General features: G+C 70.0%; 42 protein-coding genes. 25 read left to right on the forward strand and 17 right to left on the reverse strand.

Features of this window, described 5'->3' with window-relative positions:
* Positions 1 to 363, reverse strand: a complete 363-nt coding sequence (locus IBL26_RS19420) for a hypothetical protein (RefSeq protein ID WP_187786170.1) — start codon at positions 361 to 363, stop codon at positions 1 to 3.
* A 176-nt stretch (positions 364 to 539) separates the two neighbouring features.
* Here IBL26_RS19420 and ykgO point away from each other — a divergent pair, with 176 nt between their 5' ends.
* From ykgO to IBL26_RS19435, 3 genes are all read left to right on the forward strand, one after another.
* The gene (gene ykgO / locus IBL26_RS19425; protein ID WP_019459583.1) at positions 540 to 665 is read left to right on the forward strand and encodes a type B 50S ribosomal protein L36; all 126 of its coding nucleotides are present in this window, start codon (positions 540 to 542) and stop codon (positions 663 to 665) included.
* A gap of 595 nt (positions 666 to 1,260) precedes the next feature.
* Positions 1,261 to 2,724, forward strand: a complete 1,464-nt coding sequence (locus tag IBL26_RS19430) for an FAD-linked oxidase C-terminal domain-containing protein (RefSeq protein WP_187786171.1) — start codon at positions 1,261 to 1,263, stop codon at positions 2,722 to 2,724.
* Positions 2,721 to 3,929, forward strand: coding sequence for an FAD-binding protein (locus IBL26_RS19435; RefSeq protein ID WP_187786172.1), 1,209 nt, complete (start codon positions 2,721 to 2,723; stop codon positions 3,927 to 3,929). The genes IBL26_RS19430 and IBL26_RS19435 overlap by 4 nt, the downstream gene beginning before the upstream one ends.
* Before the next feature lie 545 nt (positions 3,930 to 4,474).
* Here IBL26_RS19435 and IBL26_RS19440 read toward each other — a convergent pair.
* Entirely contained in the window at positions 4,475 to 4,669 is a 195-nt protein-coding gene (locus IBL26_RS19440) for a hypothetical protein (protein ID WP_187786173.1), read from the reverse strand.
* Positions 4,670 to 5,142: 473 nt separating this feature from the next.
* Here IBL26_RS19440 and glcF point away from each other — a divergent pair, with 473 nt between their 5' ends.
* Positions 5,143 to 6,465: a glycolate oxidase subunit GlcF gene (gene glcF / locus IBL26_RS19445; protein ID WP_187786174.1), complete on the forward strand. Its 1,323-nt coding sequence runs from the start codon at positions 5,143 to 5,145 to the stop codon at positions 6,463 to 6,465.
* Positions 6,466 to 6,852: 387 nt separating this feature from the next.
* Here the strand turns inward: glcF and IBL26_RS19450 are convergent, their stop codons facing one another.
* The 5 genes from IBL26_RS19450 to IBL26_RS19470 form a co-directional block, all read right to left on the reverse strand.
* A complete protein-coding gene (locus IBL26_RS19450; protein WP_187786175.1) occupies positions 6,853 to 7,797 on the reverse strand; it encodes a diacylglycerol/lipid kinase family protein in 945 nt (314 codons plus the stop codon).
* Between the two features lie 7 nt (positions 7,798 to 7,804).
* The gene (locus IBL26_RS19455) at positions 7,805 to 8,188 is read right to left on the reverse strand and encodes a hypothetical protein (RefSeq protein WP_187786176.1); all 384 of its coding nucleotides are present in this window, start codon (positions 8,186 to 8,188) and stop codon (positions 7,805 to 7,807) included.
* Positions 8,189 to 8,535: 347 nt separating this feature from the next.
* Complete coding sequence (locus IBL26_RS19460; protein WP_187786177.1) at positions 8,536 to 9,522, reverse strand: TIM44-like domain-containing protein; 987 nt, start codon at positions 9,520 to 9,522, stop codon at positions 8,536 to 8,538.
* A 493-nt stretch (positions 9,523 to 10,015) separates the two neighbouring features.
* Complete coding sequence (locus tag IBL26_RS19465) at positions 10,016 to 12,592, reverse strand: HWE histidine kinase domain-containing protein (RefSeq protein WP_187786178.1); 2,577 nt, start codon at positions 12,590 to 12,592, stop codon at positions 10,016 to 10,018.
* Positions 12,585 to 13,217, reverse strand: a complete 633-nt coding sequence (locus tag IBL26_RS19470; protein ID WP_187786179.1) for a biliverdin-producing heme oxygenase — start codon at positions 13,215 to 13,217, stop codon at positions 12,585 to 12,587. The genes IBL26_RS19465 and IBL26_RS19470 overlap by 8 nt, the downstream gene beginning before the upstream one ends.
* 340 nt (positions 13,218 to 13,557) lie before the next feature.
* On the opposite strand from IBL26_RS19470, the gene IBL26_RS19475 reads away from it, so the two are divergent.
* From IBL26_RS19475 to IBL26_RS19535, 13 genes are all read left to right on the forward strand, one after another.
* Entirely contained in the window at positions 13,558 to 14,727 is a 1,170-nt protein-coding gene (locus IBL26_RS19475) for a patatin-like phospholipase family protein (RefSeq protein WP_187786180.1), read from the forward strand.
* A 118-nt stretch (positions 14,728 to 14,845) separates the two neighbouring features.
* Positions 14,846 to 15,304, forward strand: coding sequence for a YccF domain-containing protein (locus IBL26_RS19480; RefSeq protein WP_187786181.1), 459 nt, complete (start codon positions 14,846 to 14,848; stop codon positions 15,302 to 15,304).
* A 3-nt stretch (positions 15,305 to 15,307) separates the two neighbouring features.
* The gene (locus tag IBL26_RS19485) at positions 15,308 to 16,666 is read left to right on the forward strand and encodes a flavin monoamine oxidase family protein (RefSeq protein ID WP_187786182.1); all 1,359 of its coding nucleotides are present in this window, start codon (positions 15,308 to 15,310) and stop codon (positions 16,664 to 16,666) included.
* Between the two features lie 34 nt (positions 16,667 to 16,700).
* Positions 16,701 to 17,789, forward strand: coding sequence for an ABC transporter permease (locus IBL26_RS19490; protein WP_194443660.1), 1,089 nt, complete (start codon positions 16,701 to 16,703; stop codon positions 17,787 to 17,789).
* A 245-nt stretch (positions 17,790 to 18,034) separates the two neighbouring features.
* Positions 18,035 to 18,748, forward strand: a complete 714-nt coding sequence (locus IBL26_RS19495; protein WP_194443661.1) for an ABC transporter ATP-binding protein — start codon at positions 18,035 to 18,037, stop codon at positions 18,746 to 18,748.
* Between the two features lie 5 nt (positions 18,749 to 18,753).
* Entirely contained in the window at positions 18,754 to 19,776 is a 1,023-nt protein-coding gene (locus IBL26_RS19500; RefSeq protein WP_187786183.1) for an MlaD family protein, read from the forward strand.
* A 14-nt stretch (positions 19,777 to 19,790) separates the two neighbouring features.
* Positions 19,791 to 20,414 carry a hypothetical protein gene (locus IBL26_RS19505; protein WP_187786184.1) on the forward strand — a complete coding sequence of 208 codons (624 nt, stop codon included), beginning with the start codon at positions 19,791 to 19,793 and terminating at the stop codon, positions 20,412 to 20,414.
* A 461-nt stretch (positions 20,415 to 20,875) separates the two neighbouring features.
* The gene (locus tag IBL26_RS19510; protein WP_187786185.1) at positions 20,876 to 21,559 is read left to right on the forward strand and encodes a hypothetical protein; all 684 of its coding nucleotides are present in this window, start codon (positions 20,876 to 20,878) and stop codon (positions 21,557 to 21,559) included.
* Positions 21,560 to 21,627: 68 nt separating this feature from the next.
* Complete coding sequence (locus IBL26_RS19515) at positions 21,628 to 23,298, forward strand: formate--tetrahydrofolate ligase (RefSeq protein ID WP_187786186.1); 1,671 nt, start codon at positions 21,628 to 21,630, stop codon at positions 23,296 to 23,298.
* A gap of 124 nt (positions 23,299 to 23,422) precedes the next feature.
* On the forward strand, positions 23,423 to 24,622 hold the full coding sequence (locus tag IBL26_RS25995; protein ID WP_187786187.1) for a methyltransferase: 1,200 nt from the start codon (positions 23,423 to 23,425) through the stop codon (positions 24,620 to 24,622).
* 678 nt (positions 24,623 to 25,300) lie between these two features.
* Positions 25,301 to 25,717 (forward strand): flagellar biosynthesis repressor FlbT, encoded by a 417-nt coding sequence (locus IBL26_RS19525; RefSeq protein ID WP_187786188.1) that lies wholly within the window; start codon positions 25,301 to 25,303, stop codon positions 25,715 to 25,717.
* Positions 25,705 to 26,103 (forward strand): flagellar biosynthesis regulator FlaF, encoded by a 399-nt coding sequence (locus IBL26_RS19530; protein ID WP_187786189.1) that lies wholly within the window; start codon positions 25,705 to 25,707, stop codon positions 26,101 to 26,103. Before IBL26_RS19525 ends, IBL26_RS19530 begins: the two co-directional genes overlap by 13 nt.
* Before the next feature lie 84 nt (positions 26,104 to 26,187).
* Entirely contained in the window at positions 26,188 to 26,427 is a 240-nt protein-coding gene (locus tag IBL26_RS19535) for a hypothetical protein (protein WP_120641068.1), read from the forward strand.
* Between the two features lie 531 nt (positions 26,428 to 26,958).
* Here the strand turns inward: IBL26_RS19535 and ggt are convergent.
* Complete coding sequence (ggt, locus tag IBL26_RS19540) at positions 26,959 to 28,647, reverse strand: gamma-glutamyltransferase (RefSeq protein ID WP_187786190.1); 1,689 nt, start codon at positions 28,645 to 28,647, stop codon at positions 26,959 to 26,961.
* Between the two features lie 631 nt (positions 28,648 to 29,278).
* Between ggt and IBL26_RS19545 the strand changes: the two genes are divergently transcribed.
* Both IBL26_RS19545 and IBL26_RS19550 read left to right on the forward strand, forming a co-directional pair.
* Complete coding sequence (locus IBL26_RS19545; RefSeq protein ID WP_187786191.1) at positions 29,279 to 30,712, forward strand: AMP-binding protein; 1,434 nt, start codon at positions 29,279 to 29,281, stop codon at positions 30,710 to 30,712.
* A gap of 143 nt (positions 30,713 to 30,855) precedes the next feature.
* On the forward strand, positions 30,856 to 32,256 hold the full coding sequence (locus IBL26_RS19550; RefSeq protein WP_367615469.1) for an MFS transporter: 1,401 nt from the start codon (positions 30,856 to 30,858) through the stop codon (positions 32,254 to 32,256).
* 110 nt (positions 32,257 to 32,366) lie between these two features.
* On the opposite strand, the gene IBL26_RS26000 is transcribed toward IBL26_RS19550, so the two are convergent.
* The 4 genes from IBL26_RS26000 to rpsU form a co-directional block, all read right to left on the reverse strand.
* On the reverse strand, positions 32,367 to 32,498 hold the full coding sequence (locus IBL26_RS26000) for a hypothetical protein (protein ID WP_277817342.1): 132 nt from the start codon (positions 32,496 to 32,498) through the stop codon (positions 32,367 to 32,369).
* 26 nt (positions 32,499 to 32,524) lie between these two features.
* A complete protein-coding gene (locus IBL26_RS19555) occupies positions 32,525 to 35,611 on the reverse strand; it encodes an efflux RND transporter permease subunit (protein WP_187786192.1) in 3,087 nt (1,028 codons plus the stop codon).
* Between the two features lie 8 nt (positions 35,612 to 35,619).
* Positions 35,620 to 36,780: an efflux RND transporter periplasmic adaptor subunit gene (locus IBL26_RS19560; RefSeq protein ID WP_241749577.1), complete on the reverse strand. Its 1,161-nt coding sequence runs from the start codon at positions 36,778 to 36,780 to the stop codon at positions 35,620 to 35,622.
* A 191-nt stretch (positions 36,781 to 36,971) separates the two neighbouring features.
* Complete coding sequence (gene rpsU / locus IBL26_RS25790; protein ID WP_007006360.1) at positions 36,972 to 37,175, reverse strand: 30S ribosomal protein S21; 204 nt, start codon at positions 37,173 to 37,175, stop codon at positions 36,972 to 36,974.
* Between the two features lie 201 nt (positions 37,176 to 37,376).
* On the opposite strand from rpsU, the gene def reads away from it, so the two are divergent.
* The 3 genes from def (at position 37,377) to IBL26_RS19580 (ending at position 39,182) form a co-directional block, all read left to right on the forward strand.
* Positions 37,377 to 37,883, forward strand: a complete 507-nt coding sequence (def, locus tag IBL26_RS19570; protein WP_187786193.1) for a peptide deformylase — start codon at positions 37,377 to 37,379, stop codon at positions 37,881 to 37,883.
* The gene (locus tag IBL26_RS19575; protein ID WP_187786194.1) at positions 37,883 to 38,464 is read left to right on the forward strand and encodes a COQ9 family protein; all 582 of its coding nucleotides are present in this window, start codon (positions 37,883 to 37,885) and stop codon (positions 38,462 to 38,464) included. Before def ends, IBL26_RS19575 begins: the two co-directional genes overlap by 1 nt.
* A 190-nt stretch (positions 38,465 to 38,654) precedes the next feature.
* Positions 38,655 to 39,182, forward strand: coding sequence for a hypothetical protein (locus IBL26_RS19580; protein WP_241749579.1), 528 nt, complete (start codon positions 38,655 to 38,657; stop codon positions 39,180 to 39,182).
* A gap of 543 nt (positions 39,183 to 39,725) precedes the next feature.
* Here the strand turns inward: IBL26_RS19580 and IBL26_RS19585 are convergent.
* The 4 genes from IBL26_RS19585 to IBL26_RS19600 form a co-directional block, all read right to left on the reverse strand.
* Entirely contained in the window at positions 39,726 to 40,829 is a 1,104-nt protein-coding gene (locus IBL26_RS19585) for an OmpA family protein (protein ID WP_187786196.1), read from the reverse strand.
* Between the two features lie 180 nt (positions 40,830 to 41,009).
* Positions 41,010 to 42,152: a 5-(carboxyamino)imidazole ribonucleotide synthase gene (locus tag IBL26_RS19590; RefSeq protein WP_187786197.1), complete on the reverse strand. Its 1,143-nt coding sequence runs from the start codon at positions 42,150 to 42,152 to the stop codon at positions 41,010 to 41,012.
* A complete protein-coding gene (gene purE, locus IBL26_RS19595; protein WP_187786207.1) occupies positions 42,149 to 42,604 on the reverse strand; it encodes a 5-(carboxyamino)imidazole ribonucleotide mutase in 456 nt (151 codons plus the stop codon). The genes IBL26_RS19590 and purE overlap by 4 nt, the downstream gene beginning before the upstream one ends.
* Before the next feature lie 244 nt (positions 42,605 to 42,848).
* Positions 42,849 to 43,049 (reverse strand): YdcH family protein, encoded by a 201-nt coding sequence (locus IBL26_RS19600; RefSeq protein ID WP_007438878.1) that lies wholly within the window; start codon positions 43,047 to 43,049, stop codon positions 42,849 to 42,851.
* 234 nt (positions 43,050 to 43,283) lie between these two features.
* Between IBL26_RS19600 and IBL26_RS19605 the strand changes: the two genes are divergently transcribed.
* Positions 43,284 to 43,454, forward strand: a complete 171-nt coding sequence (locus IBL26_RS19605) for a DUF465 domain-containing protein (RefSeq protein ID WP_187786198.1) — start codon at positions 43,284 to 43,286, stop codon at positions 43,452 to 43,454.
* A 164-nt stretch (positions 43,455 to 43,618) separates the two neighbouring features.
* Here IBL26_RS19605 and IBL26_RS19610 read toward each other — a convergent pair whose 3' ends face one another.
* On the reverse strand, positions 43,619 to 44,188 hold the full coding sequence (locus IBL26_RS19610) for a DUF1013 domain-containing protein (protein WP_187786199.1): 570 nt from the start codon (positions 44,186 to 44,188) through the stop codon (positions 43,619 to 43,621).
* Positions 44,189 to 44,361: 173 nt separating this feature from the next.
* Between IBL26_RS19610 and IBL26_RS19615 the strand changes: the two genes are divergently transcribed.
* Both IBL26_RS19615 and IBL26_RS19620 read left to right on the forward strand, forming a co-directional pair.
* Positions 44,362 to 45,315 carry a complex I NDUFA9 subunit family protein gene (locus IBL26_RS19615; protein ID WP_187786200.1) on the forward strand — a complete coding sequence of 318 codons (954 nt, stop codon included), beginning with the start codon at positions 44,362 to 44,364 and terminating at the stop codon, positions 45,313 to 45,315.
* Between the two features lie 244 nt (positions 45,316 to 45,559).
* Complete coding sequence (locus IBL26_RS19620; protein ID WP_187786201.1) at positions 45,560 to 46,999, forward strand: NAD(P)-dependent oxidoreductase; 1,440 nt, start codon at positions 45,560 to 45,562, stop codon at positions 46,997 to 46,999.
* Positions 47,000 to 47,155: the final 156 nt, after the last annotated feature.

Raw genomic sequence — 47,155 nt, forward strand, 5'->3', positions numbered from 1 at the left:
TCAGGCCGCCAGGGGAGGAGCGCGGGCGCCGAGGCCGGGGCGCAGGCGCGCCGCGGCCGGGGGAGGGCCGGTCTGTGCCGGCCGGGGTGCCCAGAGCGCCACCAGGCACGGCTGCGGCATGGCGATGCCCGGGCTGGCCGGGGCGGCAGGCAGGCGCAGCGCCGTGCCGCAGCCGAAGGTGCAGCAATCCGGCGGGTGCTGGCTCTCGCCCGGTACACCGCCGCCGGCGCCATGGCCTTCATAGGAGCAGAGGGCGGAAAGCGGGTCGAACGCCACCGCGCGGTCCAGCGGCGCCGTGGCGGCCAGGGCGGACTGCACCATCAGGGCGAGCATCAGCAGCGCGGCGAGCCAGCCACGCCTCACCGATGGATTCCCTTGTGCCGGCCGCCGTGGCAAACTGGATTCTCCCGTGCTGCGGCGCGTTTCCGCCGCTTCACGCTGTAACGGGATGGCCGGAGGCTGGCCAGGGAAGAGTCGCTTGCTGGTTGACAGTCGCCTCCCCGCACCCTAAAGCCGGCCCCCTCGCGACGAGGTTGGTCATGAAGATTCGTAACAGCTTGAAGTCCGCCAAGACGCGCGACAAGAACTGCGTGCTGGTCCGCCGCCGTGGTCGCTTGTACGTGCTGAACAAGAAGAACCCCCGCATGAAGGCCCGCCAGGGCTGATTGCGGGGTGCCTGGCCGCATTCGTGCGGCCCAGGCATCTTCGGCAAAAAACGGCGCCACGGGATTGCCCTGTGGCGCCCTTTTTGCGTTTGGCGGCTGTAGGTGGGTCTGGAGCGGAGCGTGATCGTCGCGCGACAATGTCCCGCGGCCTTGGAGGGCTTGGGCCAGCTACACGCAGTGCCGTGTCTGCACGCGGTGGGCGCGGCAGCCATGAGCCCCCGATTGCGCAGGTCTTTTGTGCCAATGCCGGCCCAGGATGTTTCGGAGCAACTGGAAAAGCGGGGCTAGTTCAAAAACCGAATCGATGGTCCATCGCTCATCCTTGGTAGCCGCCAGCGAGCCGGTAGAGCTTGGGAAGCGACCTTCCTGTCAGCTATCCGATTCCACGCTTGAGCCCGCGCTGACCTTGCAGCTGAAGCCCCGACCTCCCCGAACGCACAGCCCCGCACACCCCGGAAAAAGGAGGGGGCTTGGGGGAGTTCACTCCCCCCAACCTTCCGTCGCCCCATCTCCGGCAAAGCGCGAGGCGCTTGCCTGCCCCCCATCACCCGCCCCATCCTTTCCGCAAGGAAAACTCCAGGGGAGACGCCGCGCCATGATCGAACTGCCCGCCCCTGACCGCAGCGTGCTGGCGCGGCGCGAGGAGATTCTGGCCGCGCTGCGCACCCTGCTTCCCCCTGGCGCGCGCGGGGAGGGTGTGATCGGCGACCCGATTCGTCTGAAGCCTTATGAGACCGATGGGCTCTCCGCCTATCGGCAGCCGCCGCTGGCCGTGGTGTTGCCGGAGACGACGGAGCAGGTGGCGGCCGTGCTGCGCTATTGCCACGCCAACCGCATCCGTATCGTGCCGCGGGGCGCCGGTACCAGCCTCTCCGGCGGCGCCCTGCCGCTGGAGGACGGGGTGGTGATCGGCATGATGCGGATGAACCGCATCCTGGAGGTCGATTACGCCGACCGGCTGGCCGTGGTGCAGGCGGGGGTGACGAATATCGGCATCACCCAGGCGGTCGCCGCCGACGGCTTCTTCTATGCGCCTGATCCGTCCAGCCAGCTGGCCTGCATGATCGGCGGCAACGTCATGATGAATTCCGGCGGCGCGCATTGCCTGAAATACGGCGTCACCGCCAACAACCTGCTCGGCCTGACCTTCGTGACGATCGAGGGGGAGGTGATCCAGCTGGGAGGCGGCCATCTGGACGCCGCCGGGTATGACTGGCTGGGGTTGATCACCGGCAGCGAGGGGCAGCTGGGCATCGTCACCGAGGTGACGGTGCGCATCCTGCGCGCGGCGGAGGGGGCGCGGGCGATGCTGGGCGCCTTCCGCAGCAACGAGGTGGCCGGGCAGGTTGTGGATGCCATCATCGCCAGCGGCATCATCCCGGTGGCGCTGGAGTTCATGGACCGCCCGGCCATCCATGCCTGCGAGGCATTTGCGAACGCCGGCTACCCGCTGGATGCCGAGGCCATGCTGATCATCGAGGTCGAGGGCAACCTGGAGGAGCAGGATTTCCTGCTCGGCCAGTTGAAGGAGATCTGTGCGCGGTTCGACCCGATCAGCCTGCGGGTGGCGGAGACGGCGGAGGAATCGCTGGCGATCTGGAAGGGCCGCAAGGGGGCCTTCGGCGCCGTGGGCCGCATCAGCCCGGACTATCTGTGCATGGACGGCACCATCCCCACCGGGGAACTGCCGCATGTGCTGCGGCGGATGGGCGAGATGTCCGAGGCCTATGGGCTGAAGGTGGCGAATATCTTCCATGCGGGGGACGGCAATCTGCACCCGCTGATCATGTTCGATGCGAACGACCCGGTCAGCTTCGGCAAGGCCGAGGCCTTCGGCGCCGACATCCTGAAGCTGTGCGTGGAGGTCGGCGGTTGCCTGACCGGCGAGCACGGCGTGGGCGTCGAGAAGCGGGACCTGATGCCGGTGCAGTTCCTGCCGCATGAGCTGGCGCAGCAGCGCCGCATCAAATCCGCCTTCGACCCGCTATGGCTGCTGAACCCGGCCAAGGTGTTTCCGCTGGAGGGCAACCCCGCCTTCGCCCCCCAGGCGGTGGCATGAACGGCGTGATGGTGCCGGCCGACGAGGCCGGGGTGGTGGAGGCGGTGCGCCAGGCTGTGGCGGACCATGCGCCGCTGGCGGTGGAGGGGAACGGTACCAAGCGCGGCATGTTGCGGCCGGTGCAGGCGGCGCGGGGGCTTTCCACATCGGGGCTGCGCGGCATCACCTTGTACAAGCCGGCCGAGATGGTGCTGGCCGCCCGCGCCGGCACGCCGATCCCGGAGATCGAGGCCGCGCTGGCCGAACACGGGCAGATGCTGATCGGCGAGCCGCCGGATTTCTCCGCGCTGTTCGGCACCAGCCTGCCGGCGACGCTGGGTGGCATCGTCGCCACCAACCTGACCGGGCCACGGCGCATCGCCTCCAGCGGCGCGGTGCGGGACCAGGTGCTGGGTGTACGGGCGGTGACGGGGCATGCCGAGCTCGTCCGCTCCGGCGGGCGGGTGCACAAGGATGTGACGGGGCTGGACCTGCGCAAGCTGCTGGCGGGCAGCCACGGCACGCTGGGGGTGCTGACCGAGATTACCCTGAAGGTGCTGCCGAGGCCGGGTGGGGCCCTGACCCTGGCGGTAGCGGTGGAAACGCTGGAACAGGCGGTGGCCGCGCTCTCCGCCGGGCTGGGCAGCCCGTTTGGTGTCAGCGGCGCGGCGGTGCTGCCGGATGGCGAGCCCGCCCTGGGGCTGCATGGCCCCACCGCGTTGCTGCGGCTGGAAGACGTGGCGGAATTCCTGCCCCACCGAAGCGCCGCCCTGCGCGGCGTGCTGGCCGGCTTCGGTGGCGTGACGCTGCTGGAGGGCGAGGCCTCCGGCATGCTGTGGCGCGCGGTGCGGGATGCCCGGCTGCTGCTGGGTGGCACGGCGGGGACGGAAGAGGCGGTCTGGCGGCTCTCCGTCCGGCCGAAGGCGGGGCCGGGCGTGGCGGCGGCGTTGCGCGCGGCCTTCCAGGCGCGGCTGCTGCTGGATTGGGGCGGCGGGTTGGTCTGGGTGGCGGGCCCGGCCACCGCGGCGGCGCATGAGGCTGTGGTGTGGGCGGCGCAGGCGGCGGGCGGGACCTTCACTTTGTTCCGTGCGCCGGATTCGCTGCGTGCCAGCGTGGCGGTGCTGCCGGAGGAACCGGCGCCCCTGGCCGCGATCGGCGCCCGGGTGAAGGCGGCGATGGACCCGGGGGGGGTGCTGAATCCCGGACGGATGCGCGCGGGTGGGTGAGGGCGCGGCGGCGGTGAGCCGCTAGGGCCGATCGGCGCTCGACCTGGGGGAGGGGGAGGAAGGTCAGGGGAAAGAGTTCCCCTGAAGCCTCATCTTTTTTCTGTCAATTGGTGTGGGGCTTCAGGACCTCGGGTGCCGCCATGAGCAAGATCGTGAGTTATCCGGGCTGAATGATCGGCCTCCCGCGGTCGCGGACCTTCGGCGTAACCCTGGTCTGGGCGTAGAAGAACCGAGGCCCCCGCAGCCACACCCAAAAGACTCTCCGGGGAATTCCTTCCCCGGCCCTCCTGCCCAAGCCTGAATGTCGATCCATCCTGGCAGCGGCAGCGGTTTTTCTGAGATGCTGGTGGGGTGCCGGCGTTTTGGGAGAGGCCACGCCGGGCCGCCCCACCTGGTGCGCCGGCTGCGTGGGGATGGCGGCAAGCGCTCTCCGTAATCGGACGATGCCCGGAGCCTGCGGCAGCAGCGCCGCCGGCATCGGGAAGCCCTGCGACTCGGCGCCAGTGCCGACATCAGGATACGGCTGGCGACTCGGGCCCCTGCTGCTACGGCTGGCCGCGCGGGATGGCGCGCAACGCGTCCTGGCGGGCGGCTTCGGCCGGGCCGCCCACGGTGCGGGATGCCGCCAGGGCTTCGAGCAACGGGCGGGCGGGGCGCAGGGCCGCCGGCGGCACATAGGCCACGACCATGGGCGTCCTGGGCAGGCTGTGGCGGCTGGCGGCGAGGGCGAGAGCGCGCATGGTCAGGGGGTCTTTCCGTCAGGAAGCCCCTTTTGGGCCGGTTGGCGCGCCCATCCTGCCACGGAAAAGATTGAGGAATGGTTGAGAGCCGGCGGCGGCGTCCCTCCGCCCTGAGCGTCACCGGATCGGCCAACCCCCTGGGGGAAGGGCGGGCCAGCCGGCCCGGCTGCGGGCGGAGGGAGCCTGCCGCGTCGTCTTGCGGCGATCACCACTGTCGGGGCCCATGCTGGCACTGGCAGGGCGGCATCGCGGCGGCATCGTGGCACCGGCAGCCAGGTTCATGCTGCGAACAGGGCGTCATCGCGCGGTGGCTGCAGCATGACGCGTTCGCATCCGTTCACGAACCACGCTCTACGCCTTTGTTTGGTCGTGTGATTCAGGCTTTCGGCGATTCCGCCTCAGGCCATCACGCTCCAGCTTGCGTCGGGCGCCGCGCCCGCCCACGCTGGGGGCGGGAGACGGACAGAACCACCATGCAAACCAGCTTCACTCCGGCGCAGCTCGCAGACCCGGATACACGCGAATCCAACACCATCCTGCGGAGCTGCGTGCATTGCGGCTTCTGCACCGCCACCTGCCCGACCTTCGTGCTGCTGGGCGATGAGTTGGATAGCCCGCGCGGCCGCATCTACCTGATCAAGGACATGCTGGAAGGCGGCAGGCCGGCCACCGAGCAGGTGGTGCGGCATGTGGACCGGTGCCTCTCCTGCCTTTCCTGCATGACCACCTGCCCCTCGGGCGTGAACTACATGCATCTGGTGGACCACGCCCGCAGCTATATCGAGCGTACCTATACCCGCCCCTGGCCGGAGCGGCTGCTGCGCCGCGCGCTGGGGCTGCTGCTGCCCTATCCCGGCCGCTTCCGCCTGGCCATGCGCGCGGCCGGCCTGGCGCGGCCGCTGCGGCGGCTGGTACCCGGTGCGTCCATGACGGCGAAGCGGCTGCGGGCGATGCTGGCACTGGCCCCCACCCGCCTGCCGCCCGCCACCACCACCCAGGGCCCGCAGATCCACAAGGCCGAAGGTGAACGACGCGGCCGCGTGGCGCTGCTGACCGGCTGCGCGCAGAAGGTGCTGGCGCCCTCCATCAACGAAGCCACCATCCGGTTGCTGACGCGCATGGGGCTGGATGTCGTGGTCACCACCGGGCAAGGCTGCTGCGGCGCCCTGAACCACCACATGGGCCAGCACGACCCCGCCATGGCCCTGGCCCGTGCCAATATCGACGCCTGGACACGCGAGATCGATGGCGAGGGGCTCGATGCCATCGTCATCAATGCCTCCGGCTGCGGCACCACGGTGAAGGATTACGGCTTCATGTTCCGCGCCGAGCCGGGCGAGCAGCCGGCGCGCGCCGCCGCCGTCTCCGCCCTGGCCAAGGACATTTCCGAGGTGCTGGTGCAGTTCGACTACGCCCCCACCCGCGCGGCGAACGGGCTGGAAGTGGCCTACCACGCCGCCTGCAGCCTGCAGCATGGCCAGAAGATCACCGCCGCGCCAAAGCAATTGCTGGCCCGCGCCGGCTTCAAGGTGCGCGAACCCGCCGAGCCGCATCTCTGCTGCGGCTCCGCCGGCACCTACAACCTGATGCAGCCCGACATCGCCGCCCAGCTTCGCGCCCGCAAGCTGGAGAACCTGCGCCGGACCGGGGCAGGACTGGTGGCGGGCGGCAATATCGGCTGCCTGACGCAGCTGTCGGGAGAAGGCGGGCTGCCGGCCGTGCACACAGTGGAGCTGCTGGACTGGATGGCGGGCGGGCCCCGGCCGGACGGGGTGGTGGAACCACAGGTGGCGTGACGGAGCGGGGGCGTGAAGGGAAGGCCGGGGAAGGAATTCCCCGGACCCCATCTTCTCCTTTTCGAGTTTTTCGGCGGGGCTGTTGAGAGGGTGGTTCTGAGAACACGGCTGGGTACGCCGAAGGCCTAAAGGCGGTTATGAACCTACGTTTAAATATCTGATTTGAAACATTTTTATTCCCGTTGACGCGCCGAGAATGATGAATGAAGTCGGTGGTTTATGGGTGGTCCAAAACAGCCTCTAGGACCTTCGACGGCTGAGGGCTCAGCCCGCGTGGCCCGTATTTGAAATCATCAAGCAGCGTCCGCTCCTAGTCTTGCAGCACCACGCCAAACTCGCAGAAAGAAAAGAAGGGGCCCGGGAAATTCTTTCCCCGGCCTTCCCCCTTCACACCCCCAGAACAGCCCCCCCATTCCGCGGTGGCGCATAGACCATCAGCGCCCCTGGGCGGATGCGGTAGCGCAGGGGCGGGCGCATGGGCGTGACTTCGCCGTCGACGGAGACGCGGACCCAGCCGGAGAGGGAGCGGATTTCGACTTCGGAGATCAGGTAGCTCTCGAAATCCCGTTCTTCTTTCAGGCGGCCCAGCATGGCGCGGATGGCGACGCGGATGAGGCCCCAGATGCGGCGGGGGCGGGCGATGAACAGGCACAGGCGGCCGTCATCCAGGACCGCGCGGGTGCCGGGGCGGGGCAGGCTGACGTCGTAGGCGTTGTTGCCGATGAAGATCAGCGGCGTTTTGTAGCGGCGGGTCCAGCCTTCGGTGCTGACGCTCAGCCGGCGTACCGGGAAGCGCAGGGCAGTCTTCAGGCTGGCCCAGACCATGGCGGGCCATTTCCCCCAGCCGGCGCGGCGGCGCTGCCGGTCCCGTTCCGCCACCATGGTGGCGTAGAGGCCGAGAGAGGAATTGTTGACGAAGACATGCCCGTTCACCTCCGCCACATCCACCGCGCGGACCTGGCCGGCGGCGATGATGCCGATGGCGTCCTCGATCTCCAGCGGCAGGCCGAGATCCTTGGCGAAGTGGTTGAGGGTGCCGAGCGGCAGCACGCCGAAGGGCACGCCGCTCTCGGCCAGCACGCCGGCGATGGCGCCGATGGTGCCATCGCCACCGCCGGCCAGGATGGCGTCGTAGTCCTTGCCCGGGCCAGTGCGGGCCAGGGCCCTGGTGGCGGTCTCGACCAGGGCGGCACCGGGGCAGAGGTGGATCTCGGCCTGCAGCCCATGATGGGCGAAGGCGTCCCGCAAGGCCGGCAGCGGGTTGCGGCCCAGCACGGAGCCGCCCCCCTCATTGATGATGACGAAGAGGCGGCGGGGAGCTGCGGGCTGCAAGTGGGTCTCAGGTTTCCTTGAAGATGATGCCGTTCAATGTCCGGCAGGCGGCGACGATCGCCAGGAGCCAGAGGCCCTGCACGATGAGGCCCGTGGGCGTCAGAACGTGCCCGGCCGCGACCAGTTGCGTGGGGAAGGCCTCCAGCACCGGCTGCACCTCGGCGGGGACCGGCAGCTTGCCGATGATCTGCGAGGCCGCCCACCACAGCCCGCCCAGCATCAGCAGCAGCGGGGCCACGACCTCGGCCACCAGCTCGACAAAGGTAAGGGCGAAGCTGACAAAGCCCCAAAAGACAATGCCGATGCCGCGCAGCGCCATGGCACCCCAGTTGCGGCCGGTGCGCCGGTCCGCGTCGAAATCATACTCGTTGTGTGCCGAGTAGCCGGACATGGCAGTCTCTCCGTGCTCTTCCAGGCGCCCCTGGGCCTCGGCACGGGGGCATGAATGACCCCCTGAATAGACGATGCGACCGGGCGGCACATCCCTGCAATCGCTCGCAGTGTCCGGCTCACGGCTTCGGCATCTGGATTGATCTGGGGGAGCGTAAGGGAAGGTCACTTCCGGGACTTGAGCGGTTTCCAGCATACACGGTGTGGATTCTGCGCTGGAGCAACCTGTGTGCCGGTTTGGCAGAACACCGGCGTCCGGTCTTGCGGCCGACGCCAATCGCGGCGCACTGGCTACCGCTTACGCAAAGAAAAAGGCCTGGGGATGTGCTCCCCAGGCCTGTCCAGGCTTCAGCTCGCCTGCTGCACGGCGGAGACGCGCCAGGCGCCGCCACCCTGGCGGGCGAAGGTCCACAGCTCCGTCACCGTCTGGCGGCGCTCCGGGTCGCCCTCGACCACCGCGTGGGTGGAGAGATCGCGCGTCACGTCCACCAGGCTGAAGCGCATGGCGACCGTGGCGTACTCGGTCGAACCCTCGCGCCAGGCTTCGGACAGGTCGCCCTGCTCCAGCTGCACGTCGCGCGTCTCGTTGTGCCAGTTGCGGCTGGCAAGGTCGCGCAGGTCGTTGGCGAAGTAGCCAGCCATCTCCGGCGTCGCCAGGCGGCCCAGCGCGGCTTCATCGCGGCGGGACCAGGCGGCGTTCACCTCCTTCAGCGTCCGCTCGAAGGCGGTGAAATCGGCGTCGGTGACCTGGATGGGGCTGGTGGCCACCGGGGCGCTGCCGCCACCATAGCCGCCGGCCGCCGGGTTGGTCGCCTGGCGGGCATAGGTGTTGCCCATCGGGCCGGCCGCGCCGCCCATGGCCGCACGCGGATTGGGGCCGCCGGCCATGGCGGGCTGGTTGCGCTGGCGCACCAGCTTCATGATGAAGCGCACGGCGAACACTACCAGCGCCACCTGCAGCAGCAGGCCCAGCAGGCCAGCGAAGCCGCTGATGCCACCGAACAGGCCGTTGCCGAACAGCAGGCCACCCAGGCCCACGCCGATCAGGCCGCCCATCATGCCGGCCATGAAGCCGCCGCCGAAGCGGCTGCCCTGCGCCTGCGGCACCGCCTGACCCGGCGTGACCGGCGCGGCGGGGCGGGTGGGCTGCGTCGCGGTGCGGTCCATCTGGCTGGGCGCGGTCGGGGCCGTGCGGGTGGCGGGCGGGGCGCTATAGGTACGGCTGCCGCGGCTGCCGGAGCTGAAGCCACCACCCGGCCGTGCATCGGCCATGGCGGGCGCCAGCACGAAGGCCAGGGCCGCGATTGCGGTCAGGAAACGGGCTTGGCGTCGCATGATGGGTCTCCGGTAGTCCATGATTTGTCCATGATATAGTAATGTTAGGGCCCAACGCCAATGCAGCCCCGCGTCGCATCTGCAAGATGTCGTGCGCTCGGGGCGTTTTCCCAGGCCTCCGGGACCTGTGGACCCGTGTCTTTTCAAGGATCTGAGGGAGTGGCTGAGCCGGGGCGGACAATCTGCTGCGAGCCGGATTCGCGGCAGGTGCGAGTGGGCCGCGCTGTTCGGTGGGAGGAAGGCCGGGGAAGAATTCCCCGGACCGCTTCTTTTTTTCTGCGAGTTTGGTGGAGCGCCTCAGAATCTGGGCCGACGCTGCTTGATGATTTGATCATGGGCCACGCCGGTTGAACCCTCATGCGCCGGAGGTCCAGAACTTCCGGCGCACCCAGCCGTCTCTCAGACCAGACTTCTCAACGGCCGCACCGGCAAAACCCGAAAAAAGAAAGAAGGGGGCCGGGGAATTCCTTCCCCGGCCCCCTTCCCATCGCACTCACCCCAGCCGGCGTGTCAGGGCCACGCGGATATCCGCCTGGGTGTAGGGCTTCTTGATGACCACCGACTTGCGAAAGCGTTCGGGGAAGGCGCTGGTCTCGCCGTAGCCGGTGGCGAAGACGAAGGGGATGCCGCGGGCGGAGAGGGCATCGGCCACCGGGAAGCTGTTTTCCCGGCCCAGGTTCATGTCCAGCAGCGCGATATCCGGCGGTTCCCGCGCGATGATCTGCAGGGCGGATTGCACGCCCGAGGCCACTTCGACTTCTTTGGCCCCCATGCGGCGCAGTTGGTCCTCCGCGTCCATAGCGATCAGCAGGTTGTCCTCCACCAGCAGCACGCGGCGGGGGATGGGCGTCTCCTCCGCCTCCGGCACCATGGCGGGCTTCGGCGTCACGTGGGCGGAGGCCTCGGCCAGGTGGACATGGACGGCGGGCAGCACGAACCGGGCCTCGATACCGGCCAGGGCGTAGCGCAGTTCGGCCTCGCCCTTCAGGTCGTGCGGCACGGCGCGTTCGATGATGGTGGTGCCGAAGCCCTTGCGGCTGGGCGGCTTCACCGGCGGGCCGCCTTCCTCCGTCCAGAGGATTTCCAGGCTGCCGTCTTCCAGCGGCGTCCAGCGGATGCGGATGGTGCCGTGGCTGTCGCACAGCGCGCCGTACTTCGCGGCGTTGGTCATCATCTCGTGCATCACCAGCGCCAGGGTGGTGTGCGCCTGCGGCTCCAGCAGCACTGGCGGGCCTTCCAGGATGACGCGGTCGGCCTTGGCTTCCAGGTAGGCGGCGGCCTCGGCCAGCACCAGGTCGGCCAGCGGCGCGGGCTGCCACTTGTCGGCGGTGATCTGGTCGTGCGCGCGGGCCAGGGCCTGGATGCGGCCGCCGATCATCGCCGCGAACTCCTCGACCGTCGCCGCATGGTCACGGCTCTGCCCGACCAGGCCACGGATCAGGCCGAGGATGTTGCGGACGCGGTGGTTCAGCTCCGCGATGAGGATTTCCTGCCGTTCCTGGGAGGCGCGGCGCTCCCGCTCCGCCATGTCGGCCAGTTGCAGCACCACTTCCAGCAGGGTGATGCGGACGCGCTCGGCCATCTGCATGTCGCTGTCGGTCCAGGGCTGGCACTGGCCCTCTACCGTCTGGCGCCAGGCGGCGAAGCTCTTGCGCGGCGTCAGCCGTACGCCGTTGGGCCCGACGGCCATCGGCTTGTTCGGGTCGCCGGCCCAGGTGACGGAGCGGGAGACCTCCCGCCGGAAGAACACCAGGTAGTCGCGCGGCCCGCGGGAGAGCGGGATGGCGAGGATGCCGGCGGCGCGGTCCGCATAGTCGCGGGCCGGGGCGTGCACCTCGCCCAGGTTGTAGGTGGAATAGATGCTGCCGGAGGCGGTGCGGTTGAGGAACCGCACCAGCCCGGCGAATTCCTCGGTGCTCGGCGTGTGGCCGCGGAGCGCGGTGCCGCCGGCACTCCACAGGCCGATACCGTCGCAGGGCAGGACCTCGCCCAGCATGTCCAGGAAGTCGGTGAGGGAGCGGGTGCCCGGGCGCATGGCGCCGAGCGAGGCCATCAGGCGGTTATGGACCTTGTTGGCCTCGGCCACGCGCGCCAGCTCGGCATCCCGTTCCCGGCTTTCCAGCAGCAGGGAGAAGATCTGGCCGAACAACTCGGCGGCGGTGCGGCGCTCGAAGGCCAGGCGCAGTGGCTCGTTGTGGTGGCAGGCGATCAGCCCCCACAGCTTGCCCTTGCGGATCACGGAGATCGACATGGAGGCGTGCACCCCCATGTTGCCGAGATACTCGATATGGATGGGCGAGACGCTGCGCAGCACGCTGATGGAGAGATCCAGCGGCTTGCCGCGCGAATCGAGCTGCGGCACCAGCGGCACCGGCTCGGCCTTGATGTCGCCGATCAGCCGCAGCCAGTTGCGCTCGTACAGCAGCCGCGCCTGCTTCGGGATGTCCGAGGCCGGGAAGCGCAGGCCGAGGAAGGAGCTGAGGAAGCTGGCGGCGGATTCCGCGATAACCTCGCCCGCGCCGTCATGGTCGAAGCGGTAGAGCATGACGCGGTGGAAGCCGGTCAGGCCACGGATCTGCCGCACGGCTTCCCGGCACAGGCCCTCGAAGCCTTCTGCCTGATGCAGCCGGGCGATCATGCCGCGCACGGTGGTGCCGGCTTCCAGCCCGTCCTCCAGGTCCGATGGCTCGGCCTCGATGACGATGGTGTCCTCCACCATGTGGATGGCGAGGTCGTAGGGCACGCCGCCATCCTGCAGCGGCACGCCGAACAGCCGTTCCATGGCGTTGGGGCCGCGCAGCAGGTGCAGGCGGCCGCCGATATCGTGCATCGCCTTATGGCTCAGCACGTCGTTCAGCAACTCGCCCAGCAGGTCGTCCGGCTCACGGCCGAGATGCGCGCCGATATTCGCGGAGACGCGGCGGATGCGCCAATCGTCGGAGGTCGCGATCAGGCAACCGGTGGGCTGGATGGCGCCGAGGAGATGGATCGGCTCCCGCTCGCAATTGGTAAGGTCGATCTGCTCGTTCAGTGCGAATTCGGCGGCGGGAATGATAGGGCTGTCAGACATGCAGAGCCTGGCCTTCCGTGGCCTGAATGGAGGCGCGGCCGTCACGCGGCGCTTCGGCGGGAGCCTCGGCGGCCAATGCGGCGTGGAAATGGCGGAATGCGGCACGGGCGCCTTCGGCGGCCTCGGGCCAGCGCGCGGGGTCGGCCAGCCGCGCTTCCAGGCAAGCGAGGAAGGCGGGCCAGCCGGCCTTGTGGCCTAGATAGGCGGTCGCGGCGGCCATGGCGGGGTCGGCGGCTTCCCGCACCTGGCGCAGCAGCATGCCATTGCCGAAGCGGGACCCCTCCAGCACATAAGCGGCACCCAGCGCCGCGGCCTCGCCCGGCGGCAGGGTAGCCGGGGCGGCGGGGGGCGGAGCCTCGCCCAGCGCGGCGAGGTCGGCGGCCAAGGCGGCGCGGCGGCTGCGGGCCGGCCAGTCCGGCACCAGGGTGGCAATGCCGGCGGCTTCCAGGGCGTGCTCGACCCCAGGCAGTGCCCGTGCATGCGCCCGGAGGAAACGGCGGTATCCCTCGACGTCGCTGAGGCTGAAGCCGGAGCCCAGGCCATCGACCTCCTCATGGAGGGCGCGCGTGGCGTCCCGGAGGTGCCAGCGGATGCCTTGGGGCGCGGTGTCCGTCTCGTGAGCCATGCGGGTCGGGGCTTTCCTTCGATTCAAAGGGCGCGCGAATGCAGCGCCGGCGTGGAAGGCGCCCGGCCGGGCGCCTGTTTGGGGCGGATGGTTGATAGGCCAGCCTGGGCACCGATGCAGCGCACAAAGCCGGCAAGGCATGGCCTGCATGATACAGCGTGGTGGCAACGGCGTACAAATCCCGGCTCCCGCTCAAGGTTGCACGCAAAGCCGTGCTTGGGGCTTCCGGCGTGCGGGGTGGCGCGGCGCTGCCCGCGTCACCATCTTGAGCCGGGCGCTTGCTTTGCGCTTGCGGGGCCTGCCCCCGCCTGTTTCCCACCCGACGCGTCAGGATGCGCCCATGGACGAGCACAGCCACCCGCCGAGCGCGACAGAGCGCGACGACCCCTGGCGGCCGCAGGGCTGCCGGCGCGTTGCCCTGGTGTTGCAGGGCGGTGGCGCGCTGGGGGCGTACCAGGCCGGGGTGTACGAGGCGATGGAGGAAGCCGGCATCGGGCTGGACTGGATCGCCGGTGTCTCGATCGGCGCCATCAACGGTTCGCTGATGGCCGGCAACCCGCCGGAGCGGCGGCTGGCGGCCCTGCGCGCGTTCTGGGACACCGTAACCAACGAGCGGCTGTGGCCGCCGGGGGTGGAACTGCATGGCGGGGACCTGGCGCGGCAGTGGCGGCACGAGGCCTCGGCGGCGCTGACGATGGCGCTGGGGCAGCCTGGCTTCTTCAAGCCCAACCTGCCCAGCCCGTGGTTCTCCACCGCCGGCTCCCCCACCGCCACCGCCTTCTACGACACCGCCCCGCTGCGGCAGACGCTGCGCCGGCTGGTGGATTTCGACCGGCTGAACGATGGCCGCATCCGCTTCTCGGTCGGCGCGGTGAATGTCGGCAGCGGCAATTTCGCGTTTTTCGACAGTGCGCGGATGCAGATCACGGAGGACCACATCCTGGCCTCCGGCGCGCTGCCACCGGCTTTCCCGATGATCCGGGTGGGCACGGACGACTACTGGGATGGCGGCCTCGTCTCCAACACCCCTTTGCAGCACCTGCTGGACAATCTGGAGGGGCACAACACCCTGGCCTTCCAGGTGGACCTGTTCAGCGCGCGCGGCGCCATCCCGCGCAGCATGCCGGCGGTGATGTCCCGCCAGAAGGACATCCAGTACAGTAGCCGCACCCGGCTGGTGACCGATGCGTATCGCCGCATCCGCTCGCTGGAGCGGGACCTGCAGCGGGCGCTGGACATGGTGCCGGAGGAGCGGCTGGACGACCGCCAGCGGGACCTGAAGCGCCGGCTGGCAAGGATGCCGGAAGTGGTGATCCTGCAGATGATCTACCAGCAGCAGACGCATGAGGGGCAGGCGAAGGATTACGAGTTCTCCACCACCGCCATGCGGGAGCACTGGCGCAGCGGGCTGGAGGATACCCGCGCCACCCTGCGCCAGGGCCACTGGCTGGCGATGCCGCCGCCGGGCAGTGAAATTGTGGTGCACGACGTGCACCGGACGCCCGCCTGAGCGTTGTGCCCGGGATCACGATGCCATGTTCCGCCGGCCTCGTGATCCGGCTGTCCGGCCCGGACAGCACCCTGGACAGCCTCTATGACGACCACGCTTTGTACGATTGGACGCCCCGATGGCCCTGCTGCTGAACATCCTCTGGAACGTGCCCGGCCTGGGCTTCATCCCGGCCCTGATGTGGCTGTTGGCATCCGTGGTGATGGCGCTGACCATTGTCGGCCTGCCCTGGGCGCGGGCCTGTCTGATGATGGCCGGCTACAGCTTCCTGCCCTTCGGCAACACGCTGGTGACCAAGGAGGAGCTGACCGGGCGCCCCACCCTGGGCAGCGGCCCGCTGGGCTTCGTGGCCAACGTGCTGTGGTTCGTGTTGGCGGGCATCTGGCTGTGCCTCAGCCATTTGGCGCTGGCGGCGGCGGCGGCCGTCACCATCATCGGCCTGCCCTTCGCCTGGGCGCATCTGAAGCTGGCCGGGGCGGCGCTGTTCCCGGTGGGCAAGCGTGTGGTGCCGAATGCGGTGGGCGATGCCATCGCGCTCGGCCGCGGGCAGTCGGTGCTGGACCGGGTGCGGCGCTGAGCGATGCCTGAACAGCCTGCTTCCCCTGTCGAGGCCAGCCTGGACGCCACCCGGGATGTGCCTGGGGCCGTCGCCGGTGCGCCGGTTGTGGACGTGGACGTGCTGGTGGTGGGGGCGGGTGCCGCCGGCATCGCCGCCGCGCGGGCGCTGCGCCAGGCCAACCTGACCTGCCGGGTGCTGGAGGCACGGGCCCGCCCGGGCGGCCGCGCCTGGACCGATTCGGCCACCCTGGCCGCGCCGTTCGACCTGGGCGCCACCTGGCTGCACGCCGCCAACCGCAACCCGCTGCGCCCGCTGGCCGAGGCGATGGGGATGGTGCCGTTCGACCACGGTGCCCACCGCATCTCCGCCTGCTTCGACGCCGGCCAGAAGGTGGGCGCGGCGGAGATGGCGGCCTATGACGCGGTATGGGAAGGCTTCCACGCCCGGCTGGCGGCGACGCCGGTGCAGGTGGGGGACAGTGCCGCCGCCCTGGCCGCGCGGGCCGGTTTCGGCACCGGCTACTGGGATGCCACCGTGGCGCATTGGGAAGGGCCGGTGATCTGCGCCGCGCCGCTCGCCTCCATGGATGCGCGGGATTACCTGGATACCCAGCTGGAACCGCCGGACCTGCTGCTGCCGGAGGGCGCGGGCACCCTGCTGGCGCGGCTGGCCGAGGGCCTGAACATCACCTACGGCGCGGTGGTGACGCGGGTGGAATGGGGCGGCGCGTCGGTGGTGGCGGAGGGCGATTTCGGCCGCATCCGCGCCCGCGCCATCATCGTGACGGTGCCGACCGCCGTGCTGGCGGCGGGCGCCATCCGCTTCGACCCGCCGCTGCCGGTGGCGACGGAGCAGGCGCTGCACGACCTGCCGCTGGGGCTGCTGACCAAGATCGGCCTGCGCGCCGCAGGCGACGACCGGCTGGACCTGCCGCCTTTCGCCGCGCTGGAGCGCCGGGTGGAGCGGGAGGAAGAAGCGGCGATGACCGCCATCGCCTGGCCCTTCGGCCATGACCACCTGATGGGCTTCGTCGGCGGCAGTGCCGCCTGGGCGCTCTCGGCGGAAGGGCCGGATGCCACCGTGGCCTTTGCCATGGAGGAACTGGCGCGCAATTTCGGCAGCCGGGCCGCCGCCGCCATCCGCCGCCGTGGCGCCCTGGTCAGTGACTGGGGGCGGGACCCGTTCTCCCTCGGCGCCTACAGCCACGCGCTGCCGGGGCGGGCCGCAGCGCGCGGCGTGCTGGCGGCGCCGCTGGCGGAGGGGCGGCTGTGCTTCGCGGGCGAGGCCTGCCACCCCAGCCTGGCCGCCACCCTCGGCGGTGCGTGGGAGAGCGGGGCGGCGGCCGCTTGGCACGCGCGGCTCGCCTCGGCGGCGGGATGACGCTATTGCGGCGCGGAAACAGATGACCTCAGGCATGACGGACGCGACCGAGCAACCGGGCTTCGAGCGCAACGGGGACACCCTGGCGTTGCGGGGCGAGCTGACGACGGCGCGCGTCGGCCCGCTGTGGAACCCGATGGTGAAGGCCGGGCAGGGGGCCGGCGTGGTCGACCTCTCCGCTGTCACGGCGCTCGACACCACCGGTGCCGCGCTGGTGCTGGACGCGGCGGGGGAGGCGCGGCTGGAAGGTGCCAGCGACTCCGTCACCGCCGTGCTGAAGCGGGCGCAGGATGCGCTGGCAGCGCCGCGGCCGGCGAGGCCGGGCAAGGGCCTGCCCTTCGTGGCTGCCATCGGCGCCGGGGCCATCGGCAAGCTGAAGGCCGCGCGCGCCGGCGCCAGCTTCATGGGGGAGGCGGTGGTGCTCAGCCTGGCGGTGCTGCTGCACCCGCGCCGGCTGCGCTTCGCCGACGTGCTGCGCCACCTGGACGAGGCCGGGCTGCGCGCCTTCCCGCTGACCGTGCTGCTGGGCACGCTGATCGGCGTCATTCTCGCCTTCCAGTCCTCCATCCCGATGCGGCAGTTCGGCGCCGAGATCTTCGTGCCCGCGCTGGTCGGCGTCTCCACGGTGCGGGAGCTGGGGCCGCTGATCGCCGCCATCATCCTCTCCGGCCGCACCGGCTCCGCCTACGCCGCCGAGCTCGGCACCATGACGGTGAACGAGGAAGTGGACGCGCTGCGCATCATGGGCGTGGACCCGGTGACCATGCTGGTGCTGCCGCGCCTGCTGGCGGCCATGCTGGTGATGCCGGTGCTGGCGCTGGTGATGAACCTGTCGGCGCTGGTCGGCATGGGTATCGTCATGGGCAGCCTGGGCTTCCCGGGCGCGCTGGTGATCAACCAGCTGCAGCAATGGCTGACCCTCGGCTCGCTGGCCGGCGGGCTGGGCAAGGCGGCGATCTTCGGCCTCGTCATCGCCGGTATCGGCTGCCGGGCCGGGCTTTCGGCCGGGCGAGGGCCGCGCGCGGTGGGCGATGCGGCAACCTCGGCCGTGGTGGGCGGCATCGTCGCCACCGTGCTGCTGGATGGCCTGTTCGCCGTGCTGTTCTTCCGGTTGGGGTGGTGAGCATGGATCAGCCGCGCGATGGCCAGGCGCCCATGAACCCCGGCGGAGCGCCACCCGTGAACCCTGGCGGCAAGCCGCCCACGGGCCACGCCGGCAGGCCGCCGGTGAACAATGATGGCCGGGCGCCCGCAGGCACGGCCGCGCAGGCCGGGGCCGCCGGCGCGGCCACGCCTGTCGGCGCCGATGCACCGGATGTCACCACCCGCACGGTGCAAGACCCGGTGGTGGAGGCGCGGGGCGTCGCCATGGCCTTCGGCAGCAACACGCTGTTCCGCGACGTCAGCTTCCAGGTGGCCAAGGGAGAGGTGTTCGTTATCCTCGGCGGCTCCGGCTGCGGCAAGTCCACCCTGCTGAAGCTGATGATTGGGCTGTACGAGCCGACAGCCGGCGAGACCACCATCCTGGGCGAGGACCTGCACGCCGCCGACGGCGATTCCCGCAAGCAATTGCTGGCCCGGCTGGGCGTCATGTGGCAGTCCGGCGCGCTGTTCGGCAGCATGACGCTGCTGGAGAACGTGATGCTGCCGCTGGAGGAGCACACCCGCCTACCACGCGCGGCGCGCGAGGAGGTGGCGCGGGTGAAGCTGGGGCTGGTCGGCCTCTCGGACGCCGCCAACCGGCTGCCGGCGGAAATTTCCGGCGGCATGGCCAAGCGCGCCGGCATCGCCCGCGCCATGGCGCTGGACCCGCCCGTGCTGTTCCTGGACGAGCCCAGCGCGGGCCTCGACCCCATCACCTCCGCCGGGCTGGACCAGCTCATCAAGGACCTGGCGCGCGACCTGGGTACCACCTTCGTGGTGGTGACTCATGAACTGCAGAGCATTCTGGCCATCGGGGACCGTTGCATCATGCTGGACAAGCAGGCCAAGGGCATGATCGCCGAGGGCGACCCCCGCGAACTCCGCGACCACGCGACGCACCCCACCGTGCGCGCCTTCTTCCGCCGGGAGGCGATGTAAACACCATGGCGACATCCCGCAGCCTGTATGTCCGCGTCGGCGCCCTCATCCTGTTCGGGCTGGCGCTCGGCGTCGGCTTCATCCTGTTCCTCACCTCCGGCCGGCTCGGCGAGGGGGCGGAGACCTACGAGACCTATCTGAGCGAGAGCGTGACCGGGCTGGAGGTCGGCGCCCCCGTGCGCTACCGCGGCGTGCGCATCGGCCAGGTGACGGAGGTGGGGCTGGTCAACGCCTCCTACCGTCCGGCTTCCCAGACCGAGGCGATCGCCGCCTTCCAGCTGGTGATGGTGCGCTTCGCGGTCGACCCCGCCCGCACTAACCTGCAGGACGACGACGCGGTGGTGAAGGCGGTGGAGATCGGCCTGCGTGCCCGGCTCTCCAGCCAGGGCATCACGGGCGTTTCCTATATCGAGCTGGATTTCGTCGACGCGACGCGCTTCCCGCCGCGCCCTGTGCCGTGGACGCCGCGCTACCAGATTATCCCCTCCATCCCCTCCACCGTCGCGCAGGTGCAGAACGCGGCGGAGCAGGTGATGCTGCGGATCCAGCAGGCGCCGATCGAGGAGATCATGAGCGACGTCGCCGGGCTGACCTCCGCGCTGCGCGAGCAGACCAGCAATGGCGGCGACGTCGCCCGCACTTTCCACGAGGCGGCCGAGACGCTGACGGCGCTGCGGCAGGCGGTGGTGGATGCGGACCTCGCCGGCACGATGCAGCAACTGCGCAGCGTCGCCACCAACCTGAACCAGCTGACTGGGGGCGAGGATATGCGCCGTACCCTGGCCAGCATCTCCGCCGCCGCGAACGACCTGAAGGCCAGCATGGCGCGCCTGCCGGGTGCGATCGCCTCGCTGGAAGGCACCGTGCGCGCCGCGCGCGGCGTGACGCAGGATACCAACGCCGACCTGGCGCCCATCCTGCGGGACCTGCGCGCTGTGGCCAGCAACCTGCGCGACACCACCGAGTTGCTGCGCCGGGCGCCCGGCGCCGCCATCCTCGGCGCCCCGCCGCCACCCCCCAACCGTTGATGAGGCAATCCCCGATGAAGCGACGCGCCCTGCTGCTGGCCCTTCCCATGACCGCCGGTCTGGCCGCCTGCGGCAGCGTGTTGCCGGACCGGCCCTATGTGGAGACGCTGCGCTTCCCCTTCACCGCCACCCGCAACGGCCCGCCGGCCGGCGCCGGGCGCCGCGTGTTGCTGGTGCGGCTGATGCGCGCGGCCCCGGGCATGGAAACCCGCGGCCTGCGCAGCATCCGCGCCGACGGTACCGAGGTGGTGGATTTCTACGCCGAGTGGACCGCGCCCCCGGCCGAGCTGGCCGAGGAATCGCTGCGCCGCTGGCTCTCCGCGTCCGGGCTGTTCGGTGCGGTGGTGGCCCAGGGCACCCGTGCGCCCAGCGACTTCACCCTGGAATGCGAACTGACCGGCCTGGTGGCCGATCTCGGCCGAAGCGAAGCCCGCGCCGGGCTTTCCGCCGTGCTGATGCGCGACGTGAACGGCGAATCGCGGCTGGTGCGCCAGCTTGCCGTCACCGGCCGCGCAGCGCTGCCCGCCGTGGCCGCCGACGCCACCCTGCCGCCAGCCGCCGTGGCCGCCGGCATGAACGCTGCCTTCGCCGCCGCCCTGGGCGCGCTGGAGAAAGGGCTGGCGCCGTTCGTGCGCTGAAACTGGGGCGGGCTTCCGACACTGGATCTGTGTTCGGAGTTGATCGCGTTTGGGAGACAAGGAAAGCCGGGGAAGGAATTCCCCGGACCCCATCTTCTCTTTTTTCGAGTTTCGCCGTCGTGGCTGCTGAGGGCGCCAGAGGTCTCAGACCTCCGGCGGCTGAGGGTTCAGCGCGCGCGACCCAGTTACAAAATGGCTAAGCAGCGTTCGCTCTCAGTCTGCAGCGTCATGCCAAATTTGCAGAAAAAAGAAGGGGTCTGGGGAATTCATTCCCCAGCCTTTCTTTCGCTGGCGTCCTCCGATGAATGCTCTGGTCACCACCAGCAGCGCGGCGTCACACAAAACCGCCAGCCGCAGCGCTGTTAACCCCTCCCTAACCTTCGTCGCGTTAGTCTCAAAACAGAGACGAAATGCCTGATCCGCTCGCGGTGTGAGAATTCAGGGAAGCATGAGGCGGCCGCATGTCGAGCAGCATCGATTCATGGGACGAGGTTTGGGACGACTACGAGGCGCGGCAGCCTGAGCCGGAGGCGCAGCGGGGTGCCCCGAGGCGGCGGCGTGGCGTGTGGCGCCGGGTTGTTGTGCCAGTATTGGCGGCGGTGGTGTTCCTGCTGGGGTGTCTGGCGGGCTCGGCCTGGCCGGTGCTGAATCTGTATGCGCTGGCGCTGCGGCAGGATGCGCCGGGTTTGCTGCGGCAGGTGGATCTGCGCGGAGCGCAGCCGGGCCTGCTGGCGGGGCTGCGGCGACATGCAGGGCTGGAAGCGGCGGCGACGGCACCTGGGCGTGGCAGCGCCGCGGAGGCTTTGCTGGGCGCAATGGCGGAGGAGATGGCCACGGCCCTGGCCCACCCCGGGGCCTTGGCGCAACTGGCGGTGGCGCGGCAGGGCGGGGCGGTGGTGCCGCTGGGGGGCGCCGTGGCGCCGCCACTGCAGGCGCCGGTGCTGGCCGGGCGGGGCGCGATGTCGCTGGATATCGGCGTGGCACGGGGTGTGGGCGGCTTTGGGCTGGACCTGGCGTGGCGGCAGGGCGGCTGGCACGCCGTGGCGGTCAGCCTGCTGGACCCGCCGGTGACGCTGGGGGCGGCCGGCGTGCGGGCGCAGGGTGCGCAGGCGGCGCTGGCGGTGCCGGGGCGGCGGTCTGGCTGACGCACTGTCTTGCCGCTTTCGCCGCCGGGCGATAAGCCGGCCGCAGGCAGCAGCAGGGATGACACGGCATGGCGACCGACCTGGAGATCGCGCGCGCGGCGCAACTCCGGCCGATCCGCGAGATCGCGGAGAAGGCTGGCATCCCTGAGTCGGCGCTGGAGCCGTATGGCCGCCACAAGGCGAAGATCAGCCTGGATTTCGTCACGGCGCAGGAGAGCCGCCCGGATGGCGCCCTGGTGCTGGTGACCGGCATCAGCCCCACCCCGGCCGGCGAGGGCAAGACCACGACGACGGTGGGGCTGGGCGATGCGCTGAACAGCCTGGGCACGCGCGCGATGATCGCGCTGCGCGAGCCTTCGCTCGGCCCGTGCTTCGGCGTGAAGGGTGGCGCCACCGGCGGCGGTTATGCCCAAGTGCTGCCGATGGAGGAGATCAACCTTCACTTCACCGGCGATTTCCACGCCATCACCTCGGCCAACAATCTGCTGGCGGCGATGGTGGACAACCACCTGTACTGGGGCAACGAGCTGGGGCTGGATGCGCGCCGCATCGTCTGGCGCCGTGCCATCGACATGAATGACCGCGCGTTGCGCAGCATCACCGCCGGGCTCGGCGGCGTGCCCAACGGCTTCCCGCGTGAGGATGGGTTCGACATCACCGTCGCCTCGGAAGTCATGGCGGTGTTCTGCCTGTCGCGCGACCTCGCGGACCTGCAGCGGCGGCTGGGGCGGATCATCGTCGGGCATACGCGGGATGGGCGCGCCATCACGGCGCATGACCTGAAGGCGGATGGCGCCATGGCAGCGCTGTTGCGGGATGCGCTGGCGCCGAACCTGGTGCAGACGCTGGAAGGCAGCCCGGCGCTGGTGCATGGCGGGCCATTCGCCAACATCGCCCATGGCTGCAACAGTGTCATCGCCACGCGGCTGGCATTGAAGCTGGCTGACGTGGTGGTAACGGAGGCGGGCTTCGGCGCCGACCTGGGCGCCGAGAAGTTCCTGGACATCAAGTGCCGCCAGGCCGGGCTCTCGCCCGCCGCCTGCGTCGTCGTCGCCACGGTGCGGGCACTGAAGATGCATGGTGGCGTGGCCAAGTCCGCGCTGGGGGCTGAGGATGTGGCGGCGGTGACGCGCGGCACCGCCAATCTGCGCCGGCATGTGCAGAACATGCAGAAATTTGGCCTGCCGGTCGTGGTGGCACTAAACAAGTTCGTCAGCGACACGCAGGCGGAGATCGAAGCGGTGCAGGCGGCGATGCGCGCGCTGGGTGTGGATGCCATTCTCTGCACCCATTGGGGCGATGGCGCCGCGGGCGCGCAGGAACTGGCCCGCGCCGTGCAGGCGATGATCGCCAGCGGCCGCGCGAAGTTCGAGCCGCTGTACAACGACCACGTCTCCCTGGCTGGAAAGATCGAGACGGTGGCACGCGAGATCTATCACGCCTCCGCCGTCAGCATCCCGCCGCCGGTGGCGGCGAAGCTGCGGAAGTTCGAGGAAGCGGGCTTTGGCGAGGTGCCGGTCTGCATCGCCAAGACGCAGTATTCCTTCAGTGCCGACCCGACGATGCTGGGTGCGCCGGAAGGCCATGTGCTGCCGCTGCGCGAGGTGCGGCTTTCCGCCGGGGCGCAGTTCGTCGTCGCGATCGCGGGGGAGATCATGACCATGCCGGGCCTGCCGCGCCGCCCGGCGGCGGAAGGCATCGGCCTGGATGCGGATGGCCGCATCGACGGGCTGTTCTAGGCCGGCCGGATGCGTGCCGCCCCGCGATGCCGTGACGCCGTGCGCCTGGCGATGACGCACGGGCTGCGGCATCGCCGTCGTGGGGTGACTGTCCTGCCCCGGTCCGGACGGGGCTAGCCCGCGCATGGCGAAGCCCGACCCGGATGCGCTGCTGCGGCAAGGCCTGGCCCGGCACCAGGCCGGCGATACCGCCGAGGCCGGGCGGCTGTACCGCCGCGTGCTGGCGCTGCGCCCGGCGGATGGCAATGCGCTGAACCTGCTGGGCCAGTTGGCCCGTGCCCAGGGCGACCTGAAAGCGGCGCTGGCGCTGACTGGCCGTGCCGTGGCGCTGCACCCGGGCGCACCGGTCTTCCTGGCGGCGCACGGCGCCACCCTGGCCGAGGCCGGGCGGCTGGACGAGGCCGTGGCCACCCTGCGCGCCACCGTGGCCGCGCGGCCTACGGACGCCGTCAGCCTGCGCAACCTGGGGCAGGCGCTGGCCGCGCTGGGCCGCACCGGGGAGGCTTTGGTGCCGCTGCGGCAGGCCGTGGCGCTGCACCCGGCCGCCGCCGAGGCGCAACTGGCCCTGGCCCATGCCTGCCGCGAGGCCGGGCTGCGGGAGGAAGCCGCCATCCATGCCCGGAATGCCGCGGCCGACCCGGCCCTGGCCGGGCAGGCGGGTTTCCTGCTGGCCGCGCTGGGTGCCGCCCCGGCGCCCGACCGCGCGCCCGCCGCCTATGTGCGCGACCTGTTCGACCAATACGCCCCGCGCTTCGATGACGACCTGACCGGGCGCCTCGGCTACCGCACCCCCGCCGCACTGGCCGAGCTGCTGCGGGATTCCGGGATCGCCGTCGATAGCAGCCTGCGAGTGCTGGATCTCGGCTGTGGCACCGGACTTTCCGGCGTCGCGCTGGCCCCCTTCGCCGCGCGGCTGGAGGGGCTGGACCTCTCGCCCCGCATGCTGGCGGCGGCGCGAGCGCGCGGCCTCTATCACGCGCTGCATGAGACCGACCTGCTGGACGCCCTGCCGCGCCAGCCAGGCGCCTGGGACCTGATCGTGGCGGCCGACGTGCTGAACTACCTGGGCGACCTGGCTCCGGTGCTGCCAGCCCTGGCCGCCGCACTGGCCCAAGGCGGCACCGCCGCCTTCAGCGTGGAGGTGGGCGAGGTGGCGCCCTTCGCCCTTGGCCCCGGGCTGCGCTACCGCCACCAGCCGGCGCATCTGCGCGGTCTGTTCGCCGGGGCAGGGCTGTCCGTCCTGGCGGAGCAGGATTGCGTGCTGCGGCAGGAACAGGGGCAGGCGGTGGCTGGGATGCTATGGGTGCTGCGCCGGCAGGGGTGACGGTGGTCTTCTCCTGTGAGGGGGGAAGGCCGGGGAAGGGATTCCCCGGACCCCTTCTTTTTTTCGAGTTCTACCGGGCGTGCTGTTGGATGCGGCGGTTCTGAGGGACGGCAGTGTGCGCCGGAGGTCATGGACCTCCGGCGACTGAGGGCTCAGCCCGCGCGGCCTCCTTATAAAATCATCAGGCCGCGTCCCGCTCTCAGTCCCGAAGCGGCACGCCAAACTCACAGAAAGAAAAGAAGGGGGTCCGGGGAATTCCTTCCCCGGCCTTCCTTTCAACCCAGCATCGCCAACCCTGACTGAATCCCAAAAGGCTATGCCGAGGGCGTGAAGGCTTGGCGCCACACAGGTTCATGTTGCCTTAACTCTCATCCCCGAATGTGACGCAGCCGCATGATGCGGGAGCGACCGGGCCGCATTGCCCGCTGGATGAGGGGAATCCCTGACCCTGGGACAGATCGCGAGGCAGGCCGCCCTGGGCGGCAGGTGGGGAAGGGTGGGGCCGGCGCCGGCAGCGTCCCGATTCGCTGTTCCCATGATGCCGTGCGGTGGCGCTGCCACCGGCCATGGCCTGGCCCCGCGATGCGCCGATGCCAAGCCTGACCCTGACCCCGCAAGGTGGCAGCCGGCTGATGGCCCGGGTGCCACCCGTCCCTAGCCGGAAAGCCCGAATGCCCAATGAGCACCCTCGTCCTTGAACTGCGCCATGGCGATATGCTGATCGTCAATGGCGCGCCCATCCGCTTCCGCAGCCGCACCCGCGTGGAACTGACCAGCCGGGCGCGCTTCCTGTTCGGCAAGCAGATCCTGCCCGCGGAGGCGGCGACCACGCCGGTCCGCCGCATCTATTTCGCCTTGCAGACAGCCTATGTCGGCAATGGGGAGGAACGGCAGGGCGGGCTGGCATTGGCCCGGGACCTGGTGGCCGAATACCGCAGCCAGGACGTGGCCGAGGCCGCGAAGGATGCGGTGACCCGCGCGCTGGCCGCCGCCGAGGCCGATGAGTGCTACGAGGCGCTGAAGCTGGTGCGGCGCCTGATGCGCCAGGAAGACGAATCCGCCACCGTGGAAAGCGGCGCGGCATGCGTGGCCTGAACGCCGATGGTTCCGACACCCGGATGCGGGAAGCGGCGCTGTTCCGCGCCGTCAGCGCCCATCTGCGGCAGGTGCGGCCGGGCCACGGTGTCCCGGCGCTGGAGATGACGGATGGGCAGGCCCGCCAGCGTGCCCTGGCGGATGCCAGGCGGTTGTGGCTGGCGGTGGGGGCGGCGGTGGCGCGGCCGGATTGTGGTTTGTCCGAGTCCCTGCGCCTCAGCCTGTCCCGCCTGGGGCTGGCTGTGTTGAAGGAATTGCGGGCGCCGAGTCCCAACCTGGAGATGCTGATCAACCTGAATGATCAGATCGCCGATGGCCTTGCGCCCCGTTACGGGTGGGACGCCGCCATGCCCCTGGACGAGGACGGTCGGCCACTCGAAACTTGAACGTCCATTCAGATGAGCCTATAAAACCGTCGGGACGAGTTGCGAGCGATTCTCAATTCCTTCGCAACGCAGGAGAATGGTTGTATGGGCAACGACTTCAGCCACATCACCCGCCGGTGCGAGCGGGCGGTGGTGACGGCGTATCGTGAACTCCGCGAGACCGGTAATGACGACCTGTCGTCGTTCCGTGCCTGTACCGCCTTGTACCGAATCCACCACCCTGAGGCTTCGGTGAACGAGGCGCGGCGGCTGGTGTCCGAATGGATCGACCACCATCTGGTGCGCGGCGAGACCAGCCCGACCAATGGGTGCGAGTGCCCGTAACCTCCGGGTGCTGACGCCGGCTATCGGTTCAGGATTTTACGACGAAGGCCACCCCCATCCCTGGGCGTGGCCTTTTTCTATGCCTGTTTGCTGGTTGGCGCCTGATGTCGCGAGTGAGTGTCGGCAGGGGCGTCGCCGTCCGGGGCGAACAGGCGGCCAACGGTCCCGGAGGGCGTTATCCCGCCGAGCATGATCAGCGCCTGTCACGGTCGCGCGGATGGCCCTTTGCCAAGCCGTTTTGCCGGAAAGCAGGTCCGACACTGAGGGATGCGGTAGCTAGCCCCTAAACCTGTGCCGATGGCACGGTGCAGTCGTGGACCTGCTCGCCCTGCGACGATCACGCTTCAGTGGAATGGGTCACCCGCTGGCGCCGCCTGCTTTGATGCCTTGGCAGGCCTACCCGCCAGACAGCCGCAGCCCGCTGGAACCCAACCGCCGCCGCCACCTCCGCACTCACCGCAAAAAGAAAGAAGGGGCCCGGGGAATTCCTTCCCCGGCCTTCTCACCCCACCCGAAAAGGGCAGCCCTGGCTCAACGCCGCCCCACCTCAGGATTGAAGCGCACATCCGGCCGCGCCAGCCCGCCGGCGATGCCGACCGGCGTGCCGTCCGCCCGCCAGCAGGCGGCGCCTTCCAGCGCGCCGTCCGGCAGGAAGCGGATGGCGCCCATCCCGCCGCCGATATGCTTCGGGCGCACCGTCTTGTGGCCGCGCGCCTGCAGGCCGGCTTCGGTTTCGGCCGAAACGGTGGGTTCCAGTTCCAGCGTGTGGCCCTGGGTCCAGATGCGGGGTGCCTCTACCGCGTCCTGCAGGTCCATGCCGTGGTCGATCAGGTTGATGATCGCCTGCATGGCGGAGCCGAAGATGCGCAGGCCGCCCGGCAGCCCCAGCGCGAAGGCGGGCTTGCCGTCCTTCAGCACGATCGACGGCGCCATGGAGGTGAAGACCCGCTTGCCGGGCTCGACCGAGAGCGCGGTGTTCGGGTGCGGGTCGAAGTTGAACATGTAGTTGTTGGCGATCAGCCCGGTACCCGGAATGCTGAAGCGCGCCCCGAACAGGCTGTTGATGGTCTGGGTGGTGGCGACGACGTTGCCGAGCGAATCCGCCACCGTGACATGCGTGGTGTTGGCCGATTCGGCCGGCGGCACGCCCGGCGCCCAGTCCTGCGCCGCATCCAGCTTCAGCAGGGCGCGGCGTTCGGCGGCATAGTCCTTGGAGGTCAGACGCTCCACCGGCACCTTCACGAAGGCGGGGTCGGCGGTGGCGACGGCGCGGTCGGCGAAGGCCAGCTTCAGCGACTCGGCCAGCAGGTGGATGGTCTCCGCCGTGCCGAAGCCGAGGCCGGCGATGTCGTAGCCCTCCAGCACATTCAGCATCTGTGTCATGTGCACGCCGGAGGATGAGGGCGGCGGCGGGGCCAGGACCTCGAAGCCACGATACTCACCACGGATCGGCTCCCGCTCGATCACCTCGAAGGCCTCCAGGTCGGCCATGGTGATCAGGCCGCCGCTGGCCGCCATATGCGCCGCCAGCGCCCGGCCGATGGCGCCGCCATACAGCGCCTTCGGGCCTTCCGCCGCGATCAGCCGCAGCGACTCGGCCAGCTCCGGCTGCTTCAGCAGGCTGCCCACCGCCGGGACCTCGCCGCCCGGCAGGAAGGTCGCGGCCAGGCCGGGGTCCCGCGCCAGCTCCGCCTTGCCGTCGGTGATCGCGCCGGCCAGGTAGGCGGTGACGCGGAAGCCCTCACTGGCGGCGCGGATGGCCGGGCGCAGCACCTCGGCCAAAGGCAGGGTGCCGTGGTCGGCCAGCGCCTTGCACCAGCCGGCCAGGGCGCCGGGCACCGCCATGGCCAGCACGCCGATATTGTTCTCCCGGTCCACCGTCTCCTGGTAATCGGGCAGGGTGTCGCTGACGGTGCGGTACATGTCCCCCCGCGCGGCCAGGGGCGCGGTGGAAAGCCCGTCCAGCACCAGGTGACGGCCATCGGCCAGCCGGATATGCGCCACGCCGCCGCCCAGCGGGCCGACCATCATCGGCTCCACCACCGTCAGGGTGAACAGCGCTGCGATGGCGGCGTCGATGGCATTGCCACCCCCCAGCAGCATCTCGGACCCCGCGGCGGAGGCGACGGGATGGTTGGTGACGACCATGCCCTTGCTGCCCCGGGCCGGACCCTTCTCCAGGGCAAAGCTGCTGCCAGCGCGGGTTTTCCAGTCGGTCAAGCTGCGTATCCTTCACAGGCGGCGCCCAATGGGCGCGAAGTGGGCGCGAACAGGTGGCGGCTGTCGGGCACCGCCCAGGGCGCAACGGCCGCCAGGAAGCGGCGCGGACACGGTGGGCACCGACAGGAAGGGCAGCAGGCTCGCCCCGCCACGGGCGATTGTCCACCCGGCGGGGGCGGGGGAATGGGAGCGGCGCTTGATTTTGGTGCTGGGCGGGGACGGTAGGCGGAAGGCCGGGGAAAGAATTCCCCGGACCCCATCTTTTCTCTCTGCGGGTTTGGCGTGGCGCTTGGAGTGGTGAGCGGACGCTCCTGATGATTTTTAAAATGGACCATGCGAGCTGACCAGTCGCCGCAGGTCTGGCGCACCCAGCCGTCTCTCCGGTCCTGCCCCACCAACAGCCAGGCCCGAAAAACCCGAAAAAGATAGGGGCTGGGGAATTCTTTCCCCGGCCTTCCGCCTCCCCTCAGCCGACAACAGCGGAACCGGAAAAGCGCTTCCCCATGGCTGGCGTCATGCCGCCAAGTACGGCAGAGACAAGGCCCCCCATCAATGATTGCAGGAGGCGGCGGGACGTGCGGGAGCGGAGCGGCAAGATCCATCGGGTTCACCAGCGGGCGGAAGGCGGGCGATGAGCGCCGCCTCGATACCCTTCCTGTTGGAGACCGAGGCGAAGGAGCGGCCGGATGCCGTCGCCATTGCCAGCCTGAGCCGCCCGCCGCTGAGCTACGCCGCTTTCGCTGCCGCCACCCGCCGGGTGGCCGAGGGGCTGTCCCGCCAGGGCATCGGCCCGGGGGACCGGGTGGCGCTGCTGCTGCCCAACCGGGCCGAGGCCGCCATTCTGCTGCTGGCGCTGGCGCGGCTGTCCGCCATCGCGGTGCCGTTGGACCCACGCTTTGGGGTAGAGGATATCGCCGCATTGTTGTCCCGCGCCCGGGTCAGCGCGGTGGCGACGCATTGGGGCCATGGCGAGGCGGTGTTGCCGGACAGGCTGGCGGCGGCGCTGCCGGATGTGCGCGCGCCGCTGCGCTTCATCGTCGGGCTGGATGCGGGCGGGGTGGAGAGCCTGGCCGGCCCGCCGGTGCTGCGCTGGCAGAGCCTGGATGCGATGCCGGAGCGGGAGGATGACGACGCCCAGGCCGAGGCTGCCTGGCTGGCGCTGCCGGCCACCGGCGGGCGCCTGGCACTGCACAGCCAGCAGGCCGTGGCCAGCCATGCCCGCGCTGTGGCGGAACAGCTGGGGCTGGAGGCAGGGCGCTCGGCCGTGCTGCCAGCCTTGCCGGTCGCGACGCCGACCGGAATGGCGGCGATGATGGCCGCCCTGCTCAGCGGCGCCCGGCTGCTGTGCCAGGAGGAAGACGGCGCCGCCGCGGCCGACGCGCTGGCCCGCGCCCATGGCGCCACGCATCTGCTGGGCTGGCCGGCGGTGCTGGCGGCACTGGCGCCGCTGGCGGCACGCCGGCCCTATGGCGCGCTAGGGCTGGTCGGCTGCAGCGGCGCCGTGCCGGCGGAGCTGGCCCTGCCGATGCGGCAGGTGTGGGGAACGGCGGAGACGCAGGGCCTGTTCGCCATCGCGGATGGCGGCACGCTGCTGCCGGTGGCGCCGGCCGAATTGCGTATGGGCACGGGGCTGGAGATCCGCTCGCCAAGCCTGCTGACCGGCTGGCTCGGGGAGGAGGCCGGCGAGGGCTTGCCGGACGGCTTCCTGGCCACTGGCCTGCCCGCCACGCTGGAAGGCGGCGGCTTCACCCTGGGCGAGCCGCTGGCGGATGCGCCGTTCTGGCTGGATGACCTGTGCGTGCAGCCGGGCGATGCGGCGCGCTTCCTCTCGCGCCAGCCGGGAGTGGAGGCGGTGGCGATCACCGCCTCGCCGCCCGCCGGGGCGCTGGTGGGCTTCCTGCGCCCGGTGGCCGAAGCGGCGCTGGATACCGGCGCCCTGACCGCGCTGTGCCGGCAGGCATTGGCTCCGGCGCGCGTACCGGTGCGTCTGGCGGTGGTCGAGCAGTTGCCCGAGCCACCGGCGCTGGCCAACGCCGCCGCCGCGTTGCTGGCCGCGGAGGCATGAGCGCCGCTCATGGCCCACGGGGGGCGGCCCCGGTGGCCGAGCCGCGGGGCGGGGCGTAACCTCCGGCCGTGCCCCAGGATCAACCGCTCCCCGACTCGGCGCCTTCGGGCGCACCGCAGCCTGCCTCGCCCCCGCCGCCTCCCGTGGCCCGCAACCCGGATGCCAGGCTGGTCGCCGCCATCGTCGCCAGCGCGCTGTTCATGCAGAACCTGGACAGCACCGTGGTCGCCACCGCACTGCCCGCCATGGCGCGGGACCTGGGCGAAGACCCGCTGACCATGGGCGTGGCCATCACTTCCTACCTGGTGGCGCTGACGGTGTTCATCCCACTCAGCGGCTGGATGGCAGATCGCTTCGGGGCGAAGCAGGTCTTCATGACGGCCATCGCCACCTTCACCATCGCCTCCGGCCTCTGCGGGCTGGCCCATGGGTTGGCGGAGATGGTGGCGGCGCGGGTGCTGCAGGGCCTGGGCGGCGCCATGATGGTGCCGGTGGGCCGCCTGCTGCTGCTGCGGCGGGTGAAGAAGGATGAGTTGCTGACGGCGACCACCTGGCTCTCCATGCCCGCCCTGCTGGGGCCGGTGATGGGGCCGCCGGTGGGGGGCTTCCTCACCGACCTCGTCTCCTGGCGCGCCGTGTTCTGGATCAACCTGCCGGTGGGGGTGCTGGGGCTGCTGCTGGTATGGCGCATCATTCCCACCCTGCCGAAGAGCCTGCCGCCGCCGCCGGACGTGCCGGGGCTGGCGCTGGTCGGCTCCGCGCTGGCCTGCCTGATGTTCACCTTCGAGACGCTGGGCCGTGGCCTCGTGCCTGCCTGGATACCGGAGGCGGTGTTGCTACTGGGCGTGGTGCTGGTGGTGCTGGCGGTGCGGCACTGCCTGCGGGTGAAGAACCCGGCGCTGGATTTCAGCCTGCTCCAGGTGCCGGGCTTCAAGATCACGGTGGTGGCGGGCACGGCCTTCCGCGTCGGTGCCGGCATGGTGCCGTTCCTGGTGCCGCTCTCACTGCAGCTCGGCTTCGGGTCCAGTGCTTCGCAGAGCGGCATGGTCAGCTTCGCCACGGCGCTGGGCGCCTTCGCGATGAAGCCGATGGCGCAATTCGCGCTGCGGCTGATCGGCTTCCGCAACGTGCTGATCTGGAACGCGGTGTGCGCGGCGCTGACGGTGGCGTTCTGCGCCGCCTTCCGCCCCGGCTGGCCGATGATCGCGGTGTTCATGGTGCTGCTGGTGGGCGGGCTGTTCCGCAGCCTGCATTTCACCACCACCAACACCCTGGCCTATGCGGACGTGCCGACTGAGAAGCTTTCCGCCGCCACCAGCTTCTACAGCACGGCGCAGCAGCTTTCCCTGGCGCTGGGCGTGGCGGTGGCGGCGGCGGTGCTGCAATCCAGCGTTGCCCTGTCCGGTCGCGCCTCGGCCGAGATGCCGGATTTCAGCCTGGGCTTCCTGGTGGCGGCGCTGCTGATGCTGCTTTCCGCCCCGCTCTCCATCCGCCTGCCGGCGGATGCGGGAGAAGGGGTGGTGACGGGGCGGCGCAAGAAATAGGCCTCCGCCCGGATGGGGTGCGTTCCCTTTCGTTCACGCGCCCCGCTTTGCGTCTTGGTTTGATCGGATGATCCAGGCTTTTCGGGGATCCCGCCTCAAGCCGTCAGGCGCTACCCCCGCACCACGATCAGGGTGATCAGCACCGCCGCGATGCCGCCGAACAGCACGACGGCGATGACGATGGTCTCCAGCGCCGCGAAGGACAGCCAAGTCCCCGCTACCTTGCCGACGACGTTGGCCACGCCGCGCCGGGAACGCCCGGCGCGGCTTATTCCGCCGGAGCCACCGCGTGGTCGCTGCTGCGGCGGTTGAAGCGGCGGGAAAGGCCTTCGAAGGCCAGGAACAGCACCGGCGTCACGAACAGCGTCAGGGCCTGGGAGACGGCGAGGCCACCCAGCACGGCCAAGCCCAGCGGCTGCCGCAGTTCGGCGGCGGTGCCCCAGCCGGCCGCGATGGGCACGATGCCGGCGGCGGCGGCCAGCGTCGTCATCATGATCGGGCGGAAGCGGATCACGCTGGCATGACGCACGGCGGCCAGCGGCTCATCCCCCAGTTTCATCCGTTCGATCGCGACGTCCACCACCATGATGGCGTTCTTCTTCACCAGCCCGATCAGCAGCAGCACGCCGATGATGGCGATGACCGAGAGGTCGAGGTCGAACAGCCAGAGCGTCGCCAGGGCGCCGACCGTCGCCGCCGGCAGGCCGGAGAGGATGGTCAGCGGGTGGATCAGGCTCTCGTACAACACGCCCAGCACGACATAGACGACCAGGATGGCGGCCAGAAGCAGCATCCCCTGGCCGGCCAGCGCCTGCTGGAAGATCTGCGCCGTGCCGGCGTAGCCGGAGACGATGGTGGGCGGCAGGCCCAGCTCGCGCTCCATCTCGCCGATCATGCGGGTGGCATCGCCCAGCGCCACGCCGGGGGCGGTGTTGAAGCCGATGGTCACCGCCGGCAGCTGGCCCTGGTGGGCCACCGTCAGCGGGCCGACGGTGCGGGTGATGCTGGCGATGCCGGCCAGCGGCACCAGCCGGCCGGTGTTGCTGCGCAGGTAGATCTTGGACAGGCCGGTCTCGTCCTGCTGGTCGCGCGGCAATGCTTCCAGGATGACCGAGTAGCTGTCCGACGCGCCGAAGATGGTGCTGATCTGCCGGGCGCCGAAGGCGGAGTAGAGCGCCTGCCGTACCTGGTCCACCGAGACGCCGAGCGAGGCCGCGCGGTCCCGGTCCACGTTCACGGACATGATGGGCGCGTGCAGCTGCAGGTCGGTGTTCACGTCCTGCAGGCCGGGCAGGCGGCGCAGGGAGGTCTCCATGCGCTGGGCCCAGCTATACAGCTCGTCCGCCCGCAGGCCCTGCAGCGTGTACTGGTACAGGGTGCGGGACTGGCGGGCGCCGAAGCTGATGTTCTGGATGGGGTTGAGGAAGACGCGCATGCCGGGCTGGCCGGCGGTGGCGCGGCGCAGCTGCTGCAGCACGTCCATCACCGCCGCACGCTCGGCACGCGGCTTGAGCTGCACGAACATGCGGCCCTGGTTGATCGAGGCGCTGCCGCCGCCGACGCCGAGGCTGGAGTTCACCTGGGTCACGGCAGGGTTGGCGCTGATGATCTCGGCGATGCGCGCCTGCCGGGCGCTCATGTCATCGAAGGAGGTGTCCTGCGGCCCCTCGGTCGAGACGCTGATCAGGCCGGTATCCTCGATCGGGAAGAAGCCCTTGGGGATGGTGATGGCCAGCCAGACGGAGAGGCCAACCGAGGCGATGAAGGCCAGCCAGACGACGGAGCGGAAGCGCAGGCTGAGATCCAGCATCCAGGCATAGCCGCCCTCCACCGCCTGGAAGCCACGCTCCAGGAAGGCATCGAAGCGGCTGGGCTTGCTGTGGGCGGGCAGGCGGCTGGCCATCAGCGGCGTCAGCGTCAGGGACACGACGCAGGAGACGATGACGGCGAGGGAGACGGTGGCGGCGAAGGCGTTGAACACGCGGCCGACCACGCCGCCCATCAGCAGGATGGGCAGGAACACCGCCACCAGCGAGAGGGTGATGGAGATGATGGTGAAGCCGACTTCCTTGGCGCCGCGGATGGCGGCGGCCATGGGCTTCATCCCGTCCTCCATGTGCCGGACGATGGCTTCCAGCATCACGATGGCGTCGTCCACCACCAGGCCGACGGCCAGCGTCATGCCTAGCAGAGTGATGTTATCGATGCCGTAGCCCAGCGCGTACATGACGCCGAAGGTACCGGCCAGGGAGATGGGCACGGCGATGCCGGGGATGATGGTGGCCGAGATCTTCCGCAGGAACAGGAAGATGACCAGCACCACCAGCCCGATGGCGATCAGCAGGTGGTGCTGCACGTCATGCACCGCATCGCGGATGGAGACGGAGCGGTCCAGCATCACGGACAGCTCGGCACCCGGCGGCAGGGCGGCGGCGAGGCCGGGCAGGGCGGCGCGCACGGCGTCCACCACATCGACCGTATTGGCATCCGGCTGGCGCTGCACGGCCAGGGTCAGGCCCCGGGCGCCGTTCATCCAGGCGGCGCGGCGGTTGTCCTCCACCCCGTCCTGCACGCGCGCGACGTCGCGCACGCGGATGGGGGCGTTGGGGCGGCCGCCGATGACGAGGCCGCCGAATTCCTGCGCGTCCTGCAATTGGTCGTTGGCACGCAGCGTCAGTTGCTGGCGCGGGCCGTCCAGCGTGCCGACGGGGGTGTTGCCATTGGCGGCGGCGATGGCGCGCTGCGCCTCATCGAAGCCAAAGCCCATGGCGGCCACGCGGTCCGGGTCCAGCTGCACGCGCACGGCGTATTTCTGCTCGCCATAGGTCTGCACCTGGGACACGCCCTGGATGCGGGAGAGGGCGGGCGAGATGATGACCGAGGCGACCTCGTTCAGCCGGTAGAGCGGCACGTCGCCGCCGCGCAGGTTCAGCAGCACCACCGGCGCGTCGGCCGGGTTGGATTTGCGGAAGCTGGGCGGGCTGGTCATCTCCGCCGGCAGGCGCCGCTGAGCGCGGGAGAGGGCGGACTGTACGTCCAGCGCCGCGGCATCGATGCTGCGGCCCAGCACGAATTGCAGCGTCAGCTGCAGCGTACCCTGGCCGCTGATCGAGGACATCTGGTCGATGCCGGCGATGGTCGAGAACTCACGCTCCAGCGGCAGCGCCACCGAGTTCGCCATGGTCTCCGGGCTGGCGCCGGGGAAGCTGGCGGAGACGGTGATGACCGGGAAGTCCACGCGGGGCATGGCGGCCACGGGCATCTGGAAATAGGCCACGACGCCGGCGAGCACCGCCGCCATGGCCAGCAGCCCCGTCATCACGGGCCGGCGGATGCAGAGTTCCGAGATGTGCATGGCGGGGCCTAGCTCTGCGGGCGCGGAGGGGCGCCGTTCTGCTGCGGGTTCGGGTTACGCTCGGCCACGCGGGCACCGTCCGAGAGGATCTGCGCGCCTTCGACGACCACTTTATCGCCCGCCTGGATCTCCGCCGCGATCACGGCGCGGCCGGAGACGACGCGCTGCATCTGGACCACCCGACGGCGGGCCCGGCTCTCGGCATCCACCACATAGATGTAGCGGCCGTCGCTGCCGGTCTGCACCGCCTGCACCGGCACGCTGATCGCCTGCGGCTCGACGCGCGGCACCAGCACCACGTTCACGTACTGGCCGGGCCAAAGCTGGTTCTCGGGGTTGGTGAAGCGCGCCTTAAGCTGGATGGTGCCGGAGGTCGAGTCGACCTGGCTGTCCACGAACACCAACTGGCCCCGGGCGGGGGGGTGGCGGTCCCCAGGCGCGCGGGCGGTGACGCTGGGCGGCGTGATACCAGCCATGGCTTCCTGGATTTCCGGCAGCCAGCGCTCGGGCACCGAGAACTGCACCTGGATCGGGTCGGTCTGGGTGATGGTGCCCAGCGCCGTGCCCTCGCTGCCGCGCACCAGGTTGCCGGCGGTGACGGGCAGGGCGCCCAGGCGGCCATCGGCCTCGGCGCGGATGGTGGCGTAGTCGATGGTCAGGCGCGTCTGCGTCATCAGCGCCTCGGTCGCCTTGACGTTGGCGTCGGCGGTGGCGGCGTCGGCCTGGGCCTGCTCATACCGCTGGGTGGCGGTGAAGCCTTCCCCGCGCAGGGAGGCGTAGCGGGTGGCGTCGGCGCGGGCGCGGGCGGCCAGGGCGCGGTCCCGTACCAGCTGGGCTTCCTGCTGGGCCAACTGCGCCTCGGCCATGCGGGAGTCGAGAGTGAACAGCACCTGGCCGCGCCGGACGCGCTGGCCTTCCTCGACATGGACTTCGCGGATCTGTCCATCAACGCGGCTGCGGATGGAGACGGTGGCCTCAGCCACCACATTGCCGTTGGCGGTGATCTCCAGCGGCATCGGCCCCCGCTGGGCGGGGCTGGTCACCACCGGCAGGCCGGCGGGGGCGTTGCTTTGCTGGGCCTGTGGCTGGCCAGGGACAGCAACGGTCAGGCCGGTGCCCAGCAGGGCAGCCAGCAGCATGGATGACGTCAACGCGCGCGATGCCTTCATGCCCCATGGCATTAAGCCTTGGCTGCGTTGCGGCATAGGCGCCGTTACATTCTGTAACTATTTCGCGAGGATCGTAAGCGCTGCCATTACAATCGGGCGCGCAAAACGACGAAACCGCGGATGGTGGGCCAGGAGGCCCACCCCGCGGTCATCGGCAACCTTGCTTCCGCCGGCCGGGGCCGGCGGACAGATCAGAAGCCCTCGCGCTCCAGGCGCTTGCGCTCGACCTTGCGGGCGCGGCGAACGGCCTCGGCGGCCTCGCGGGCGCGGCGCTCAGACGGCTTCTCGTAGTGCCGGCGCAGCTTCATCTCGCGGAAGACGCCTTCGCGCTGCAGCTTCTTCTTGAGGGCCTTGAGGGCCTGATCGATATTGTTATCCCGAACGACGACCTGCACGCTGTGCGGTATCCTCTTTGCCTGGTCCCGGCAGCCGATGAATGCCGGATTGAATACGAACAGCACGGATCGGCCGGCAAGACACCGGCTCCATCCGTGCAGGGGTGCCCTGTTAGCATGGGCATGGGCCGCAGGAAAAGCCCTTCCCCGCATCGCCGGCACAACCAATTCTATGGTCTGTCCTGATTTGAACGGTTTGCCATGTCCATCCTGAAGATCGCCCGCATGGGCCACCCTGTGCTGCTGCGCCGCGCCGCCGAGGTGGAAGACCCCACCGACCCGGAAATCCGACGCCTTATCATGGACATGGCCGAGACCATGCTGGATGCCGGCGGGCTAGGGCTGGCGGCGCCGCAGGTGCATGTGCCGCTTCGCCTGTTTGTCTGGCGCAATGGGGACGAGGTGGCTGCCCTGATCAATCCGCAGATCGAGCTGCTGGGCCCGGCCGAGTCGTCCGGGTGGGAGGGGTGCCTCTCCATCCCCGGCCTGCGTGGTAGCGTGCCGCGTGCCGACCGAGTCGCCTTCAGGGGCCTGGATGTGCAGGGCGAAGCCGTGGAAGGCGAGGCGGAGGGCATGCTGGCGCGGGTGATGCAGCATGAGAACGACCACCTGGACGGCGTGCTCTATCCGATGCGCATGACCGATTTCAGCCTGTTCGGCTTCAACGAGGAACTGGCCCGCGCCGCGGCCCGGGAGTCGCACCAGTGATGACCGGCAAGCCCGAGCGCAGCGAGGCGCGCGATGCCGCCCTGCGCGCCACCCTGCCGCATGTCGCCCAGCGTGGCTGGACCCTGGCCGCCCTCCGCGCCGGTCTGGCCGATCTGGGCGAGCCGCCCGAGGCCGCGGACTGGCTGTTCCCCAAGGGCCCGTCCAGCCTGGTGGAAGCCTGGTGCGACTTGGCCGACCGCGACATGGTGGAAGAGGCCGGGGACCTGGGCGCTTTGCGCATCCCGGCCCGCATCCGCCGCCTGATCGAGATCCGGCTGCGCCAGGCGGAACCGTGGCGGGAGGCGAAGCGGCGCGGCGTGGCCGTGCTCTCCCTGCCTTGGAACGCCGGCATGGCCGCGCGCTGCGCCGCCCGCACGGCAGATGCGATGTGGACGGCCGCCGGCGATACCTCGGACGACATCTCCCGCCACACGCGGCGGCTGACCCTGGGCGCGATCCATACCGCCACCCTGGCCTTCTGGTTGCGGGAGCCGGCACCGGGGCTGGAGGCGACACTGGCCTTCCTGGACCGGCGGCTGGAAGGGCTGGCGAAGCTGCAGAAACGCAAGCGCGCGGCTTGATTCGGCGGCGTTCCGGCCTGCCGGGTGCCACCTTCAAGCTCTGTCTTGGCGCAGGCTTCCAAGCAACTGCGATCACGAGATTTCTTCGGATACAATCGAGTCTTCGCAGCGCCGCCCCTAATGGTGTAAGAGGCCGGCGGGGGAGTTTTTTGCTTTCCATGCGCAACCTTTGAGGGGGATCTCGGTCGCGATGAAGTTTGTCCGGACTCTGGTGGCAGGTCTCGCGGCCGCCGCTATCGCTACGCCCGTGCTGGCCGACAGCTGCCTGCAACCCGCCGAGCGGACCGCCATGGAAGTGCGCGCCCTGCAGAGCCAGCTGATGGTCGCCGCCCTGGCCTGTGGCCAGACCGACCAGTACAACGCCTTCGTTACCCGCAACCAGCGTGACCTGGGCGACGCCTACCGCACCGTCACGGCGCACTTCAAGCGCGTCCATGGCAACGTGCAGGGCCAGCGCCAGCTGGATGGCTACATCACGCAGCTGGCCAATGCGCAGTCCCAGGACGGCATCGACCAGGGCACGTTCTTCTGCCCGAACGTGACGCCGCTGTTCAAGCAGGCCCTGGCCGAGGGCGGCCTGGCCCGCCTGGCCAGCCTGTCCTACGAGCGGAACGTCGTTGTGCCGTACTCGCTGGACACTTGTGGCGCGACTTCCACCTCCAGCAGCCCGTCCACGCCGGCCCGCCGCGCGAACCGGGCCCGCACCGCCAGCCGCTGAACAGCGGAGGGCTTCGGGGGAAGCAGGACAAGGGCGCCGCGAGGCGCCCTTTTTCGTGCCTGGATGGCGGGCGGTGCGAGTGTGTTGCGCTCTTGAGAGGGCGCTGCCCCGAAACTCTCCGCGCCAAAGGCCTGAGGCGCTTGGGAACCGGCGTGCTGGTGGGGCCGCATCGGGGGAGCGAAACGCCGCTCCAGCAAGGTGGGCTTGCAGTGGACGGCGCATTCATATGCACCAGTCCTTCCTCAACCGAAGAGGCGAATCGTCGGATAGAGCCGAGGCATCACCAGGATTCACGTTAGGGCGCTGGTGCAGGTCCGGCGTAAGGGCTTGGCGCGACCTCAGCGGACGCAATCTGCCAGCGGCAGTGGCCTAAGCGAGTCGTCTGGAATCGGGTTTGCCGGCAGGGCATCCGAACAACTCTGTCCGGGTCGTGGCGTGCTCGCGCCTCGGGCGCAGCGCGGACAAACGAAAAGGGGCGCCTTGCGGCGCCCCTTCCGTAGCTGGTCATCCTGGTACCGGGTGGCGAACCACCCGGCGTCGCGATTAGCGCAGGACGATTTCGACGCGGCGGTTCTGCGGCTCGCGCACACCATCGGCCGTCGGGACCAGCGGACGGCTCTCGCCGAACGCCTGGACGGTGATGGCGGAGCGGGCGATGCCCAGGCGGCCCAGCTCGGCGGCGACGGCGTCGGCGCGGCGCTGGGACAGACGCTGGTTGTACTGCGGCGAACCGGCGCGGTCGGCGTGGCCGGCCACTTCGATGCGCGTGGACTGCACGCGGCCAGCGTTCTGGGCGGCTTCGGCGATGATCTGGCGGGCGCGGTCCGTCAGGTCAGCACGGTCGAAGTCGAAGAACACCAGGTAGGTGCGGGCCGGAGCCGGAGCAGCGGCGGGAGCCGGCGCAACCGGGACAACCGGGGCCGCCGGGCGCGGCGCGTTGAACGCATAGCGCAGGCCGACGAACACGGAGTGGTTGTAGTTCTCCGAGTCAACGCTCACGCGGCTCAGAGCGCCGGTGTTACCGTTGCGGGACACGCCGCTGTAGGACGGGTCCAGCGTACCGAAGAAGCGGTACTCACCGGTCAGCGCCAGGCCGGGAACGGCGGCGATCGGGAACGCCAGGCCGGCGATGCCCTGGAAGGCGAACTGGCCGTCCGTGTCGTCGATGTTCACGGAGTTGCCGCCCGGGAAGGTGGCGCGGCTACGAACGGTGTCGTACTCGCTCCAGGCATAACCAACACCGGCGCCCAGGTACGGGACGACGGGCATGCCGAAGTCGAAGTCGTACAGGGCGTTGGCCATCACGCCGTAGGTGCGGGCAGTGCCGCCGACGCCGGTGAGGGCGCCACCACGGGAGATCTTGGCCACGTCGTTCTGGCGGTAGTTGCCCTCGATCTCGGCGCGCAGGCCGTTGCCGAAGCCATAACCGACGCTCAGAACGCCGCCGAAGCCGTTGTCGAATTCAGCGGTCAGGCTGCGGGTCGTGCCCACGCCAGCGCCGAACGGGGCGTTGGAGGTGAGGTCCGAGTTCTGCAGGATGTTCAGGCCGGCGCCAGCGCCGACATAAACGCCCGTCACCGGCTGGGCCTGCGCGGCGAGCGGCAGAGCCAGAACCGTGGCGGCCAGAAGCGCCTTCTTGAAGTTCATCTTATAATTCTCCTCGATCCACCAGAGGCGTTCCGCGGCGTGAAACCCCGGAGAGACCCGGCCGGTAACGTCGCTGCGTTGGAGAGTGAATTAGCATTGTTGCTCGGGCGCTGCATTAACCTGCTGGGAGTTTCCTGGCCCCTGTGACCGGAAAGCCACAGGGGGTGTGGGGCATTTTGGTCACAGCATTGAGAGCAGCTGCGCCTCGGCTGTCCGCTCCAGCGTTGCCAGGGGGAATAGCCTGTTGGCATGGCCCATTTTCCGGCCTTCTCGGGCCGCTGCCTTGCCATACAGATGCACCGATGTGTCCGCCGCCCCATACAGTGCCGGCAGGCGAGCCATGCCCTCAGGGCCTACCAAATTCTGCATCACAGCGTCCGAGTGACGGCTCGGGCTGCCGAGCGGCAGGCCGGCGACGGCGCGGATGTGCTGGTGGAACTGGCTGGACTGGCAGGCATCCTGCGTCCAGTGGCCGGAATTATGCGGCCGGGGGGCGATTTCGTTGCCCAGCAGGCGGCCATCCGGCAGCAGAAAAAGCTCCACCGCCAGCACGCCCACCAGTTCCAGCGCCGCGGCGACGCTCGCGGCATGGGCGCGGGCGGATTCGGCCACCGCCTCCGGCACCCGGGCCGGGGCGAAGGAGAGGTCGAGGATATGGTGGCGGTGCTGGTTCTCCACCGCGTCGTACACGGCCGTGGCGCCATCGGCCCCACGGGCTGCGATGGCGGAGAGCTCCAGCGTAAAGGGCACGAAGGCTTCCAGGATCAGCGGGCGGGGGGACAGCGTCTCCCACGCCCTGGCGATGTCGGCTTCCTTGCGCAGCACCGCCTGGCCGCGGCCGTCATAGCCGAGGCGGGTGGTCTTCAGCACCGCCGGCAGGCCGATTCGCGCCACGGCCTCGCGCAGTTCCGCCTCGCTGGTCACGGCGGCCCACGGGGCGACCGGGACGCCGGCCGACTCGAAGAACGCCTTTTCCTGCAGCCGGTCCTGGCACACCGCCAGCGCCTTGCGGCCGGGGCGGCAGGGCACCAGCGGCGCCAGGATCTCCAGCGTGCGGGCGGGCACGTTCTCGAACTCGAAGGTCACGGCATCCACGGCGGCGGCGAAGGCGGCCAGGGCCGCTTCATCCTCGTAGCCGGCGACGGTGCGGGCGGCGGAGACGAGCATCCCCGGCTCATCCTGACCCGGCGCATAGATGTGGCAGCGATAGCCCAGCTCCGCCGCAGCCAGGGCCGACATGCGGCCGAGCTGGCCGCCGCCGAGGATGCCGATGGTGGCATTGGGCGGCAGCGGGAAGCGGCTGGCAAAGGGATCCACGCTCATTCCGGGGTCTCCGCCACGGCGTTGGCCTGGTCCTCGCGGAATTTCTCCAGCCGGATGGCCAGGGCTGCGTCGGTGGTGGCCAGCATGGCGGCGGCCAGCAGCGCGGCATTCACCGCGCCGGCACGGCCGATGGCCAGCGTGCCGACCGGGATGCCGGCGGGCATCTGGGCGATGGAGAGCAGGCTGTCCATGCCCTTCAGCGCGTGGCTTTCGACCGGCACGCCCAGCACCGGCAGGCGGGTGAGGGAGGCGGTCATGCCTGGCAGATGCGCGGCGCCGCCGGCACCGGCGATGATGGTGCGCAGCCCGCGCGGCGCGGCGCCCTGGGCGTAGTCATACATGCGCTGCGGCGTGCGGTGGGCGGAGACCACCTTGCACTCATGCGGGATGCCGAGCTTCGCCAGCGTCTCTGACGCGTGGCGCATCGTCTCCCAGTCCGAGCGGCTGCCCATGATGATGCCGACCAGCGGCGCGGGAACGGCAGGGGGGGTGCTATGGGTCACGCGGCATCCTGCGAACACAAGGGGTTGTTCAAGGCGGCGGCTGTGCCGTGCCTTGCCCGTAATGTCCAGCGCGAATGTCCCAGGGGAGAGGCGCGGCGGCAGGCCGCGCCCCGGCATGGGTCGGGTGCCCAGAGCGGTGCCGAAAGCGGGGCACCAGAAGCGATGACGAAAGCGGCCGGGCCGGTTGGCTGGGCTAGGCGATGATGTCCGGCACCAGCCGGCTCTCCAGCCAGGCGATGTCGTCCTTCAATTTCAGTTTACGCTTCTTCAGCCGCTGCAGCTGAAGTTGGTCCACCGGTCCGTCTTCCAGGCGAGCAATCACGGTGTCCAGGTCGCGATGCTCGCTGCGAAGCTCGTGCAGACGGCGGAGGAGGCTGTCTCGATCGGCCAGCATCGGTGCGGGAATACTCGACGGTTAAGAGTCGCATCGGAGGGGAAAGACGCCATATCATGTCGTAGCGCGGCCGCCCAGCGCACTGTCACGTCAAGGCACATTGTGCAGCGCGGGGCAGGGTTGCGGGCGATGCCGCGCCTCCTGGGGGCCAACGCTCCCCACGGCCATGCGAGGGCATGGCGGGGAGGCATGGCCCACGGGTGTCACTCAACCGCGTGGAGGATAAGCGTGACCATGACGCACCAGCCCCGCCTCAATAGCCTTCAGGACCGGCACGCGACGCTGGACCGGCAACTTGCCGCTGAAGGCGCCCGCCCGGCGCCGGATACGGGGACCCTGGCCAAGCTCAAACTGGCCAAGCTCCGACTGAAGGAAGAGATGGAGAAGCTGCGCGCCAGCCGCTGAGGCCCGGCCCGGTTGCCGCCGAGGACCCCTGGCACAGACCATGGGGCCCGGCGGGCCTGCCCTGCGGCCGACTGGCCGCAGGGTTTTTTGTTTGAATGCCGATTGGGCAAGCCTGTGGGCGATGCGCCGTGGCGCGGCCGGGCACGGCGCCCGGCCAGCCGGTCTCAGACGGCGTCCTCGCCCTCTTCCAGCCCGGCGGCCGCCGGGGCGGCCGGGTTGCCGCCGGCGGCGATGACGGCGGCGTTCAGGTCACCCTGGCTGCACAGGCCGAGGATCACCGGGTCGCGCGGCTTGATGTTGGCGCTGTTCCAGTGGGTGCGGTCCCGCACCTTGGCGATCGTGTCCTTGGTGGTGCCCAGCAGCTTGCCGATCTGCGACTCCGTCAGCTGCGGGAAGTTCCGCAGCAGGAAGGCGATGGCGTCCGGCCGGTCGTTGCGCTTGGACACGGGGGTATAGCGGGCACCCTTGCCGCGCCCCTTGGGCTGCGGCACCGCACTGGGCATCAGCCGCAGGCGGGCGTTCGGGTCGGCCTCGCAACGGGCAATTTCCTCGCGCGTCAGCTGGCTGTTCTGCACGGGGTCGTAGCCGACGATGCCCTGCGCCACTTCGCCATCGGCGATGGCCTGGACCTCAAGCGGATGCATGCCCACGAAGTCGGCGACCTGTTCGAAGGAGAGTGACGTCTTCTCGATGAGCCACACAGCGGTGGCCTTCGGCATCAGCGGCAGGGTCATCGGAAACCTTATGCGGGTCGTGTGGGCGGGTGCGCGGACCGCCCCGGAAAGCCCTGCATATAGAGAGAGGGAGGGAGGGGGTCAAAGGTTCGCAGGCGGCGGATGTCCGTTGCTTGGCGCATCCCGGGGCGTTCCCTATCGTTCCGGGTGGGATGGGACAGGAGAATCAGGCCTTGGTGACACGGAAAGTGGCGGCGGTGTTCGGTGGTGCCGGCTTCATCGGGCAGCAGGTGGTGCAGCGCCTGGCCCGGCTTGGCTACGTGGTGCGGATCGTTGGGCGGAACCCGGAGGCAGCCCGCGTGCTGATGACGCAGGGCAATGTGGGGCAGGTCGTGCCCCTGGCGGCCGACTTGCGGGAGGACGCCGCCATCGGCCGTGCCGTGGCGGGCGCGGCCGTGGTGGTCAACCTCGTCGGCATCCTGGCGGAAGGCCGCAAGGGCGACTTCCAGCGGCTGCAGGGCGAGCTGCCGGGCCGGATCGGCGCGGCCGCCAGGGCGGCGGGGGTGCAGCGCATGGTGCAGCTCTCGGCCATCGGTGCCGATGCCGGCAGCCCCAGCGAGTATGCCCGCACCAAGGCAGCGGGGGAGGCGGCGGTCAAGGCCGGCTTCCCGGGCGTGGTGATCCTGCGGCCCTCGATCGTGTTCGGGCCGGGGGATCAGTTCTTCAACCGCTTCGCCGGCATGGCGCGGATGCTGCCCTTCATGCCGGTGGTCTGTGGCGATACCCGCTTCCAGCCCGTCTATGTCGGCGACGTCGCCGATGCGGTGGTGGCCGGGCTGACGCAGGACGGCGTCGAAGGCCGCACCTTCGAGCTGGGCGGGCCCCGCGTCGCCAGCTTCCGCGAGCTGATGGCGATGGTGCTGGACATGACCGGGCGGCGGAAGCGGCTGGTGGAGATCCCGGACAGGCTGGTGCGGCTGCAGGCGCGGGTTGGCGAGCACCTGCCGGGCAAGCCGCTGACGCGCGACCAACTGGCGCAGCTGCGGCGGGACAATGTGGTGGCCAATGGGGCGGAGGGCTTCGCCGCGCTGGGCATCGAGCCGCGGGCGATGGAGTCGGTCGTGCCGGGCTACCTGTCACGGTTTCGGCGTGCGGGAAGGCAGGAGGGTACGGTTTCAGTCAAATAGTCCGAACCGGACTTAATAAACTGGTGCCAATCTAAGCTCGCTGCGTTGGTTACGGATTGATTGCCTAAAAACGTCAGTCTTACTGACGTAAGGGCGAAAAAGTGCTGGCGAGGCTACCCCAGCCGTGTTTATGGTCCCGGCAGGACGGCGAAAGTCCTCCTGCCGGTTTGCATGCCCGCCCGCATGCCCCGGCCTCTGACAGAACCGCATCGTCTTTTCTTCCTGCCCCGTGGGAGCCCTCGCCATGGCCGAACGCATGCTGCAATTCGTGCGCCTGTCGCAACAGACGCCCGAGAAGCGTGACGCGGCCGAGCGGCGGGACGATTTCGGCGAGATCTACCAGCGCTTCACCGCCGAGCGCGCCGGGGCCCAGGCCAGCCGGTGCAGCCAGTGCGGCGTGCCGTTCTGCTCGGTGCACTGCCCGCTGAACAACAACATCCCGGACTGGCTGAAGCTGACCGCCGAGGGGCGGCTGGAGGAGGCCTACGAGGTCTCCGCCGCCACCAACACCTTCCCCGAGATCTGTGGCCGCGTCTGCCCGCAGGACCGCCTGTGCGAGGGCAACTGCGTCATCGAGAAGGGCTTCGACAGCGTCACCATCGGCGCCGTCGAGAAGTACATCACCGATACTGCCTTCGAGATGGGATGGGTCAAGCCGCCGATCCCGGTGCGGGAGGTGGATCGCTCCGTCGGCATCGTCGGTGCCGGGCCAGCCGGGATGGCGGCGGCGGAGCGGCTGCGGCTACGCGGCTGGAAGGTCACGGTCTATGACCGGTACGACCGCGTCGGCGGCCTGATGATCTACGGCATTCCCAACTTCAAGCTGGAGAAGGAAGTCGTGCTGCGCCGGCATGAGCAGTACGCCGCCGCCGGCATCGAGTTCATTCTGAACTGCGCCATCGGCCAGGACATCACGTTGGAGCAGCTACGGGCGAAGCATGACGCCGTGCTGATCGCCACGGGCGTGTACAAGGCGCGCGACATCGGCGGCGAGGGCTCGGGCCTGGGCGGCATCGTGCCCGCGCTGGACTACCTGACCGCCTCCAACCGCGAGGGGCTGGGCGATGCGGTGCCGGAGTTCGAGAACGGCGCGCTGAACGCCAGGGGCAAGAAGGTCGTCGTCATCGGCGGCGGCGATACGGCGATGGATTGCGTCCGCACCGCCATCCGCCAGGGCGCCACCGACGTGACCTGCCTGTACCGCCGCGACAAGGCGAACATGCCGGGCTCGATGCGCGAGGTGAAGAACGCGGAGGAGGAGGGCGTGCGCTTCTCCTGGCTCTCCGCCCCCGAGGGCTTCGTGGGGCAGGGCGAGCATGTCTCCGGCGTGCGCGCGGTGCGGATGCATCTGGGCCTGCCGGACGCGACCGGCCGGCAGCAGGTGGAGGCCATCCCCGGCAGCGCCTTCGTCGAGCCGGCGGACCTGGTGATCAAGGCATTGGGATTCGACCCCGAGGATCTTCCGTCCATGTTCAACGAGCCGGCGCTGGCGGTCTCCCGCTGGGGCACGGTGCAAGTGGATCGGAGAACGATGATGACAAAGCTGCCGGGAGTCTTTGCCGCGGGCGATATCGTGCGCGGTGCATCCCTGGTCGTGTGGGGCATCCGCGATGGCCGCGATGCCGCCGACCAGATCGAGACCTATGTGGCCGCGCAGGCCGCCAGCGCCCTGGCGGCCGAGTGATGCGCGCGCTTCGCCACGGCCTGATGGCCGCGACGCTGCTGGCGACGCCCTTGCTGGGCAACGCCGTGCTGGCGCAGCCGACGCAGTTCGGCAGCGGCGGCACCACGCCGCCGGCCGCCGGCACGCCACCCGCCGTGACGCCGCCGGGCACCGCCC

This window comes from Teichococcus aerophilus (genome assembly GCF_014490485.1).
Lineage (GTDB): Bacteria > Pseudomonadota > Alphaproteobacteria > Acetobacterales > Acetobacteraceae > Pseudoroseomonas > Pseudoroseomonas aerophila.

What these genes read in the sequence shown, in the direction of transcription:
- ykgO (WP_019459583.1), top strand. Translation starts at nt 540, where the DNA reads ATGAAGATTCGTAACAGCTTGAAGTCCGCCAAGACGCGCGACAAGAAC.
- IBL26_RS19430 (WP_187786171.1), top strand. Translation starts at nt 1,261, where the DNA reads ATGATCGAACTGCCCGCCCCTGACCGCAGCGTGCTGGCGCGGCGCGAG.
- IBL26_RS19435 (WP_187786172.1), top strand. Translation starts at nt 2,721, where the DNA reads ATGAACGGCGTGATGGTGCCGGCCGACGAGGCCGGGGTGGTGGAGGCG.
- IBL26_RS19440 (WP_187786173.1), bottom strand. Translation starts at nt 4,669, where the DNA reads ATGCGCGCTCTCGCCCTCGCCGCCAGCCGCCACAGCCTGCCCAGGACG.
- glcF (WP_187786174.1), top strand. Translation starts at nt 5,143, where the DNA reads ATGCAAACCAGCTTCACTCCGGCGCAGCTCGCAGACCCGGATACACGC.
- IBL26_RS19455 (WP_187786176.1), bottom strand. Translation starts at nt 8,188, where the DNA reads ATGTCCGGCTACTCGGCACACAACGAGTATGATTTCGACGCGGACCGG.
- IBL26_RS19460 (WP_187786177.1), bottom strand. Translation starts at nt 9,522, where the DNA reads ATGCGACGCCAAGCCCGTTTCCTGACCGCAATCGCGGCCCTGGCCTTC.
- IBL26_RS19465 (WP_187786178.1), bottom strand. Translation starts at nt 12,592, where the DNA reads ATGTCTGACAGCCCTATCATTCCCGCCGCCGAATTCGCACTGAACGAG.
- IBL26_RS19470 (WP_187786179.1), bottom strand. Translation starts at nt 13,217, where the DNA reads ATGGCTCACGAGACGGACACCGCGCCCCAAGGCATCCGCTGGCACCTC.
- IBL26_RS19475 (WP_187786180.1), top strand. Translation starts at nt 13,558, where the DNA reads ATGGACGAGCACAGCCACCCGCCGAGCGCGACAGAGCGCGACGACCCC.
- IBL26_RS19480 (WP_187786181.1), top strand. Translation starts at nt 14,846, where the DNA reads ATGGCCCTGCTGCTGAACATCCTCTGGAACGTGCCCGGCCTGGGCTTC.
- IBL26_RS19485 (WP_187786182.1), top strand. Translation starts at nt 15,308, where the DNA reads ATGCCTGAACAGCCTGCTTCCCCTGTCGAGGCCAGCCTGGACGCCACC.
- IBL26_RS19490 (WP_194443660.1), top strand. Translation starts at nt 16,701, where the DNA reads ATGACGGACGCGACCGAGCAACCGGGCTTCGAGCGCAACGGGGACACC.
- IBL26_RS19495 (WP_194443661.1), top strand. Translation starts at nt 18,035, where the DNA reads ATGGCCTTCGGCAGCAACACGCTGTTCCGCGACGTCAGCTTCCAGGTG.
- IBL26_RS19500 (WP_187786183.1), top strand. Translation starts at nt 18,754, where the DNA reads ATGGCGACATCCCGCAGCCTGTATGTCCGCGTCGGCGCCCTCATCCTG.
- IBL26_RS19505 (WP_187786184.1), top strand. Translation starts at nt 19,791, where the DNA reads ATGAAGCGACGCGCCCTGCTGCTGGCCCTTCCCATGACCGCCGGTCTG.
- IBL26_RS19510 (WP_187786185.1), top strand. Translation starts at nt 20,876, where the DNA reads ATGTCGAGCAGCATCGATTCATGGGACGAGGTTTGGGACGACTACGAG.
- IBL26_RS19515 (WP_187786186.1), top strand. Translation starts at nt 21,628, where the DNA reads ATGGCGACCGACCTGGAGATCGCGCGCGCGGCGCAACTCCGGCCGATC.
- IBL26_RS25995 (WP_187786187.1), top strand. Translation starts at nt 23,423, where the DNA reads ATGGCGAAGCCCGACCCGGATGCGCTGCTGCGGCAAGGCCTGGCCCGG.
- IBL26_RS19525 (WP_187786188.1), top strand. Translation starts at nt 25,301, where the DNA reads ATGAGCACCCTCGTCCTTGAACTGCGCCATGGCGATATGCTGATCGTC.
- IBL26_RS19530 (WP_187786189.1), top strand. Translation starts at nt 25,705, where the DNA reads ATGCGTGGCCTGAACGCCGATGGTTCCGACACCCGGATGCGGGAAGCG.
- IBL26_RS19535 (WP_120641068.1), top strand. Translation starts at nt 26,188, where the DNA reads ATGGGCAACGACTTCAGCCACATCACCCGCCGGTGCGAGCGGGCGGTG.
- IBL26_RS19545 (WP_187786191.1), top strand. Translation starts at nt 29,279, where the DNA reads ATGAGCGCCGCCTCGATACCCTTCCTGTTGGAGACCGAGGCGAAGGAG.
- IBL26_RS19555 (WP_187786192.1), bottom strand. Translation starts at nt 35,611, where the DNA reads ATGCACATCTCGGAACTCTGCATCCGCCGGCCCGTGATGACGGGGCTG.
- IBL26_RS19560 (WP_241749577.1), bottom strand. Translation starts at nt 36,780, where the DNA reads ATGAAGGCATCGCGCGCGTTGACGTCATCCATGCTGCTGGCTGCCCTG.
- def (WP_187786193.1), top strand. Translation starts at nt 37,377, where the DNA reads ATGTCCATCCTGAAGATCGCCCGCATGGGCCACCCTGTGCTGCTGCGC.
- IBL26_RS19575 (WP_187786194.1), top strand. Translation starts at nt 37,883, where the DNA reads ATGACCGGCAAGCCCGAGCGCAGCGAGGCGCGCGATGCCGCCCTGCGC.
- IBL26_RS19580 (WP_241749579.1), top strand. Translation starts at nt 38,655, where the DNA reads ATGAAGTTTGTCCGGACTCTGGTGGCAGGTCTCGCGGCCGCCGCTATC.
- IBL26_RS19585 (WP_187786196.1), bottom strand. Translation starts at nt 40,829, where the DNA reads ATGAACTTCAAGAAGGCGCTTCTGGCCGCCACGGTTCTGGCTCTGCCG.
- IBL26_RS19590 (WP_187786197.1), bottom strand. Translation starts at nt 42,152, where the DNA reads ATGAGCGTGGATCCCTTTGCCAGCCGCTTCCCGCTGCCGCCCAATGCC.
- purE (WP_187786207.1), bottom strand. Translation starts at nt 42,604, where the DNA reads ATGGGCAGCCGCTCGGACTGGGAGACGATGCGCCACGCGTCAGAGACG.
- IBL26_RS19600 (WP_007438878.1), bottom strand. Translation starts at nt 43,049, where the DNA reads ATGCTGGCCGATCGAGACAGCCTCCTCCGCCGTCTGCACGAGCTTCGC.
- IBL26_RS19605 (WP_187786198.1), top strand. Translation starts at nt 43,284, where the DNA reads ATGACGCACCAGCCCCGCCTCAATAGCCTTCAGGACCGGCACGCGACG.
- IBL26_RS19610 (WP_187786199.1), bottom strand. Translation starts at nt 44,188, where the DNA reads ATGACCCTGCCGCTGATGCCGAAGGCCACCGCTGTGTGGCTCATCGAG.
- IBL26_RS19620 (WP_187786201.1), top strand. Translation starts at nt 45,560, where the DNA reads ATGGCCGAACGCATGCTGCAATTCGTGCGCCTGTCGCAACAGACGCCC.